Raw genomic sequence first — 57348 nt, forward strand, 5'->3', positions numbered from 1 at the left:
TAGATGCGCAGGTGAGTAAGTGCTTCCACCAGCGTGTTGACGCGTAGCGAAAAAGCGCCCTGAAGCGAGTTCAGCGCCGAGCGTGCCGCCTGCTCCGAACTGGCGTCAATCAGATCGGCAATAGCCTCCGCCTGCGCCAGATCGAGCTTGTCGTTAAGGAAGGCGCGCTCGGAGAACTCGCCGGGACGAGCGATACGCACGCCGGGAATAGCCACAATGCGCTTCAGCAGCAGATCCAGAATTACCGGCCCGCCGTGGCCCTGCAGCTCCAGCACGTCTTCGCCGGTAAAGGAATTCGGGCCGGGGAACCAGAGCGCAATTCCCTGATCCAGCGTGGTGCTATCGGCGTCGCGGAAGGGCAGATAGTCGGCGTAGCGGGGCTTCGGCAGCTTGCCCAGCAGCGCCTGGGCCACCTCGGCGGCTTTGGGGCCGGAAACGCGCAGAATACCCACGCCACCGCGGCCTGGCGGCGTCGCCTGGGCGACGATAGTCTCGCTATGACTCATGTTCGACTCTCTTTTTAAGGCAAAAAAATAAGGCGGTCAGTTGACCGCCTTATGATAACCCTTGTCCGCACCGTTGGCGACGGGACGTCGGTTAAGCTTTTTTCTTGTCGCGGCTGTGCAGACCGCGTTTTTCCAGCCCGCGGTAGATCAGCTGCTGCTGCAGAATGGTCACCAGGTTGCTGACGATGTAGTACAGCACCAGACCAGACGGGAACCACAGGAAGAACACGGTGAAGATAACCGGCATAAAGGTCATGATCTTCTGCTGCATCGGGTCGGTCACGGTGGTCGGCGACATCTTCTGAATGAAGAACATCGTCACGCCCATCAGGATCGGCAGGATGTAGTACGGGTCCTGAGCAGAAAGGTCATGGATCCACAGCGCGAACGGCGCATGACGCAGCTCGATAGAGCCCATCAGCATGTAGTACAGCGCAAGGAAGATCGGCATCTGGATAACCAGCGGCAGACAGCCGCCCAGCGGATTCACCTTCTCTGCTTTATACAGCGCCATCATTTCCTGGCTCATGCGCTGCTTGTCGTCGCCTAAGCGCTCGCGCATCGCCTGAATCTTCGGCTGCAGCATACGCATCTTAGCCATCGAGGTGTACTGCGCTTTGGTCAGCGGGTACATGATGCCGCGCACGATAAAGGTAATGACGATAATGGAGAAGCCCCAGTTACCGATAAAGCTGTGCAGGAACTTCAGCAGCTTAAACAGCGGCTGAGAGATAAACCACAGCCAGCCGTAGTCCACGGTCAGATCCAGGTGTGGGGCGATAGCCGCCATTTTATCCTGAATTTCCGGGCCAACCCACAGCGTGGCGTTGAGGTTCTGCTGCGCGCCTGCCGCAACGGAAACCGGCGTAGACTTGTAGCCTACCGCAGCGATGCCGTTACCCAGATTGCTGGTGTACAGCGTGTTGGCGCCGTTGGTGCGCGGCACCCAGGCGGTAGCGAAGTACTGCTGCAGCATCGCCACCCAACCGTTGTTGGTATTGACGCTCAGGTTTTCGTTATCGCTGATTTTATCGAACTTGTACTTCTCGTAGTTGGTCTCACTGCTGGAGTAAGCCGCGCCACGGAAGGTGTGCAATGCAAAGTTATTGCTGCCGGTATCGCGATGCTTAGGCAGATCGATAGTCTGCTTCAGCTGGCCGAACATCGCCACTTCCAGCGGCTGCTGGGTAGTGTTGTTGATCTGGTAATCGACGTCGATGGCAAACTCGCCGCGCTTCAGCACGAAGGTTTTGGTATAGGTCGCGCCGTTTTCCGCCGTAAAGGTCATTGGAATACGCAGCTCGCTCGCGCCGTCAGCCAGCTCAAAGCTGTCCTGGGTCGTGGTGTAAAGCGGGCGGGCGCCGTTGGCCGGGTTATCCGGGCCGTTGCGTCCGGTCAGGCCGCTTTGTGCCTGATAGAGAAAGCCTGGCGAGGTTTCCAGCAGCTGGAAAGGCTGTGAAGAACCCAGTTTGTCCGGGTAAGTCAGCAGCTGCGCCTGCTCAATATCGCCACCGCGAGTATTGATCTGTAAAGACAGGACGTCAGTCTTAACGGTGATCGTTTTGCCCTGGCCGCTGGCGGGTACACCCTGGTTTGCGGCATCACCGGCTGCTGTCGTGTTTTGCGTGGTCTGGGTTTGCTGCGGCTGCGGAGCATGGTCCGTCTGCCAGGTCTGCCAGATCATAAAAGACACGAACAGAAAAGCGATGAGAAAAAGATTGCGTTGCGAATCCATCGTTAATGTTCTCAGTTATCGTCGGTTTTTGGCGGCACCGGATCGTCACCACCCGGGTTCAAAGGGTGGCATTTTAATACGCGTTTCATCGTCAACCAACTGCCTTTTACCACACCAAACCTGCGCAATGCCTCAATACCGTATTGCGAACAGGTTGGGTGGAAACGACAGTGGGGTCCTAAAAGCGGGCTGATCGCGCGTTGATAAACGCGGATCAGCGCAATCAGGAGCCGCGAGCCAGGCGACAGTGACGACGCCACATCTTCTCCAACGCTTCCATCAGCGCACGGTTATCCAGATCGGCCACGCCTTTTTTCGCCACCACTACAAAATCCATAGCGGGCAGGTCGTGCTGACGCAGACGAAAGCTTTCGCGGGTCAATCGCTTGATCCGGTTGCGTTCATGCGCGCGCTTAACATGTTTTTTGGCGACGGTAAGACCGATGCGGGGATGCCCCAGCGAGTTAAGGCGGCCGAGGATGGTGATTTGCGGCGTACCGGCTCTTTGTGGCTGCTGGAAGACGAAAGTGAAATGAGTGGGAGTTAACAAACGTAACTCCCTGGGAAATGCGAGCTTAACCACTCAGCGGTTAGCTTTTATTACTTAGAAACGGTCAGACGTGAACGGCCTTTAGCACGACGACGTGCCAGAACCTGACGACCATTTTTTGTTGCCATACGAGCACGGAAACCATGTGAACGGTTGCGCTTCAGTACGGACGGTTGAAAAGTGCGTTTCATGGCGATTTCTACCTAAACTTGGAAAATTTCACTTAGTGACGCGCTTGAAAGGTCCGAAAACCAACCGACGCCTCAGTGTATCTTTAATAAAGAGGCGGGATTGTAATAATTGTACAGTCCGGAGTCAATTTACTTCGCTTTTAAAGGCGCGTCTGGATATCCCGTTCGACCGCAAAACCAGCCGGTACGGGCCAGAGCGCAACACGCCGGGGCACGAATTATACGGCCTCTGTCGTAAAGCGCAAGGATCGTTCAGGATCTTCCGCCGATCTTATTGCAAGCGCGTTGCGTAAATAACGTGACGGCGCCTTAAATTTTCATCTTATGCGCAGGATCCTGAATGTCTTTTGAGCGCGAACGAGTAAACTTGTCCCTGCGCGCTTTGCCCTGTGGATAAATTGGAACAAAACTGTGTAGAAAGTGAAGATCTCTGCTGCGCTTTGCGCTATGATCCGCCCTTCCGTTAGCGATCCTTCGGGTCAGTCAGCGGCGGAGAAACCGCGGACAGCGGTTCGTATGTGCGTCATCTGCATGCGTCAACAATGATGAATTTATCGCTTCAGCGCCTTTTTTCTTATCGAATATTTTCGAGTGGAGTCCGCCGTGTCACTTACGCTTTGGCAACAGTGTCTTGCCCGTTTGCAGGATGAACTACCTGCCACCGAATTCAGCATGTGGATACGTCCGCTCCAGGCTGAATTGAACGACAACACCCTGGCCCTGTATGCACCAAACCGCTTCGTGCTCGACTGGGTTCGTGACAAATACCTTAACAATATCAATGCGCTGCTTAATGACTTTTGCGGCGCCGATGTGCCGCTGCTGCGCTTTGAAGTCGGCAGCAAGCCGGTAACGCGTCCGGTCAGCCAGCCGGTGATGAGCAGCGCCAGCGCGCCGCCGCCGATGAACCGACCGGCACCGGTACGTCCAAGCTGGGACAGCATGCCTGCGCCTGCGGAGCTGTCGTATCGTTCAAACGTGAACACCAAGCATAACTTCGATAACTTCGTTGAAGGTAAATCGAACCAGCTGGCGCGTGCGGCCGCTCGTCAGGTCGCCGACAACCCCGGCGGCGCCTATAACCCTCTGTTCCTCTATGGCGGCACTGGCCTGGGGAAAACTCACCTGCTGCATGCTGTGGGTAACGGCATTATGGCGCGCAAGCCCAACGCCAAAGTGGTCTATATGCACTCGGAACGTTTTGTGCAGGACATGGTGAAGGCGCTGCAAAACAACGCCATTGAAGAATTTAAGCGCTACTATCGTTCGGTAGATGCGCTGCTGATCGATGATATTCAGTTTTTCGCCAACAAGGAGCGCTCGCAGGAGGAGTTTTTCCACACCTTCAACGCGCTGCTGGAAGGCAATCAGCAGATCATCCTGACGTCGGATCGCTATCCTAAAGAGATCAACGGCGTCGAAGATCGTCTGAAATCCCGCTTTGGCTGGGGCCTGACGGTGGCGATCGAGCCGCCAGAGCTGGAAACCCGCGTGGCTATCCTGATGAAAAAGGCGGATGAAAACGATATTCGCCTGCCGGGCGAGGTCGCCTTCTTTATTGCCAAGCGCCTGCGGTCCAACGTGCGTGAGCTGGAAGGCGCGCTGAACCGCGTGATCGCCAACGCCAACTTTACCGGCCGCGCCATCACCATCGACTTTGTGCGTGAAGCGCTGCGCGATCTGCTGGCGCTGCAGGAAAAGCTGGTCACCATCGATAATATCCAGAAGACGGTGGCGGAATATTACAAGATTAAGGTAGCCGACCTGCTTTCCAAGCGGCGTTCGCGCTCCGTCGCGCGTCCTCGCCAGATGGCGATGGCGATGGCGAAAGAGCTGACCAACCACAGCTTGCCGGAAATCGGCGACGCTTTCGGGGGTCGTGACCATACTACGGTGCTGCACGCCTGTCGCAAGATCGAGCAGCTGCGTGAAGAGAGTCACGATATTAAAGAAGATTTCTCAAATCTAATCAGAACATTATCTTCCTGACGCTATGAAATTTATTGTTGAACGTGAGCAGTTACTTAAACCTTTACAGCAGGTCAGCAGCCCGCTGGGCGGACGGCCGACGCTGCCGATCCTCGGCAACCTGCTTTTACAGGTTAACGACGGCAGCCTGCTGCTGACGGGAACGGACTTAGAGATGGAAATGGTGGCCCGCGTCGCGTTGACGCAGGATCACGAGCCGGGCGCGACCACCGTGCCCGCGCGTAAATTTTTCGATATCTGCCGCGGTCTGCCTGAAGGCGCAGAGATCACGGTGATCCTGGATGGCGAAAGAATGCTGGTGCGCTCCGGCCGCAGCCGCTTCTCGCTTTCCACGCTGCCGGCCAGCGACTTCCCGAACCTGGACGACTGGCAAAGCGAGGTGGAATTCACGCTGCCGCAGGCCACGATGAAGCGCCTGATCGAAGCCACCCAGTTTTCTATGGCCCATCAGGACGTACGCTACTACCTGAACGGGATGCTGTTTGAAACGGAAGGCGAAGAGCTGCGCACCGTCGCCACCGACGGCCACCGTCTGGCGGTTTGCTCGATGCCGGTAGGCCAGTCGCTGCCCAATCATTCGGTGATCGTGCCGCGTAAGGGCGTGATTGAGCTGGTGCGCCTGCTGGACGGCGGCGAGACGCCGTTACAGGTGCAGATCGGCAGCAACAATATTCGCGCGCACGTCGGCGACTTTATCTTCACCTCCAAGCTGGTGGATGGCCGCTTCCCGGACTATCGTCGCGTGCTGCCGAAAAACCCGGACAAAACGCTGGATGCCGGCTGCGATCTGCTGAAGCAGGCTTTTTCGCGCGCGGCAATCCTCTCTAACGAGAAGTTCCGTGGCGTTCGCCTGTATATCAGCGAAAACCAGCTGAAAATCACCGCCAACAACCCGGAACAGGAAGAAGCGGAAGAGATTCTGGACGTCACTTATGGCGGCACCGATCTCGAAATCGGCTTTAACGTCAGCTACGTGCTGGACGTGCTTAACGCGCTGAAGTGCGAAAACGTACGTCTGCTGCTGACCGACTCCGTTTCCAGCGTGCAGATTGAAGACGCGGCCAGCCAGTCGGCGGCCTATGTCGTCATGCCAATGCGTTTGTAGTAAAATTATCGGGCTGACTTGGTCCGGCGCCCGCCGCCCTCGCGTGCTTTCACGCGGCGGCGGCTCGCCCGCACCGTAACGCTCTGGCCTTGTATAACAGCACGTGCCGTTTTATCCGATCTACTGCCCGCGGAATGACTCCACTTATGGCTTTAACCCGCCTGCTTATCAAAGATTTTCGCAACATTGAAAATGCCGATCTGGCGCTGGCGCCCGGCTTCAACTTTCTGGTCGGCGCTAACGGCAGCGGCAAAACCAGCGTGCTGGAAGCTATCTATACGCTGGGCCACGGCCGCGCTTTCCGCAGTTTGCAGGCAGGCAGAGTGATCCGCCACGAGCAGGACGCTTTTATTCTGCACGGCCGCATTGAAGGGGCCGAGCGTGAAACCACCGTCGGCCTGACCAAAAATCGTGCGGGCGACAGCAAGGTGCGGGTTGACGGCACCGATGGTCATAAAGTGGCCGAGCTGGCGCAGATGCTGCCGATGCAGCTGATTACGCCGGAAGGCTTTACGCTGCTTAACGGCGGCCCGAAGTACCGGCGCGCCTATATCGACTGGGGCTGTTTTCATAACGAGCCGGGCTTTTTCACCGCCTGGAGCAACCTGCGGCGGCTGCTGAAGCAGCGCAACGCGGCGCTGCGCCAGGTCACGCGCTACCAGCAGATCCGCGCCTGGGATCAGGAGCTGGCGCCGCTGGCGGAGCAGATAAGCCAGTGGCGCGCCGCCTACAGCGAAGCCATTGCTGAGGATATCACCGCCACCTGCGCGCAGTTTCTGCCGGAGTTTGCGCTGAATTTCTCTTTCCAGCGTGGCTGGGATAAAGAAACGGACTATCGCGATCTGCTGGAGCGTCAGTTTGAGCGCGATCGCGCCTTAACCTACACGGCCAGCGGCCCGCACAAAGCGGACTTCCGCATTCGCGCCGACGGCACGCCGGTGGAGGATCTGCTGTCGCGCGGCCAGTTAAAGCTGTTGATGTGCGCCCTGAGGCTGGCGCAGGGTGAGTTTCTCACCCGACAGAACGGGCGACGCTGCCTGTATCTGATAGATGATTTTGCCTCCGAGCTGGATGAGACGCGGCGCCACCTGTTGGCATCGCGCTTAAAGGCCACTCGGGCCCAGGTTTTTGTCAGCGCTATTAGTGCCGATCATGTGTTCGATATGGCTGACGAAAAGGGCAAGATGTTCCACGTGGAACAGGGTAAAATAGCGGTTCAACCTGAAGATTAAACGAGCGAGAAACGTTGATGTCGAATTCTTATGACTCCTCAAGTATCAAAGTTCTGAAAGGGCTGGATGCGGTACGCAAGCGCCCGGGTATGTATATCGGCGATACGGATGACGGCACCGGTCTGCACCATATGGTATTCGAGGTTGTGGACAACGCCATCGACGAAGCCCTCGCAGGTCACTGTAAAGACATTCTGGTCACCATCCATGCCGATAACTCCGTTTCCGTGCAGGATGACGGTCGTGGTATTCCAACCGGCATTCACGAAGAAGAAGGCGTTTCCGCTGCGGAAGTGATCATGACCGTGCTGCACGCAGGCGGTAAATTTGATGATAACTCCTATAAAGTGTCCGGCGGCCTGCATGGCGTAGGCGTGTCGGTGGTTAACGCCCTGTCTGAAAAGCTGGAGCTGACCATCCGTCGCGAAGGCAAAGTTCACCAGCAGATCTACGTTCACGGCGTGCCTCAGGCCCCACTGCAGGTAACCGGCGAAACCGACCTGACCGGGACGCGCGTGCGTTTCTGGCCAAGCCACGAAACCTTTACCAACGTCACCGATTTCGAGTACGAGATCCTGGCGAAGCGTCTGCGCGAGCTGTCGTTCCTTAACTCCGGCGTCTCTATCAAGCTGGAAGACAAGCGCGACGGCAAGAACGATCACTACCACTATGAAGGCGGCATCAAGGCGTTTGTGGAGTACCTGAACCGCAACAAAACGCCTATCCACCCTAACGCGTTCTATTTCTCTACCGAGAAAGACGGCATCGGTGTGGAAGTGGCGCTGCAGTGGAACGACGGTTTCCAGGAAAACATCTACTGCTTTACCAACAACATCCCACAGCGCGACGGCGGCACGCACCTGGCCGGCTTCCGCGCGGCGATGACGCGTACCCTGAACGCCTACATGGATAAAGAAGGCTACAGCAAAAAAGCCAAGGTCAGCGCCACCGGCGACGACGCGCGCGAAGGCCTGATTGCCGTGGTTTCCGTTAAGGTACCGGATCCGAAGTTCTCTTCGCAGACCAAAGACAAGCTGGTCTCTTCCGAAGTGAAATCAGCCGTTGAGCAGCAGATGAACGAGCTGCTGGCAGAGTACCTGCTGGAAAATCCGGGCGATGCCAAAATCGTCGTGGGTAAAATCATCGATGCGGCCCGCGCGCGTGAAGCGGCGCGTCGCGCTCGTGAAATGACCCGTCGTAAAGGCGCGCTGGATCTGGCCGGCCTGCCGGGCAAGCTGGCGGACTGCCAGGAGCGCGATCCGGCGCTGTCAGAAATCTATCTGGTGGAAGGGGACTCTGCGGGCGGCTCCGCCAAGCAGGGCCGTAACCGTAAAAACCAGGCTATCCTGCCGCTGAAGGGAAAAATCCTGAACGTGGAAAAAGCGCGCTTCGATAAGATGCTCGCTTCGCAGGAAGTGGCGACGCTGATCACCGCGCTGGGCTGCGGCATTGGCCGTGACGAATATAACCCGGACAAGCTGCGCTACCACAGCATCATCATCATGACCGATGCGGACGTGGATGGCTCGCACATCCGTACGCTGCTGCTGACCTTCTTCTATCGTCAGATGCCGGAAATCATCGAGCGCGGCCACGTGTATATTGCGCAGCCGCCGCTGTACAAGGTGAAGAAAGGCAAGCAGGAGCAGTACATCAAGGATGACGAGGCGATGGATCAGTATCAGATCGCCATCGCGCTGGACGGCGCAACGCTGCACACCAACGCCGATGCGCCTGCGCTGGGCGGCGAGCCGCTGGAAAACCTGGTGGCCGAGTTCAACAGCACCCGCAAGATGATCAAGCGTATGGAGCGCCGCTATCCGCTGGCGTTGCTGAACGCGCTGATCTATCACCCGACGCTGAGCGATATCTCCGCAGAGGCGCCGGTTCAGCAGTGGATCGACGAGCTGGTGACGCGCCTGAACGAGAACGAGCAGCACGGCAGCACCTATGCCAGCCATGTGCGCCAGAACCGCGAGCAGCATATCTTTGAACCGGTAGTGCGTATCCGTACGCACGGCGTTGATACCGATTATCCGCTGGACAGCGAATTTATCTCGGGCGGCGAATACCGCAAGATCTGTACGCTGGGCGAGAAGCTGCGTGGCCTGATTGAGGAAGATGCCTTTATCGAACGCGGCGAGCGTCGTCAGCCGATCGCTAACTTCGAGCAGGCGATGGACTGGCTGGTGAAAGAGTCGCGTCGCGGCCTGTCGGTACAGCGTTATAAAGGACTGGGCGAGATGAACCCGGAGCAGCTGTGGGAAACCACGATGGATCCGGACAGCCGCCGTATGCTGCGCGTTACGGTGAAGGATGCGATTGCCGCTGACCAGCTGTTCACCACGCTGATGGGCGATGCGGTGGAGCCGCGCCGCGCCTTTATCGAAGAGAACGCGCTGAAAGCCGCCAATATCGATATCTGATAAAGCAGGACGCAGGCCCTCCGGCCATGCAACAGCGTTTGAAAGGCAGATCGTTCGATCTGCCTTTTTTTTCAGCTTTTCTGCTGTGCCGGATCGCCAAACGCGCGCTGATAAAACTGACCATTATTTTCATTTCCGGCCTGCGCGCTTATGGGCAGGAGGGTTTTACTGCTACTTTTCAGGGCTTAGCTGACAAGCCCGTTTCCCGCTTTTTTCACCCAAAGGCCGTAAGCGCGAGCACATTTACCGGAAGATTTACCAAATCGAACTTAAAATTACCGGGCGTGATTCGTCTGGTCATGGCTGGCTGAATCGCGTTAGCATGAAAGAAACCGTGAAGCTCAAGAGGAAGTTATGGCGATAAAACTGATTGCGATTGATATAGACGGCACGCTGCTTAATCCTCAGCATGAGGTGACGCCTGGCGTTAAGCGGGCCATTCAGGCAGCCCGTGATAAAGGAATAGCGATTGTACTGGCGAGCGGCCGGCCGTTTATCGGCGTGGAGCGTTATCTGATGGAGCTGGATTTACAACGGGAAGGGCAGTATTGCATTACCAATAACGGCGCGCTGGTGCAGAAAGCGGAATCGGGCGAGTGCGTGGCGGAAGTTACGCTGAACTTTGACGACTACCTGTATGTGGAAAAGCTGGCGCGCGAGCTGGGCGTACATTTTCAGGCGCTGACGAAATCGCTGCTGTTTACGCCCAACAAGGACATCAGCGAATACACCGTCCACGAAGCTTCGCTGACCGGGATGCCGCTGCGCTACCGCGCGGTGGAAGAGATGGATAAAACCGCCACTTTCCCTAAAGTCATGATGATCGATACGCCAGAAACGCTGGATGAGGCCATTACCCGCATTCCGCAGGAAGCTTACGATCGCTATACCATTATGAAAAGCTCGCCTTATTTCCTGGAAATCCTTAATAAGAAAGTCGATAAGGGCGCGGGCGTCAAAGCGCTGGCCGAGCGTTTAGGGCTTTCCCGCGATGAAGTGATGGCTATCGGCGATCAGGAAAACGATCTGGCGATGCTGACCTTCGCCGGCACGGGCGTGGCGATGGGCAACGGTATCGACAAGGTAAAAAACATTGCGCAGTTCGTTACCAAAACCAATATGGAAGACGGCGTGGCGCACACTATCGAAAAATTCGCGCTCTGACAGGGCGGCGGTATCACGCTTTAAGCGCCAGTACCGCAAAAGCGCGTAATGCATTACCCTTAGCAGCAAACCTCGCTAAGGGTAAGCATGATGACGGAAAAACAGCTCACTTTTGCTCAGCGCAATCACCAGCTCACCAATATCAACGTCTGGACGGCCGACAGCCACTGGCTGGTCTACGACGTTCGCAGCAATGCCTCCACCTTCAACAGCTTAACCGTCGAGCGCGTTAATCTCAGCGGCCAGACGGAAATCCTTTACCAGGCGCAGGCGGGTGCGCACGTTGGCGTGATCACCGTCAGCCCGGATTTGCCGCCGCGCTACGTTTGCATTCACGGCCCGGAACATCCTGACAGCCAGTGGCGCTACGACTTTCATCATCGCCGCGGCGTTATTATTCAGAACGGCCTGGTGGAAAATATGGACGCCTGCGATATTACGCCGCCCTTTACGCCCGGCGCGCTGCGCGGCGGCTCGCACGTACACGTGTTCAGCCCCGACGGCACCAGGCTGAGTTTTACCTATAACGATCATGTGATGCACGAGCTGGACGTGAAACAAGATTTGCGCAACGTCGGCGTGGCCGTGCCGCTACATGCCGTTTGTCCGCCATTGCAGCATCCCCGAGAGTATGCAGGCAGCCATTTCTGCGTGCTGGTCAGCGCCACCACCGCCACGCCGACGCCCGGCAGCGATGAGATCAATCGAGCCTATGAAGAGGGTTGGATCGGCGAAGAGGGCTACCTGAAAAGCGACGGCCACCGGCAGCGTTGGGCGCTGGCGTTTATCGGCGATACGCTCAGCGAAAAAGGCGAGAAGGTACCGGAAGTGTTTATTGTCGATCTGCCGGAAAAGATGGCCGACTATGCGCTGGAAGGCGACGCTCCGCTGGCTGGCACCGCCGCCACGCTGCCCGCTCCGCCGCTGGGCGTCAGGCAGCGTCGGCTGACTTTTACGCACGATCGCCCCTTTCCGGGCCTGGCGACCTCGCCACGCCACTGGCTGCGTAGTTCACCCGACGGTCGCGCCATCGCCTTTTTAATGAAGGACGACGAAGGCGTGGTGCAGCTGTGGACCATCGCGCCCGGCGGCGGCAAGCCTCGTCAGATCACCCACGCCGCCAGCGATATTCAGTCCGCCTTCAGCTGGCATCCCGACGGCAAGTCGGTGGCTTTTATTAACGATAACAGCGTGGTGTTATGCGATACGGGCAGCGGTAAAATGCGGAGGCTGACGGCCCGCACCGCCGAAGCGCCTTTGCCGGAAGCGGTCGTCTGCTCGCCGGACGGGCTTTATGTGGCCTATTTGCGTAACGTGGCAGGCTTTCAGCAGATTTTTATTGCTGATGTCGAGGCGACGTATTGATCACCAGCGGCGCGGCCTGCGAAAGGCTGTCGCTGGTATGGTTCTGCTGCTCGCTGCGCAACACGCGTTCACGCGGTGAATCGCCGGTTTTATCGCGGCCTGAGCGGTAGTAGTCAAACGGCAGCAGCAGCGTATCCAGCACGGCGGAGAAAGGCAGGTCGATAGCCGCCAGCGGGCGCATGACCCAGCCGCTGTCGCTGTCGGTAACAATTTTTGCGCTGGCGCGCGTACCGGGATAATAGCCCTGATCGGGGCCGGAATGGGACATAAAGCTGGAGCAGCCACCCGTGCCGGCCAGTGACAGACAGGCCAGCAGGCCAGCGAAACGACTTTTTTTTAGTACCATCATATTCTTTATCCCTTCAGCAGCGGCAAAACCGCTCTGCTTATCATGATCAGCATGTGCCCGCTGCTTTAACGCTCCGATTAATCTCTTTCTGAGTGTATGACATTCGCACCGGATTGGCCGAAAAATTTCCTGAACGGGCCCTTGAAAGCGATCTTAATGTCACCATTTTATGTTCAGGGTCACAAAACGTATGCCGACAGGATACCGCTTGTAGCCCGACGATCTGTCCATAGTGGAAGGTCGCATTACACCCTCGCTGATAATCAGGAGCTATACCATGCGTAATTTCGATCTCGCCCCGCTGTACCGTTCTTCTATTGGTTTCGACCGTCTGATCAACCTGCTGGAATCCAACCAGGGTCAGAGCAACGGCGGCTACCCTCCTTATAACGTGGAGCTGGTGGCGGAAAACCAGTACCGAATCACCATTGCCGTGGCAGGGTTCGCGCAGAGCGAACTGGAGATCACCTCTCACGACAATATGCTGACCGTGCGCGGCGCCCATCCAGAAGAGCAGCAGGAAAAAACCTATCTCTATCAGGGTATTGCGGAACGCAACTTCGAGCGTAAATTCCAGCTGGCCGAGCACGTTAACGTGCGTGATGCACGCCTGGAAAACGGCCTGCTCTACATCGATCTGGAGCGCATCGTGCCGGAAGCCAACAAACCGCGCCGCATTGAAATTCTGAAATAAGACCGCGCGTAAAATTAAGGCCGCACTTTGTGCGGCCTTTTTCGTTTGCATCAGCAGAGGGCTCTGCCGCCCGATTCGCTGTGCGCTCGCTCAATCTCTTCCGCCAGAATGGCGATCCCTTTCTCAATTTTGTCGCTGTCCGGCACATAGTTCATGCGCATGCACTGGTGCGTGTGCGGCCATTCATGCTCCAGTCCCGGAAAGAAAAAGTGGCCCGGCACCATCAATACGCCGCGCGCTTTTAAACGCTGATAAAGGATCTCCGTCGAAATGGGCAGATCTTTAAACCAGAGCCAGAGGAAAATAGCACCCTCCGGCTTGTGGATAAGGCAGCGTTCTTCGGGTAAATAGCGCCGGATAACGGCGATAGTCTGCTTAACCCTTTCCTGATAAAACGGCCTGATCACCTCTTCCGACAGGCGCAGCAAATCACCACGCTGGATCATCTCATGCGCGATGGCCGGGCCGATGCTGCCCGGCGCCAGACTGATAATGCCGTTCATATTGCCGATGGCGGTAATCACTTTTTCATCAGCAACAATGATGCCGCAGCGTGAGCCGGGCAGGCCCAGCTTGGAAAGGCTCATGCACAGAATAATATTCGGGTTCCACAGCGGGCGAACGTCGCTAAAGATGATGCCGGGAAAAGGCACGCCGTAGGCGTTATCAATCAGCAGCGGTACCTCATGCTGCTGCGCCAGCGCATCCAGCTTCATCAGCTCTTCGTCGGTAATCACGTTGCCGGTTGGATTGGTCGGCCGGGAAACGCAAATCAGCCCGGTATCTTCGGTAATATGCAGCTGCTCAAAATTAACGTGATATTTGAACTGGCCTTCAGGCAGCATTTCGATATCGGGACGGGCGGAAACAAACAGCTCTTCGTCCAGCCCGGCGTCAGCGTAACCCAGATATTCGGGAGCCAGTGGAAACAATACGCGCTTTTTGCGCCCGTCTGCGCGGCGGCCCGCGTAAAGATTAAACAAATAGAAAAAGGCGCTCTGGCTGCCGTTGGTCAGGGCGATATTCTGCGGCCCTACCTGCCAGCCCAGCTCGTCGCGCAGCAGCGTGGAAAGCGATTCCAGCAGCGTGCTTTTTCCTCTTGGGCCGTCGTAGTTGCAAAGCGCATCGGCCAGCTTGCCCTCGTCATGCATCTGCTGCAGCAGCTGCTGAAAATAGTCGTTCATCGCCGGGATCTGGGCCGGATTACCGCCGCCCAGCATCACCGAACCGGGCGTGCGCAGCCCTTCGCCCATATCTTCCATCAGGCGGGTGATCCCTGAGGCGCGTGTGAATTTGTTACCGAAAGCGGAAAAGCTCATAACGTATTAACTGCTTATCGTAGGCAAGTGAAAGCTAACCTTAACGCCACGCCAGGCGTGATGCAACGTCAGCGGGCAGCCGTGTCGGCCAGCAAGAGCAGGCGGTGGTCAGGCAGGCAGCGAAGGTTAAAGGTGAATCGTTTCAACTGATTAGCTTTTTTTCGCCGTTAGCCCTGCCGCTTTTTTCCGTCAGCTGGCTATTTCAGTTAATAATTTGTGATGAACTGCACGACTTATTGATAAAAATTTCTTAAAAATCCGTGGGGTGACGCCAGTCACAGTCCTGATACCGCATGCTTTGTAGGCTGGCTGCTCTTCAGCTTAATCATTTCAGCAAGGACAACAAAATGCATAAGACTCTTCTGGCGGGCGCGGTGATAGCAATGTTCAGCGGGCAGGCGGCGGCGCAAAGCTGGGTGTTAACCGATACGCAGGGCACGGAAAAAGGCGACTGGCGGATCGACAGCAGACAGCTCAAGCTGAGCGGCGAACCCTTTACGCTGGAACAGCAGGTGCTGCACGGCGGCAAGCAGGAAGGCTCGAAGGTGCTGACGTTGACCAGCAAAAACGGCCTGACTATCGCGCTCAGCCCGACGCGCGGTATGGATCTGCTGCACGTTAACGGTCACGGCGTGCGGCTGGGCTGGGATTCGCCGGTTGATGAGGTGGTGAACCCGGCCTATATCAATCTGGAAAGCCGTAACGGCCTGGGCTGGCTGGAAGGATTTAACGAGATGATGGTGCGCTGCGGCTTTGAGTGGACCGGCCATCCGGTCACCAAAGACGGGCGTATTTACACGCTGCACGGTAAAGCGGGCAATACACCAGCGTCGAAAGTGGAAGTGATCGTGGATGACCAGGCGCCGCATGAAATCCGTATTCGCGGCCTGCTGAAAGAAAACACCTTTAAAAAAGCGCGTCTGGAAACCTGGACCGAGCTGCGCTACGTGCCGGGCGCGGACTCCTTTACCCTCCACGACGTGCTGACCAACCAGGCTGACTACCCGCACGACTATGAAATTATCTATCACAGCAACTTTAGCACGCCGATCCTGGAAGAAAACGCCCGTTTCCTGGCGCCGGTAAAATCCGTTTCGCCATTTAATGACTATGCGAAAAAAGGGCTGGAAAACTGGCAGACCTATGGCGCGCCAACCAAAGATTTCGATGAAATGGTGTTTAACCTGCAGCCCATTGCCGACAGCAATGGCAAAACCGTGGCGGCCGTGGTTAACAGCAAAGGCGACAAGGGCGCGGCTATCGAATTCGATACGCGGCAGCTGCCGGTGCTGACGATGTGGAAAAACACCGATACGCTGAAGCAGGGCTACGTGACGGGGATCGAGCCCGGCACCAACTATGCCTATCCGGTAACGATTGAAAAAGAGCAGGGCAGGGTTAAACAGCTGCAGCCGGGCCAGAGCGCGGAGTTTACGCTGACCTATTCGCTGCTGAAGGATGCCAGCGCGGTACAAAAAGTCGAAGAGCGTATCAAAACGCTTCAGGGCGAGACCAAAATCAACGTGGAGCAAACGCCGATAGCCGTAGAATAAGCCAGCCAGGGCGGACGCCGTTTCGCCCTTTAAAATGAAACATTGTTTTATTTTTTATAAATAGCGATTTCATTATCCCCCTTTTCCTGATTTCGATCACGGCGTGCGTGCTTTTCCCTCCGCTATAGTGTGCGCTCGAAAACCGGGCAGGGCTGCCCTGTCTCGGATAACAGGCCACTTTCCCGGCTTCTGACACGCAGTCCGCCCTCTGGCTTACAGGAGCAGTTATGATTTTGAATGCATTTGATTTAAAAGGCCGCGTGGCGATGGTCACGGGATGCGATACGGGACTGGGTCAGGGTATGGCGCTGGGGCTGGCGGAAGCGGGATGCGATATCGTTGGCGTGAATATTGTCGAGCCGAAAGAAACCATTGAGCGCGTCACCGCGCTGGGCCGCCGTTTTTTCAGCCTGACCGCCGATCTGGGCAAAACCGAATGTATTGAAGGCGTTGTGGCAAAAGCCGTGGCGGAATACGGCAAAATCGATATCCTGGTCAACAACGCCGGTATCATTCGTCGTGAAGATGCGATCGACTTCTCAGAAAAAGACTGGGACGACGTGATGAACCTGAATATTAAATCCGTGTTCTTTATGTCGCAGGCGGTAGCGCGTCAGTTTATCAAACAGGGCAAGGGCGGGAAAATCATCAATATTGCCTCCATGCTCTCTTTCCAGGGCGGCATTCGCGTGCCTTCTTATACGGCATCAAAAAGCGCCGTGATGGGCGTGACGCGTCTGCTGGCCAATGAATGGGCGAAGCACGGTATTAACGTTAATGCCATCGCGCCGGGCTATATGGCGACCAACAATACCGCACAGCTGCGTGCCGATGAAAAGCGCAACGCCGATATTCTGGAGCGTATCCCGGCAGGCCGTTGGGGACTGCCGGCCGATCTGATGGGGCCAGCGGTATTCCTGGCCTCTCCGGCTGCCGACTATATTAACGGCTACACCATTGCCGTAGACGGCGGCTGGCTGGCTCGTTAAAAGTGAAAACCGCCCCGGGTAGCTGTCAGGGACGGTTTTATTGGTCTGCGGCGCTACCCGCGCCAGCCGGTCAGTTGAAAGGCCCCGTTTTTGGCGTACGCGCTCAAAATGGGGCCTTTCCGATCTTACCCTGGCAACATTACCGGGCCGGAGGCGTAAAAGTTACGTTAATCGGCATCACGCCACGGCGAAGCATCAAATTAACCGCAATCTTTCCGCTCATCGCTTTAGTTGAGGTCAGCTGAGCGGTATAGACGTTACCACTGACCTTAACCGCGCTGATATGGCAGCCAGGCAGGCCGCTGGTATCAAAGTTAATTAAGTTCGGCAGCGTTTTCACCGCGTTATTGCGCATATCCCGGGCGACGAGGGTAAGCGTGATGGCGCTGACGCCGTCAGCCGGCACGCTCGTGGCGCTTACGGTGAAAGAAGAGTTATTGACGGTTGGATAGCCCGCGTAAAAATAGACAATCACCGAGCCTTTGAGGCCATCAATAGTTCCTTCTACTTTCCAGCCGCCATCGTGATTGCTGGAGGTCGGGAAACGCGCCGCGCCATATTTATCTAAAGTAACTTCAGAAGGAATGTTGACGCGGTCGTCAGTGGCCGTAATGGCGACTTTTCTGTTGGTGACGGGATTGCCGTTGCTATCTTTTACAAAGATCTCAACCACGCTGGTATCTGTACCATCCGCAACGGCGCGGCCCGTGACCCGATGCATGTAAACCGATGCCGCCTTGCCTGCCACAAAATTCACTTCGGCTTCTTTACGGGCGGAGCCCATCTGCGCGACAACCTTACTCTGGCCGGTTTTGGTATCGCTAACGGGAACGGACGCTTCGCCCCGGTCGTCAGTTACCGCGCTTTGCGGGATGACGGCGCTATTGTCGGCGCTGAAGGTTACGGTTTGTCCGGCCAGCGGATTGCCCTGCGCATCCGTTACCAGCGCTGTAACCCGATCGGCTGCTTTACCGTCGGCTACCGCATCGTTGCTGACCACGGTCAGGCTTGCCAGCCGTGCGCTTGCGTTATCCGCCGCGATAGTTACCGTTGCACCAGGAAAAGTCATATTGCGGGCAACAGGCGTAATGGTCAGCGTTTCCGGATGCGTGCCCGCCGTCACCACGGCGGTATAACGGCCTGCGCTCTGGCGAGTAAAGGCAGACACTTTGGTATCGTCGGCGGCCTGCGCGCTTTTGGTCACGCTAATCTCTTTTTCATTGATATCAACCGGATTGCCCAGGCTGTCTTTTACCGTCAGGGTCAGCGTCTGCTGAGCGTGGCCGTCTGATACCAGCGTGCTGCTGACCGGCAGCAGTGAACTGCTGTTAACGTTAATAGCGGCTTCGGTGACGGTAATTTGCGTTTCCGTACGCTTTGAGGCGTTACCTTTTTTATCGATCGCCACGCCGCTGAGGGTGTAGCTGTTGGTACCGGTGGCGTCAGCATGATAGGCCGGCAGCATCACGCTGAAATCGGTAGGGCCGTTAGCGATAATTTTCCCGCCGTTAGCCAGCAGCGACGACGCGGACCAGTTGATGCGATCCAGGCCGTATTTGCTGTTGACCGAAACGTTCAGCGTTTTTTGCTCGCCGGCCGTGCCGCTGATGAGCTTCGCGGTGCTCAGCCTGATCGTCTCTTGTTTGCGGTACTCAAGCACAATGTTGTTATTACGGTTCACCAGATCGTAGCGGTTGCCGGCCAGGCTACGCATCGCCGCTACCGCATCGCTGTCCAGCTGTTTGCGCCACGGCATCCCGAGCTGATAATTGAGCGTCAGGCCCAGCCGCGTATCGTGTTCTCCGGCTTTGCCCTGGCGCTGTTCCGCTTCCAGCGACAGCAGCGGGAAGGGCGTAAAGGTGACGCCTGCGGTAATGGCGTGCGGATTTTTCTGGCGGTTATCCTTATCAAACAGCGCCACGTCGTTACCGTAATATTGTTCGTAGTTAAACTTCGCGCCCAGCTGAGGCAGGGCAGGCAGGAAGGCTTCCGTACGGATATCCCAGCCGTTGGCCGGACGCTCTTCGTAGCCGGAAAAATCTTCAGAGTCTTTCCAGCTGGTCAACCGCACATAGCCGTTCGCCGCTACTTTGATAAAGTCGCGCCAGTACTCGACGCCCATGCCGGAACGGGCATGTTGACGGGAAAGATCGTAATCAAAGAAGGCATTAGCGCCGGTCATAAAGTCATGGCCGAAATGACGCATCCCGAGACCAAGATTCGCCTGGTTGCGATCGTCGGTGCGGTGGAAGCTTCCCTGAGTGAAGATCAAGCGGTCGCTACGATCGCTTAAAGGCAGCAGCAGGTCGAACTGCGAGTTTTTCAGCGAGAAGTTTTTATCCGCGTCCAGCTGCACGCGCGCGGTACCGAAACGGCCCAGCCACGCCTGCGCCTGCTCGCTCGCTTCGCCTGCGGCCATGCTGGCGGCGGCAGAGGCGGCGCCGTTGCCGTTGCGGCTGTCGAGCGAGGAACCCGCCTGCGTAGCAAGACCGGCGGCTTTCATCTCCAGGCCGTTGTCGGCGTTGTGCCAGTGCACTTTTGGCAAAGGAGAAAGCGGCACGTCCAGCTCGTCGCCCGGCTGTAGCCGATCAAAGCCGTGAGCGAAAGTGCGCAGCTGGTTCAGCTTGCGCAGCGCTTCCACGCTCATATTGTATTTTTGCGCCACGCCCGCTGCCGTTTCCGCCTGGCCCAGGGTATAAACCTGCGTTCGGATAGCGACGGCATCCGCCGACTGCGTCAAAAAATGCTGGCGGGCAACGGCCAGCGCGGGCGTAAACGCACAGGCAATCGGGAAAGCGCCCTGAATCGCTACGGTCAGCCAGGTTAAACGGTGCCGCCACGGCGACTTATTTTCTTTATTAAGGTCAGGTTTATTTTTCATGGTTTCTTTATATTAAATAAAAGAGAATTTCAGCCAGCGTGAGCGTGCTGTATTAATTCAGGGGAGCCCATGAATAATAAACCTGTCACTCGTGATTGCTGGCACTACGGATAATTAAACATCTTTAAATCGTTGAAGCTTCTCTCCTTATTAACGCGGCGCTTATTACGGGCAAAATAATACCCTCGGCATAATTTATGCCGATAAGCGAGTTTCCGAATGAGCGTAGTTATATCACAATCTTAAGTTGGTACAATGCCCGCCCCAAAGGGGGAAAAAAGGCCAGGTAACAAAAAGGGATCTTTACATTTCTGTTGCTTTCTTTATGTTGAGCATTTAATTAACAATATGACCGCTTTTTTTTAATTAAAAAGCCGCAGGATCTCATTTTATATCATCTTAATTAAATAATGATTTAGCTTATGGTTACCTGAGTGGATCAACTAAATAACAACAGGGCACTGACGCGTTCAGGAACGAACAGGCTATTTGTTTAGCGCCTGTTTAGGCTAAGAAGGGAATTATTGCGGGATAAAGAGGTCGGCAGGGCGCTGAAAAACGTGCCGACACGCAAAGCGCATCGGCACAGAAAATTATTTTGCTACTTCAGGATTAACGCAGTTCTTGTCCACTTTACCGTTCAGGGCGGCAATCAGATTTTCCACCGCGTCTTTTGCCATGCCGTAACGGGTTTCATGCGTCGCAGAGCCAATATGCGGCAGCGCCACCACGTTAGGCAGCGTCAGCAAAGGCGAATCCTTTGGCAGCGGCTCTTTCTCAAACACGTCCAGACCGGCGGCGTGGATAGTGCCCTCTTGCAGCGCGGCGATCAGCGCTTCTTCATCGATAACCGGGCCGCGTCCGGCATTGATCAGCACGGCGGAAGGCTTCATTTTCGCCAGCTCCTCGCGGCCGATCAGGTGATGCGTTTGTTCAGTCAGCGGCAGGCTGATGCACAGGAAATCGGACTCTTTCAGCAGCGTATCCAGATCGCAGTATTGCGCGTCGAAACGCTGCTCCGCCTCTTCGTGGTGCTTACGAGCGTTGTAAAGGATCGGCATGCTGAAGCCCAGGTGCGCGCGCTGCGCCAGCGCCAGTCCGATACGACCCATGCCCAGGATGCCCATTTTTTTATGGTGCACGTCAATGCCGAACCAGTCCGCGCCGATGCTGCCCTGCCACTCACCTTTTTTCACGCGCTCGGCGGATTCCACCACGCGACGCGCGCTGGTCAGCACCAGCGCCATCATGGTATCGGCGACGGTTTCCGTCAGTACGGTCGGGGTGTGCATCAACAGCACGCCGCGTTCGCTCAGCGCGGGAATATCAAAGTTGTCCACGCCCACGGAAACGGAAGAGGCGACGCGCAGCTTCGGCGCTTTTTTCAGGAACTCAGCGTCCACTTTGCCGCCGGAGCCTAAAATACCTTCGGCCTGCTGAAAGGCCTCCGCGTGTTGGCTAAGGGTTTCCGGGGTCAGGCCGTTGATTTCGGTAACGTTAAAATGCTCGTCGAGCTGCGAACGCAGATCCTGCGGCAGCTTCTTATACAGCACCACGGATGGTTTCATGCTTGTCTCCCTGTTTCTTTAAGGCACGGGCCAGGCGGCCCGCACCGTTAAGCGTGTTTAGCGCCATGCGGCATCGGGGGTTGCTTATTGGCTGCTGGCTTTACGATCAGCGTCAGCCAGACCGAGATAAGCAGCGATACCCCCATAAAGATATACGAAGCGGAAGGGCTGCCCGTCGCGCCGTTCAAATAACCCACGACCCAGGAGCCCAGGAAAGAGCCTAGCGCGCCCATCGCGTTAATCAGCGCCATTGCGCCGCCCGCTACGTTACGCGGCAGCATTTCCGGGATAATGGCGAAGAACGGGCCATAAGGCGCGTACATCGCGGCACCGGCCACCACCAGCAGGCTGAACGACAGCCAGAAATTATTCGCCCCTACAAGATATGAACCTAAAAACGCCAGCGCGCCAATTAACAGCAGCGGCCAGACAAAGAGTTTACGGTTTTGCAGCTTGTCGGAAGCCCAGGAAGCCAGGATCATCGCCACGGTGGCGGCCAGGTAAGGCACCGCAGAGAGCCAGCCCGCTTCCACCATGCCCATCTGCATCCCGTTGCGCAGGATAGAAGGCAGCCACAGCACAAAGCCATAGACGCCGATGCTCCAGGTAAAATACTGAATGCAAAGGATAATGACATTGCGCGAGCGGAACGCCTCGCTGTAATTGCGCACCGCCTTAATGTTTTCCTGCTCTTTTTGCAGCTGTGCCGCCAGCGCCGCTTTTTCCTCTTCGCTCAGCCATTTCGCCTGAGCGGGCTTATCCTGCACCATAAACCACCAGGCCACGGCCCAGATCACCGCCGGAATGCCCTCAAAAATAAACATTTCGCGCCAGCCGAAGGCGTTGATCAGATAGCCGGAAACCACGGACATCCACAGCACCGTGACCGGGTTGCCCAGGATCAGGAAGGTATTGGCGCGAGAGCGTTCCGACTTGGTAAACCAGTTGCTGATATAGATCAGCATGGCCGGCATCACGGCCGCTTCCACCACGCCCAGCACAAAGCGGATGGCCGCCAGCATCGGGATATTACTGACCATGCCGGTCAGCGAGGCGCAAATGCCCCACAGCACCAGGCAGACGAAAACCAGTTTTTTTACGCTGCGGCGTTCGGCGTACATCGCGCCGGGGATCTGGAAAAAGAAATAGCCAAGAAAGAACAGGGCGCCCAGCAGCGACGACATGCCGTGCGTGATGCCCAGATCTTCATTGATGCCGGCGGCCGAGGCAAAGCTGAAATTGGCCCTGTCGAGATACGCCAGGCTGTAGGTGATAAACACGATGGGCATGATGTACCACCAGCGTTTAGGCGCGATTGTCTGCTTATTCATCGTCTGCTTCCTCTGTTGGAGGTGGCCGCACTCTGCATTGTAGGGTGGGTGCGGCTCATTATGGTTCGGTTAGAAGCCTGGTCCGGTTCGTGTCGCCCGCTGTTTAAAAATCGCCGAGCGTTTCGCGCGTGGGCAAGCCTTCGCTGTCGCCGCTGACCTGGATAGCCAGCGAGCCGATGCGGTTGCCGCGCTTAATCGCCTGCGGCAGGGTTTTCCCTTCCAGCAGCGCGCTGATGACGCCAACGGCAAAGCCGTCGCCCGCGCCAACCGTATCCACCACGTTAGCGGTTCTGATCGCGTCGACCTGGCCTTTTTCGCCCTCGGCGGTTTTATACCAGGCGCCTTCGCAGCCCGTTTTAATGATGACCGCTTTGACGCCCATCGCCAGATAAAAATCGGCGATCGCTTCCGGCTGGTCGTAGCCGGTCAGGATTTTGCCTTCGCTGATGCCCGGTAAAACCCAGTCGGCAAAGCCCGCCAGCGCGTTGAGCTGGGTAGCCATTTCGCGCTCGCTTGACCACAGCACGGGACGCAGGTTCGGATCGAAGGAGATGGTTTTGCCCATCCGCTTCATCTCCTGCGCCGCATGCTTTGACAGCGCCAGCGAGCTGTCGGAGATGGCCGCCGCCACGCCGCTCAGGTGCAGGTGGCGCGCTGCGCCAAAATAGTCGCGGTTGAAATCCTCGACTGACAGATGGCTGGCCGCAGAGCCTTTACGGAAATATTCCACCAGCGGATCGGAGCCGTCTTCCACGCGGGATTTCAGCTGGAAACCAGTAGGATAGCGAGCATCGGTGGTCACCTGACGGCTGTCGACGCCCTCTTTTTCCAGCTGCTGGCGCGTAAAGCGGCCAAAGGAATCATCGCCGACGCGGCTGACCCAGCCTACCTTCAGGCCCAGGCGAGCCAGGCCGATAGCGACGTTCAGCTCGGCCCCGGCGATACGTTTGGTAAAATGCTCCGCCGCCGCCAGATCGCCGGTGTCGCTGGCGATAAACATCGCCATCGCTTCGCCGATGGTCACCGCATCCAGCGTGCCGTTTTCATGAAGGGTCATGATTTATACCTCTCGCAGCAAATCTACATAGTGACGGGTGACGGCCACCAGGTCGTCGCCTTCCAGCGGGAACTCAATACCGCGCGGCACGTCGGAGGGCAGCAGCGCCAGCGTTTCCCGCCACAGATTATCAGCCTCGTCCAGCGCGATGGCGCGCCAGCCGTCAGCGGTCGGCGCAGCGGCTTTGACGTGCACATAGCTGACGAAAGACGCCAGCTTTCCCGCTGCCCGGATGGGGTCGTCGCCCACCCATAGCCAGTTGCCCATATCAAACGTCATCCCAACAGGCGCGTCGTCAGAAAAATAGCCGTTGAGGGCGGCGAGCGTGCCGCAGTCGGTTTGATCGTTTTCCACCACCAGCGTCAGCCCGTCGCGCAGCGGCGAGCCATCCGAACCGGGCTGATAGTGGCCTAATGAATATTTTATCAGGCGGGCGTTTAACTGCTGCGCCTCGTTGAGGTGGCTTGCCAGCCCAGGATTCAGCGCGCCTTCTTCAGTATAAAGCGCTTCCGGTACGGAGTAGAACGCCGTCAACCCGGCATCGCTGATTGCCTTGCCCAACGCGGGCAGCTGCTGGATTTCCGCTTCGCTGCACAGCTCGCGGCGGATCTCAATGCCGTCTGCGCCGGCAGCGGCGACAATCGGCACCACGGCCTGCTGACCGCCGAGTTCGCCGATCCGATCGCGGCCATAGGCGGCGGTCACTACAATAATTTCAGGTTTCATCTTTTCCTCCGGGCGGTGGCCCTGACGTTACAAAAACGTTAACTGGAACCGGTTCCAACCGAAAGGGGCGGAGCGCGGTTTTATGATCGCGCTCACGATGTGGACAATTATTTGGAAATTTACTGGAAAAGCGTCAGAACGAAGCGGGTCAAGCCGACCGCTGCGTTAATACGGTGAAAAGAAGGGAAATCAGGCGAACTTCGTGGAACTGCGGATAATCAACTCGCCGGAGTAGAGCTGCTCGCACGGCGGCGCTTCGTCACCTTCAATACGGCGGATAACCTGCTCCAGCGCCGCATAGCCAATCTGCCAAGTAGGCTGTTTCAGCGTAGTGATGCCGCCGCCCGCCAGTTCCGACCAGACCAGCTCGTCAAAGCCCAGCAGCCCTAAATCTTCGCCCCAGCGCAGATCCAGGCGTTTGAAGCTGCGCGCGATTTGCAGCGTCAGCGCGCCATTAACGGCCAATACGGCGCAGCGCTGGTGGCGATGGCGCTGATAAAAATCTTGCAGGATGCTATCCAGCCGCGCGCTGTCGTTTAAGGCGACCTCAGCCTGTTCGGCCTCGCGCTGCGGATGCTGCGCCATTGTTTCCCGGAACGCTTTCAGGCGCTCGTGGCGGGTATTGACGGTGCCCAATGGCTCGGTAACAAACAGAATGGCGTCAAAGGCTTCTTCAAGCAGATGCGTTGTGACCTGCGCGGCGGCCTCGTGGTTATTCAGCCCTACCACGTCGCAGGCGAAATCAGGGATCTTACGGTCAATCAGCACCATCGGCAGCAGCGACTGCTGGAGATGGCTCAGCGCTTCCTCGCGCATCCCCACGGCGTTAACCACGATCCCTTCCACCTGATAGCTGCTGAGCAGATTCAGATAGTGCTGCTCCTGGTCCACCTCGTTATTGGTGTTGCACATCAGCAGCGTAAAGCCCTGCGCGCGGCAGGCCGCCTCAATGCCGCACATCACATCAACGGAGTAAGGATTGGTAATATCCGCGATAATCAGGCCGATTAAGCGGGTGCGCCCGCGCTTCAGGCCACGCGCCATCTGGCTGGGTCGATAGTTAAGTTCGGCAATGGCGGTTTCAATCCGCTGCTTTAAATCGGCGGACAGAAGGTGCTGCTCGCCGTTGAGATAGCGAGAAACGCTGGTTTTGCCCGTATGGGCTTTTCTGGCAACGTCGCTGATTGTCGCGCGTGCGGCCTTGCGGTTCATAGCGATCCTTGAACGAGTAAAAATGAAAGCAGCCATCACGGGCTTAAATCTTAAGATAGCGGGTAATGGCGGAAAGCGGATCCGGCCATCATAAAGCATAAGGGCGGTCTCGCCCACAGTCAGGCGGTTGGGCAGGGAAACAGCCGGACAAAGATTGTCCGGCTGGCGGGATTACTGCAGCGGGCTGAGGGTGATTTCCACGCGACGGTTCTGCGCTTTACCTGCGGCCGTGCTGTTGGTCGCGACCGGGTTGTCCGGCCCCATGCCGCCGGTGCGAATGCGATTGGTCGCCACGCCCTGGGTGATCAGCGAGCTGGCTACGCTGTCGGCGCGCTGCTGCGACAGGTTCATGTTCAGCTGGCGGCTGCCGGTGCTGTCGGTATAGCCGACGATGTTAACGGCGGTTTTTGGATACTCTTTCAGCACCATTGCCACGCCGGTCAGCGTGTTGGCACCTGCAGGCTTCAGCGAGCTGCTGCTGCTGTCGAAGGTGACGCTGTTCGGCATGTTCAGCACGATATTATTGCCTTCACGCGTCACGCTGACGCCGGTGCCGCGCATTTTTTCACGCAGCTTGGTTTCCTGCACGTCCATATAGTAGCCCGCGCCGCCGCCCAGCGCCGCGCCTGCCGCTGCGCCAATCAGCGCGCCTTTGCCGCGATCTTTTTTGGAAGAGGAGAGCACGCCGACGCCTGCGCCCAGCGCGGCGCCCAGGCCCGCGCCGATACCGGCTTTACCCGCCTGGCGTTCGCCGGTGTAAGGATTCGTGGTGCAGCCCGACAGGGCGATGGTACCGCTCAAAACCAGAGCAAGAGTAACAAAACGTTTTTTCATGGATAGCGTTTCCTGAACAGCGACTGGCGAAAATAGCCTGAAAAGAAGCGATTATGCCGACCCCGCGCCGAAAAAAAACCGTGTTGTCTTCCTAAATTTGTAAAGAGACGCTACCTGAGGTTATCCGGATGACAGAAACAGCTGGTCGTGTGGTCGCTAATCAGCCCGCAGGCCTGCATAAACGAATAACAGGTAGTGGTGCCGACAAATTTAAAGCCGCGCTTTTTTAGCGCTTTAGAAAGGGCATCGGAAACGGTGCTGAAGGTTGGCGCAGCGCGATAGTCGCTGTAGCGGTGGATTTGCGGCTGGCGATCGACAAACTGCCAGATAAACTCAGCAAAGGTCTCGCCCTGCGCCGCCATCGCCAGCAGCGCGCGCGCGTTGGCGACAATAGCGGAAAGCTTGCCGCGATGGCGGATCAGCCCGCTGTCCAGCATCAGCCGATCGAGGTCGCTTTCCGTCATCAACGCCACCTGCTCAGGATCGAAACCGCAGAACGCCCGCCGGTAGTTTTCCCGCTTTTTTAAGACGGTCAGCCAGGAAAGGCCGGCCATCTGACCTTCCAGGCACAGCATTTCAAACAGCGCCTGCGCGTCGGTAATCGGCACGCCCCATTCCGTATCATGATAGGCCAGATAGATCGGATCCTGAGTCACCCAACCGCAACGCTGCATAAGTAAAGTTCCTTATCTGAATCGGTTAAAAAATACACGTAAAAGGCTTGACGCAATGCCCGGAAAGGCAATAGTTATCTGACAGGTTGACGATGATAGCAACAAAATAACCGGCGTTATGCCGCCGCTTTCAGGCTCTTTCTGGAGTCACGCCATGCTAAAAAAATATTCGCGCCTGCGCGCTGCCGGAAGCGCGTGGCTCTTTTATGCCGTCTCGACTTTTCCGGCGCTGGCCTGGGATAGCTACACCGTCTTTGGCGACAGCCTGAGCGATGGCGGTAATAACGGCCGCTATACCTGGGACAGCAGCCGACATCCGCTCTATGACGAAATTCTGGCCGCAAAAATCGACCAGTCGCTCCAGCCTTCCAATAACGGCGGCAGCAACTATGCCGCGGGCGAAGCGGTGGCGCTGCCGCTGCTGAATGCCGACAACAATACGTCTAACCAGCTCGCCGCTTATCTGGCGGCCAGGGGCGGCCAGGCGGATGCCGACGGCCTCTATATTCACTGGATCGGCGGCAACGATCTGGCGGCGGCCGCGCTGAATCCGCAGCAGGCGGCAGGGCTGGTCAGCAACAGTGCTTTTGCCGCCGCAGGCCAGGTACAGCAGCTGCTGGCTGCCGGAGCCGGAACGGTTATCGTGCCGACCGTGCCCAATATCGGTGCGGCGCCGGTGCTGCTGGAGGCGGTCATCCAGACCGGCCTGGCGCCCGTTGCCGGTACGGCGCTGGCTGCGGCCTTCGCTTCCCTGAACGGCCAGACGACGCCGGATCTGAACAGCCGCAATCAGGCGATTTACCAGGCGCTGTACGCCGCCGCCGGTGAGGCCAGCAGCGTGACCGCCGTGCGGCAGGCTATCGCCGATCGGCTGTTTGCCGCGTGGCAAAGCCTTAGCGAGCAGGGCAGCGCGTTGACCAACCGCTATAACCAGCTGGAAGACGATCGGCTGGCGCAGCTGGGCGGCAACATTGTGCGCGTGGATATCAACGGTCTTTTCAGCGAGATCCTCAGTGACCCGGCGCGCTATGGCTTAAGCAATACGGCCGGCATGGCCTGCCCGCCCGGCGTTTCAGCGGCGGTCTGCACTTCGGCTACGCCCGGTTTTTCCGACGAGCAGGCTTTGCTGTTTGCCGATCGTCTGCATCCCGGCCCCGCTACGCACCAGCTGATCGCCGATTATATTGAGGCCGTGCTGAACGCGCCCGCGCAGGTGGTGGCGCTGGATCAGGCGATGCTGGCGCTCTCTCGCGATGCGCGCGCCACGCTCGACAGTCGCTTGCAGCAGCAGCGCCACAGCGACAATCCGCAGGGATCGCTTAACGTGTTCGGCGGCTACGCCGGTCAACATTACGACTATGCCGCCAATCTGGCGGCGGGCGACGGCAACGCCACCACCCATAACCTGACGCTGGGCGTGGACTATAAGCTGACCGATTCACTGCTGGTGGGCGCGCTGGTTTCCGGCTCGGATGACACGCAGCATCCTTCATCTCGCTTCGATTACAAGCTGCGCGGCTGGCTATTTTCGGCCTGGAGCGAGCTCGCTTTTCTGGACAACGGCTGGATAAATACGGATGTGCACTACGCTTTTGCCCGCTATGACGATATCCAGCGGCGTTTTGCCATCGGCCCGGCGACGCGGACGGAAAAGGGCGATACCGACGGTAAACAGCTCGGCGCGCGTATTACCACCGGCTGGGATTTTCCGCTGGGCGCGTCGCTTACCACCGGCCCGACGGCACAGTACGCGCTGGATTACAGTTCGGTAGAGGGCTACAGCGAGCGGGGCGAGAGCAGCACCGCCATGCGCTTCGCCGATCAGAACTACCATTCGCAGATTGGCGCGCTGGGCTGGCGGCTGGATGCCACGCTGGGCGGGATCAATCCCTGGGCGGCGGTCAGCTATAACCACCAGTTTGGCGATAACGTCTGGCGCGCCGGCGGCGGGCTGAAGTCAACGCAGACCCGCTTCACGCGCGATACCGCCCGCCAGGACAGCAACTGGGCGGACGTGACCGTCGGCGCAAACTTGCCGCTGGGCGACAGCGCGGCGGCCTTCGCCTCGGTGTCGCAAACCGGCGGCCTCAGCACCGGCGAGCAGTTTATCTATAACCTGGGCGTCAGCGCGCGTTTCTGATCGGCTGGCGTGCGCTTTCCGGCACGGCATGAGCGGTATTGGGCGGCGGCGCGCCCGTAAATTTCTCCACCTCCAGCTGCGCCATCTGCCCGCAGTTGCCCTGCGCCAGCCGTGAGGTGCCGATATCGAAGGTCAGGCAGTTTACGTTGCCGTTCCTGCACAGCGTTTTCGGTTCGGCAGGCTCGGCGGGATCGTACCAGGCGCCTTCGCTGATGCGCACTACGCCGGGACGGATCGCTTCCGTTACCAGCGCGCCGACCAGGATCTGACCCCGATCGTTAAACGCCCTGACCAGATCGCCGGACTGGATCCCTCGGGTGACGGCATCCTGCGGATGGATCAGGATCGCTTCGCGATCGCTGACGGCATATTTTTGCCGCAGCGGCGTGTTATCCAGTTGGGAATGCAGTCGATGGCTCGGATGCGCGGTATTCAGCGACAGGGGATAGCGCTGCGCCTGCGGGCTGCCGTGCCACTCCTGCGGCGGCTGCCAGCCCGGCAGGCCCGCGCAGTCGTCGTAGTGCATCGCCGCGATAGTTTTAGAGAAGATTTCAATTTTCCCGCTGGGCGTGCCGAGCGGATTCAACAGCGGATCGGCGCGATAGTCAGCAAAGCGCACCCACTTTTTATTCTCTTCCGGTACCGGAAAGCGAATGTAGTTATTGGACTGCCAGAACAGATCGAACGGCGGCAGCGGGACGCCGGCGTTTCTGGCCTGCTGCTTCATATCGTCATACAGCTTTTTCAGCCACAGCATTTCATCGCGGCCTTCGGTAAAAGCCTGTTCGACGCCGAGCCTGGTCGCAATGGCCTGAAAAATGGCGAAATCGCTGCGCGCCTGGTGCTGCGGCGGCACGCACTGGCGCATCGGGAACAGATAGCGCTGCGAATAGTCGCCGCCCATATCCATATCGTTGCGCTCATAGCTGGTGGTGCAGGGCAGCACGATATCGGCGTGTCTGGCGGTGGCCGTCCAGTAAGGATCCTGCACCACAATGGTTTCCGGGCGTTGCCAGGCCAGCAGCAAATTGTTGGTGTCCTGATGGTGGTGGAAAGGATTGCCCCCCGCGACGTAGACCATTTTGACGTCGGGATAAGTCACCTCTTTGCCATTAAAAGCGATAGTTTTGCCGGGATTGGCAAGGCAGTCGGCAATGCGCGCTACCGGGATCGGCGGCGGCGAACCGGCAGGCGCGACGCCCGCGCTGATGCCCGACAGGATCCCGCCTCGCGCCGTTGGGCTGCCGCCGGAAGAGTAGTGGTAGCTGAAGCCGAAACCGCCGCCCGGCAGGCCGATTTGCCCGAGCATGGCGGCCAGTGTTACCAGCAGCCAGTGCGGCTGCTCGCCGCGGTGCTGGCGCTGAATGCCCCAGCCGGCCATGATCATGGTGCGCTGACCTGCCATCCTTCTTGCCAGCTGGCGCAGCTGCGCCGGCGCGATGCCGCAGATCTCGCTGGCCCATTCCGCGCTTTTGACAAGGCCGTCGCTTTCGCCCAGCAGGTAGGCGCGAAACTTTTCAAAACCCGTGGTATAGCGGGCAAGAAAAGCTTCGTCATGGCGCTTTTCTGCCAGCAGCGTATGCGCCAGGCCCAAAATCATCGCGGCGTCGGTATAGGCTTTCGGCGCGATCCATTCCGCATTCAGCGCTTTGGCGCTGTCGCTAAATACGGGATCGATGCAGATAACCGGCGTGCCTTTGGCGGCCAGCGCCGCAAATCCTTCCAGCCCGACGTGATCCGGCACGTTCCAGCTGTTTTTCAGCGTTACCAGCGGATTGCAGCCCCACAGCACCACCAGCTCGCTGCTTTCCACCACCACCGGCCAGCTGGTTTGCTGCTCGTAAACCTCCATTGAACCGACCACGTGCGACATAATCACCTGCGCCGCGCCGGTAGAGTAATCGCCGCTGTAGCCCAGAAAGCCGCCCGCCAGGTTCATCAGGCGGTGCAGCAGCGCGCGGGAGTTGTGCAGCATCCCGGTGCTTTTCCAGCCGTAGGATCCGGCGTAAATAGCGGACGGGCCGTGCTCGCGCTGTAGCCTGCGGATGTCGTTGGCGACCAGCTCGGTGGCCTTTTCCCAGCTGACGCTGACCCACTTATCGCGGCCGCGCAGCGCCGTATTGCTGCCCGGCCCGTGCTCCAGCCAGCTTTGCCGCACCATCGGCGCGGTGATGCGGTTGGCTGCGTGAACCTGATAAGGCGCCATAGTGATCAGCTCGTTGGGCGCGGGATCGTCCTCCACGGGCTGTACGCCGACCATTTTTCCGTTCTCTACCAGCGCTTCAAAAGCGCCCCAGTGAGCGGCGGTCAGGATGCCTTTTCTGGCGGGCCTGAGCGCGGTAAACAGCGGCATTGCCTGGCTGATGGCCTGAGCCAGCGCGGAGCGGGCGTATAGCAGATCCAGCGAGCCGGCGGCCAGCAGCGTGCCGCCTGCGGCGAGAAACTGGCGGCGGCTGAGGCCGAAACGATTATTTTTCATGGGGTTCTCCCTGTGCGGTCGACTTCATGTCGCTGGCGTACTGCTGTGCGTAGCGCGTCAGCAGGCGCAGCTGCTCCGTATCCAGCGAAGTGCGCGAGGCCATGCCTTTTATCACCCCCGTCCACTGGTTCGCCGTGTAGTGGTCGGGCGCGGTGAGTCCGTGGCAGCCCGTGCAGTTGGCGGTCATCAGGCTGGCGGCCTGCTGCCAGAGCTTGTCCCGATCGGCGATCAGCGCGTCGCTGGCGACCGCTATATCGAGCGAAACGCGGTGCCAGCTTGTTTCCGTCTGGCTGTCTTCCTCCGTGGCGAGGATTTTTATCTGCGGCGCGGCTTCCGGCGCGACGATGGCGCTGATAATGCGTTTGCCTTTGGCCGCGTAGATCGCGCCGGTCGAGCCATCCTGCTGCCAGCCTTTCAGCTGTGCTTCAGTACGGCCATTTTTATGCCGGTACGGCAGCAGCTCCGCCGCCGGAAACAGCGTGCCTGCGGCAGGCCCGTCATGGGATGCCAGGGTGAAAGGCTGCGTGCTGATGGGATAGAGAGGACGGTTATCGGTTTTGGCTGCGGCGGCCAGCGCGGTTAGCTGAGCGGCGCCGGAAGCGTTGCTGGCGCGCATATCGGGCAGGATGTGCGCCACGCCACGATGGCAGTCGATGCAGGTTTCGCCGCTTTTCAGCGCAACAGGGTGCGCTTTCCTGGCTTCCGGCCGCTGGCCCAGCATATCCATCGCGGCAAAACTATGGCAGCTGCGGCAGGTCGCAGAATCGCTGGCCTTCATCTTTTGCCATACCGACTCCGCCATCGCCAGCTTGTGGGCATTGTACTGCTCTTCGCTGTCCAGCTTGCCGGTCAGTTCGCCCAGCAGATCCTTGCTCGCACCCAGCTTGGTCGCCATCCAGGCCAGCGGCTCGTTGGGAACGTGGCAGTCGGCGCATTCCGCGCGGATGCCGGCATGGTTCTGGAAGTGAATGCTGCCCTGATATTCCGCCAGCGGCCTCGACATGCTGTGGCAGGAAACGCAAAAAGCGGTGTCGCTGGTTTTGTGCAGCACTACCGCGCTGCCGGCGACGACCAGCAGCGTGGCGATAGCAATCAGCGCGATAAACGGCCAGCGGCGCTTACTGAAAATTTTCATATAAGCTCAAATCCCTTTGTTTAAAAAACAGGCTTATTTATCCCACAAAATCAGCGGGCTAAATTTGTGTCGCATCAATAAGGGAAGCGTTAGGGAAAAAGGAGGATTAGGGGAACATGCTGTCGTCGCGTAGCAGATGATCGCTGCCCTGACGATGGGTAAAGCCGCTGTGGTCGAAAAATTCCAGGATCTGCACCGCCAGCTTGCGGCCCATAGCGAAAAGGCGGCGAAAGTCCGCCGCGCGGGTGGCAAGCCCCTGCTGATGCCGCTGGCGAATGGTGTCGGCAAACCGTTCAATCAGCGCGCGGGAGTAGTAGCGATCGTGAACAATCGCCGCAATTTCGCCGCTGCTGGCGGCTTTTTGCAGCGTCAGACGCATCAGCGCCTCGTCGGCGTTCAGGCAGGTTGCCATATCGCGCACCCACCCGCTATCCTGCGTCAGCAGCGGTTTGGCCTGCTGCCACAGCGCCTGCTCTTCTGGCGTAAAGCTGACGGAGAAAGCAGGCAGACGCAGCCAGCCATAGCGAAACGCCAGCGCGCCGTCGGCCAGCAATAAGTCGATAACCGCCAGCCCGATTGCTTCCGGCAGGCCGGGCAGCGCCATCCTTCTGAGGCGGCTTCGCCCCAGCCCCGGCCTGTCTTCGTGCTTGCGATGGTAGCCCGCCAGCGTATCCAGCACCTGCCGCCGCCATCCTGCGGTAACCTCTGCCAGCAGCAGATAGTCGCCCGCTTCAACCGGCGCAATGGCGCTGAGCGCAGCGGAAAAGCCTTCGGCAGTCAGCTGGCGTGCCCAGGCCAGCTGCGTTTTGCGCCAGGGACGGGCCTGAAGCAAAAGCCGCAGCGTTGCCTCATCGTCCTGCGCATTGGCCAGCTGCTGTAGCCAGCGCGTCGCGTCGGGCTGTGGCATACAGCCTTTTTTCTGCATCAACAGCACCACGCGAGCGCCCGCCAGCGTTTGCCGGGCCGTGATATCGCGCAGGATCAGCCGATCGTTATCTGCCAGCCACAGCGGTTTATCCAGCGTCAGCTCGGCCAGGTTATCCTGCATCGGCGTCACGCTGCCGGTGATATGGCTGGCGGCATGATGAATATGCAGCCGCTGCGCCTGTTTTAACGGCTGAAGCGGCTGGAGCGCCACCACCACCCGGCTGGAAAGCACGGCGGGCGGCTCTTGCAGCAGCCAGTCGCCGCGGGACAGCTCGCTTTTTTCGACGCCGCCAACAAGGTTAAGCGCCAGCCGCTGGCCGCCGCAGGCGACGCTGGCAGGCTGGTTTTGCGCCCGCAGACCCTGCACGCGGACGCTTTTATTCATGCCGGTCAGCCAGAGCCTGTCACCGACGCGAACCTCGCCGCCCAGCGCGGTGCCCGTGACCACAGTGCCCGTACCCGGCACGCTGAAGGCGCGATCGATAGCCAGGCGAAAGCGTTTACAGGGCGCGATCGCGCGCGGTGGCAGCTGGCTGATATGGTCGGCAAGGGCGCTGATGCCGGTGGCGTTCAGCGCGCTGGTGACAAACAGCGTGACGTCCGGCCAGCCCATCAGCGCGGCCAGCGTACGGATTTCCCGCTCGGTGTCGCTGATGCGTGCGGCGTTGGCCAGGTCGGCTTTGGTAATTGCGATGGTCAGCGGCGGCTGCCCGCTCAGTTGCAGGATCGCCAGATGTTCGCGGGTTTGCGGCATGATGCCGTCATCGGCCGCCACGGCGAGCAGCGCGTGATCCGGGCCGGTGACGCCGCTGAGCATATTAGCGAGGTGCTTTTGATGGCCCGGCACGTCGATAAAACTGAAGATCCGTCCATCCGGCCTCGGCCACCAGGCGTAGTTGAGATCGACCGTGCTGTCCTGAGGCTTTTCACCCGGCAGCCGATCGAGCGCCGCGCCGGTCAGCGCCTGCAGCAGCGTAGTTTTACCGTGTGCGGCATGACCTGCGCTGACGATGACCATCAGCTTGCCCCGGCGCTAAGGCGCCGCGGCGGAGGCGCCGTTATCCGGGCGGCGGTAAACGGGTTCACCATCAGGCCGATGGCGGCACCGTGCGGGCGAAGCTTTCCCGCTGGAACATTTTTTCCGCCAGTTTGACCAGCGCAGGCCGTTCCACGCACCAGTTAGGGATCACGCGGCGAAAATTCAGGAAGCCTATCAGGCAGGCGACGGCTATATCCGCCACGTTGATGGCCTCGCCGTTGATCGTGGTGCCTTTGGCCGCCTCTTGTTCCAGCGCGTCGAGACCGCGCGCGATTTTTTCGCGCTGGCGCAGCAGCTGGCTCTCCATCTGTAGCTCCGGCGGCCTCATCTGTTCGCGCAGCAGGATCACCGCCGCATCGCCGATCCCATCCGCCAGCGCTTCCAGCTGCTGTACCTTCAGCGCCGCCAGCCGATCATGCGGCATCAGCGCCGGGGCGATATCCAGCTGCTCCAGGTAAGCGGCGATGATAGGCGAGTCGTACCAGGTATCTTCCCCAGCCACCAGCGCCGGGACTTTACCCAGCGGATTGTAGTGCGGAACGTGGCTTTCGTCGGTCCAGGGCGATTCGTTGATAAATTCAAAGGTGATGCCTTTTTCCAACAAAATGACCGAAATTTTCCGTACAAAAGGACTGGTATAGCTGCCGATTAATTTCATTACGCGAATTCCCCTTCAAAACCGAATGGCCTGTTTATCACGTTATTCTCCCGGAAACAGGAATGGATTCAGGCTGCTGCGTGAAAAGCCCTCCTGTTCCATTCGCGCATCCAGCACCAGCGAGGCGAGATCGTCGGCAACCGCTTCTACGGCCGGATCTTTTGCCTGATAGAGCAGTTTCATATAGGTGCCGCAGTCGCCGCAGCTTTCGGCCTTAATGGACGCGAGATTGCCTTCCAGCGACCAGGCGTGCAGGTCCTGCGTTTGCTCACAGTTGCTGCATCGCGCGCGCGCCACGTGCCATTCGCTTTCGCACAGATTGCAGTGCAGATAGCGCAGGCCGTCCTCCTGCTGGTCCATATGCACTACGCCGGAAACCGGCACGCTGCCGCACACCGGACAAAACTGCCGCTGTTCGCCATATTCGGCGCGCGCGCGGCCGGGGATCAGCGCCGCCATCTGCGCCCAGTACAGCGAGAGCGCCGCCCAGACAAAAGGCGATTTGTCGCTGGCTATTTGTGAAAAGTCATTGGCGAACAGCGCGTTAGCCATGGCTTCCAGCTCCGGCGCAGAGGCTTTTTCCAGATTCTCCAGTACCGCCAGCGCCTGACCGGACATTTCCGGCTTCATTTCAGCGATCAGCGAATGGAGCAGACGCTGCCAGTGCGGATCGCGGGGCAGCGTGTTGATATCCAGCGGCGGTTTGCCGATGCGTGCGGCTTCCGCCAGGCGCGCCTGCAAATCCAGCCGCAGCGGATGATCGTAAAGCACTATCTCCTGCGCGCTGGCGATAACGGCCGCAAAGCGCAAATAGTCGCCCAACGGATTTTTCTCTGCCAGCTGACGCAGTCTCGCGGCGCGGCGGGCATACAAATTTTTCAGCCTGGGGAAAAGTAACGGCGGGATCGTCTCCGCCATTTTTGTTTCGCTTTTCTCCAGCGGATCCTGCGGGATTATGCGAATAGTCATCAGGAATTCCTGTTATCTGGCGCGCTAATATCGTCGGCGGAACGCGCATTAGCCGCACTTTTTGCCCGGTAGTCGGGCACCCGGTCTTCAAATAGTCTGTTTCGCCTCTAAAGCGGCGTAAACCCGCATGGCGCGCGGTGGTCAATCTCCTGTCACGCTCAACTTACCGGTAAAGCAGGGCCGCCGCATCGCGTATTGCGCGCCTGCGGCGGCCTGAAAAATGCGCTTATGGCTAAAATTATAGCGTCCGCTCTCGTCAACTTCCTTGTTAAGCGTAATTTAAGGGATGTTTTTTAACCACGACGGTTTGCTGCACGCAGCAAAAAAGCCTCTACGGCATGTCCATGTTCCGGTCTGCGACCGTCGCTGTCCACCAGGCCGGTTGCAACCCGAGGCCCTGGCAGCGATTGGTTATCCGTTTCTTTTTGTGCTTTTTGCCGCCGGAAAACACCGTTGCGCGGATTATTGTTTTGCGGTCGTTCTCTTGCGGGTTCAAAATTACAGGCGAAAAAATTAGCGGCGCGGCTTGAGTGACGGGAAAGACAGGTGAGTGAAATGAGCAAGGCGGGTGAACAGAGCATGGCCGGCGTCAGTCAGATTGAGGTCTGGCAGCGCGGTACGCTGGAGACGGCACAGGAGGACTGGCTGGCCGATGAGGTGCCGGTGGCGCTGGTGTATAACGGCATTTCGCATGTGGTGATGATGGCAACGCCGAAAGATCTCGAGGCATTCGCCATCGGTTTTTCCCTCTCCGAAGGGATTATCAGCTCGCCCGGCGATATTTACGGCATTGATATTCAGCCTTCCTGCGGCGGGCTTGAGGTGCAGATAGAGCTGTCCAGCCGCCGTTTTATGGGGCTGAAAGCGCAGCGCCGGGCAATGGCGGGCCGCACGGGCTGCGGCGTCTGCGGCGTGGAGCAGCTGGCGGAAATCGGCAAGCCCGTGCAGCCGCTGCCTTTCAGCCAAACCTTTTCGCTGGATCGGCTGGACGGCGCGCTGTCGCAGCTGAAAAGCTACCAGCCCGTCGGGCAGCTGACCGGCTGCACGCACGCGGCGGCCTGGATAGCGCCAGACGGCAATCTGGCGGGCGGCTGTGAAGACGTAGGTCGCCACGTGGCGCTGGATAAGCTGCTCGGCCTGCGCAGTCAGCAGGCCAGCTGGCAGCAGGGCGCGGTGCTGGTTTCCAGCCGCGCCAGCTACGAGATGGTGCAGAAATCCGCCATGTGCGGCGTGGAAATTCTCTTTGCGGTTTCCGCCGCGACCAAACTGGCGGTTGAGGTGGCGCAGCGCAGCAATCTGACGCTGGTCGGCTTCAGCAAGCCGGGCCGCGCCACGGTTTATACCCATCCGCAGCGGTTAATAGCTGGTTGAGTCAGGGTGTGTAAGAAGAAGTATTTGACCCCGGCTCTGGCGGCTTTGGTTGGTAAGAAGGCGTCAGGTTATATCCTTTGGTGAAGTCATCCTTGCTCATCATGGCGGCTACGTTGCCATCGGCATCAATACAGGCTACCTGTTCATAAACAGCAGCGGTCAGACCCCGGCCGCTGCTGCCTGATTTCTTGTCATACTTAAAGGCAGTAAACTGCTCAAGATAATTGAAAAAATCCTGATAATTTTTGCCGTGATTAACCATTTCCGGATAATTTGTCCTGACTTTGTCAGAAAAATAGGTGTGACATACCAGTTCCAACGGTGCACCATTTTTCATAGCGGAGGAGTTTTCTGAATTTTTACCAATACGTCCGTAGATAATGACATGGTGATTGTCGTGCTCATTAAGCGCTTTTAGCGCCTCTTTATAGCGTACGGCAGCGGTTTTAGCGTCGGCACCAAACTTGCCTTTTTCTGAATTTACGCTGCTCGCATCTTTTTTAAATTCGATCAAAATCCATCGATTGCTATCGTTAAATATTGTATCGCCGCCTTTTTCATAGAAATCCTCTAATGGGGAAAGAAATTTTAAATGGCGCTGAAATTGGAGGATAAAAGTGTATTCGACAGTTTTCTCCCACCAGGTCATTTTCTGCTGAGTCATCAATTTGCCCTTTTTTGCACACTACTTTTTTTAAAAGATAGCAGGTCTGTTTAAAGCGTTACGCCATCACCACCTGCGGCAGTGCCGTTTCCAGCGAGGCGAAAGCCTGAACGCCCGCCGCGCCGCTGTCGGTGACCAGCACCGCGATCTGTTCAGGCCGGGCATACTGCATCCGGCTGCTCACGCCCAGCTTGCTGTGATCGGCCAGCAGGATCGATCGCGCCGCCTGATGCACCATTGCGCGCGCGATGGCCGCTTCGTAAGGATGAAAGCTGCTGGCACCGTTTTTGCTGTCGATGCCGGTCGGCGACAGCATCGCCACGTCGGCGCGGTAGCGATAAATTTCCGCCACCGTCAGCTCGCCGCGCGTTTCCTGCGCACCGGCCAGCATCGCACCACCCAGCAGAATAATGCTGTTGTTCAGCTGCTCGCCCTCTTCGGCAGCGGAAAGTTTTAGCGCCGCCTGCAGGCTGTTGGTGATGATGGTCAGGCCGGACATGGTGCGTAGCTCTTCCGCCAGCATGGTGGTGGTGCTGCCAGCGTCGATAAACAGCGTCTGGCCCGGCGTTAACAGCCGCGCGGCGGCACGCGCAATAGCGCGTTTTTCTCTGGCGCGGACTTCGCTGCGCACCATCAGCGGCGGTTCCGGCTCCGCCGTCAGCGACATCAGCCCGCCGTGTACGCGACGGGCCGCGCCCAGCGCCTCCAGCTCGATAATGTCTCTTCTGGCGGTTTCGCGTGAAACGCCTAACTCTTTGATAATGCGCTCGGTGCTGACATGACCCAGCGTAGCCAGCAGCGCGCGAATGCGATGCAGACGCGATTCCTGAAGCATGATTGCGTTCCTTAACCGGACAAGGGCACCAGCCTAACCGACAAACGATCGCCGTGCATGTGTATTTTATTGCATATGTGTATTTTGTTGCATTAAAACAAAAAAGAGTCATTATAAAAAGACGGCTGCACGCCTTCATCCTTTCGCAACGGGAGTTATCATGGCTACACGTTCGACCATCATGGATACCAACAGTTTTCGCGCAGAGCACGCCGCCGGTCTGGACGCCGACGTGCGGAAACTTACCGATAAACGCAGCCGGGTGCTGGGCGAATCCTACCGGCTGTTTTACCGCAAGCCGGTACATCTGGTGCGGGGCGAAGGGCAATATCTATGGGATGCCGCCGGAGAAAAATATCTGGATGCCTATAACAACGTGGCGAGCATCGGCCACTGCCATCCTGCGGTCATTGATGCGGTATATCAGCAAATGCAGCAGCTTAATACCCATACTCGCTATCTGCATGAGCACATTCTCGACTATTCGGAAGCGCTGCTGTCGACGCTGCCCGGCGAAATCGATCGGGCGATGTATATGTGCACCGGTTCGGAGGCGAACGACCTGGCTATCCGCGTGGCGCGGGCCTTCAGCGGCGGCACGGGTATTATCGTCAGCCAGGAGGCCTATCACGGCACCAGCGATCTGACCTCCGGCGTTTCGCCTGCTTTAGGCTCCGGCCAGCCGCTGGCCACCACCACCCGCCTGGTTTCGCCGCCCGATCGCTATCGCGTCACCGCGCCGGATTTGGGCGACTGGTTCGCCAACGAAATCCAGCGGCAGATCGACGATATGGCCGCACACGGTATTAAATTCGCCGGCTTCCTTGCCGACTCGATTTTCTCCTCCGATGGCGTGCTGCCCGGCCCGAAAGGCTTTTTGCAAAAGGCGATTGAAGTGGTGCACAACAACGGCGGCATCTTTATCGCCGACGAAGTGCAGCCCGGCTTTGCCCGTACCGGTGAGGCATTCTGGGGCTTTGCGCGGCACGGCGTCGTGCCGGATATCGTTACCACCGGCAAGCCGATGGGCAACGGCATTCCGGTATCCGGACTGCTGGCGAAAAGCGACGTATTGGCCGCTTTCAGCGACGATATTCCCTATTTCAATACGTTTGGCGGCAATCCGGTGGCGATGGCGGCGGCGCAGGCAGTGTTACAGGTGATTAAAGAAGAACAGCTGCAGGAACACAGCCGCGTCGTGGGCGAAAAACTGCTGAAAGAGCTGCTGACGCTGAAAGAGAAGTACGAATGCGTAGGTGACGTGCGCGGCGCGGGGCTGTTTATCGGCTTTGAGCTGGTCAAAGACAAGAGCAGCAAAACGCCGGACAAACAGCTGGCGCTGGATGTCACCGAAAAGCTGCGTGAAAACCGCGTGCTGACCTCGGTGGCCGGGCCTTACGGCAACGTGTTGAAGCTGCGTCCGCCTTTGGCTTTTCAGGAAAGCGATATCGACTGGCTGGTCGGCGCGCTGGATAACTCCCTGCGGGCCGTACTGCGCTAACCACAGCGGCGGCCCGCGCGCCGTCTGCTGGCCAGAAAGCTTAGTCATGGACTGAACAGCTCACTCAGGCGGCAGTCAAGCTCCTTCAGGCAGCCGGAAAGCTTGCTCAGGCAGCGGCGATCTGCTGAGAAAAGTTAGCTTCCATCCGCGCCCAGGCGTCGTTCATATCGTCCGCCAGGCTGAACAGTCCGGAGGTGCCGACGATAAACACCTCGACGCCGGAAGCTGCAATCTGCCCGAAGGTGGCCGCATTGCAGGAGCCGTCGATTTCCGTGAGGTAGCGCCAGCCATGCTGTTCGCGCAGCCGGATCAGCTGACGAATTTTATCCAGCGTTTGCGGAATAAATTGCTGCCCGGCAAAGCCCGGATCCACTGACATTACCGTAACTTTATCCAGCAGATGCGCATATTCCATAATGGCTGCCGCGGGCGTGGCCGGATTAAGCACCACGCCGCAGCGTTTACCTGCTTCTTTAATCTGCATCAGCAGGCGGAATATTTTGTTATTCGCCGTTTCGGGATGAAAACTGATAATGTCCGCGCCCGCCTCCAGGCACATTGGAATAATATCTTCCGGATGATTAACCATCAGATGCACATCAATCGGCACATCGGTTATTTTGCGCAGGTTCTCGATAAAGAACGGCGACAGCGTAATATTTTTTACGTAACTGCCGTCCATAATATCGACATGATAAAAAGCGGCTTTATCATTCATTGCCTCTATTTGCTCACGGAACCGGGTTAAATCCATACACATTAAAGAAGGTGAAAATTTCGCGTTCATGGAAGTTGTCCTGTTATGCGGCCTTAATGGAACAGAGCGATAAGCTTGCCGAGGATAATGCCGATTACGCCGAAATCCGCATCGCCAAAGGTGGTGGAAGCGAAGCCAAGCTCGCCCATCAGCGGCAGCAGGATGGCCGGCAGGAAAGAGATCAGCAGGCCCTGCACGAAAGCGCCAATCATCGCGCCACGGCGGCCGCCGGTAATGTTGCCATAGACGCCGGCCGTTGCGCCGCAGAAGAAATGCGGCACCAGGCCCGGTACGATCACGCTCAGGCCGAACAGCGGGCAGAGGAACATGCTGATCAAACCGGCGGCAAAACTGCACAGAAAACCGATAATTACCGCATTGGGCGCGAAGGGGAACACCGTCGGACAGTCCAGCGCCGGTTTAGCGTCCTTCACCAGTTTGTCGGCGATGCCTTTAAAAGCCGGCACGATTTCCGCTATGACCATCCGCACGCCCGCCAGGATGATATAAACGCCTGCGGCAAAAGTAATGGACTGGATAACGGCAAAAACCAGGAAGTTCTGACCGCCGCTGACCTGGCTTTCGGTAAAGGTTTTGCCGGCCACCAGCACCAGCGCCACAAACAGGATCATCATGGTAAGCGAAATCGCCACCGATGAGTCGCGCAGGAAATTCAGCGTTTTCGGCACCTTCAGCTCTTCTGTGGAAGGACTGCCTTTGCCCACCACCTTGCCGACCAGCGCCGCCAGCAGGTAGCCGGTCGAGCCAAAGTGACCCAGCGCCAAATCATCGGAACGCGTAATCTTGCGGGTAAAGGGCTGCAGGATAGCCGGACTGATCACCATCATCGCGCCCAAAATCAGCGAGCCGGTTGCCACCAGCCAGAAACCGCTGAAGCCGCCGACCGACAGGATCACCGCCAGCATCGCAGACATATAAAGCGTATGGTGGCCGGTTAAAAAGATATATTTCAGCGGCGTAATGCGTGCCAGCAGAATATTAATCAGCATCCCAAACACCATAATCATCGCCGTAGCCGTGCCGTAGCTTTTCTGCGCCAGCGCGGCCATTGCATCGGTGTTGGGCACCACGCCCTGAATATTAAAAGAGTGCTCAAACAGCTGGCTGAATATCGTCAGCGTTGTCGCAATCAGGTTAGCGCCGGCAATCAGAATTAAAAATCCCATGATGGTTTTCAGCGTGCCGGAAATGACTTCTGAAAAAGCTTTCTTTTGCAGCAATAAGCCGATCAGGGAAAAAAGGCCGACCAAAATCGCTGGCGTTCCGAGAACGTCATTAATAATAAACTGAAGCATAAACGACTCCGTGCGTTTGAGTTGCCGCGTTTTTATAAGTGCTCGGCCAGGATCTCTTTAATTCTGGCGTTATCGAGCAGGTTGCTCAGGCCAAATACCTGCGCCTCGTGATCGGCAAGCCGATCGGCGATATCCTGGGCGCTTAAAATTAAATCTGCCGGTTCCGAGCGCGCGGTCGTTAAATCCGTATGGCTGACCTCCGCCGTCTTTCCCAGTTCCGCCAGGATTTTTTTCACGTTCATTTCGACAATAAAGCTGCTGCCCAAACCATTGCCACACACAATCAGCACTTTTTTCATGAGGTTTTCTCCAGAGAGGGATCGCTAACGGCGGCCGCAAGGGCCGACAGCGTGGTCGCCGACAGCAGCTGCTGTAGACGGAAGTCGTCGCTGAACAAACCGGCCAGTTCGCCGATCATTCTGATGTGCTCTTCGCCGGAGACGGCGCTCAGCAGGATCACCACGTATACGGGATCGTTTTCAGCACTGTCGAAGCTGACTCCCTGATTAATACGCAGCAGAGAAAGCCCGTTTTTCAGCGCACCTTCTTCGGGGCGCGCATGAGGCATGGCGAGGCCGGGCGCCAGCACGTAGTAAGGGCCAAGCTGAGCATGAGAGCGGAAAATCGCCTCCAGGTAGTCCGGTGTAATAGCCTGCTGCGCCAGCAGCGGCGCGGCAGCCTGGCGGATTGCTTCCTGCCAGTGGCCGACGCTTTCGGTCAGCTGAATATTTTCAGGTTGAAGCCAGTTCGACAGCATGTTCGCTCTCCGGTAAGGGTCTGCCTGCACTTTAGGCGGTTTTCTGTACGCTTTTCCGTGATTGTTGTCGCAAAAGTTAGCGCTAACATCAGCAATGTTAAAATATGTGTTATCGCTAACATTTCTGCTGCACACGAAGCATGATCAATGGCGCTTTATGCCGCCTGGCCCGGAGGGAAATAAGGATGAGCGCCGCCTGCAACCTTTCTGCGCCGCCTCGCATAACAAGGTGAAGGATCGCTTTTAACGTGGCGCGACCGGGCTTTTGGTTTTAAGCTGCGTCCAGTTGAAACAGCTGGCTGCAGGAGAATGCATGGCAGAAAAACGGCGGCGCAGTACCGGGAAAAGTACGCTGGCCGATGTCGCCCGTCTGGTTGGCGTCAGTACGATGACCGCATCACGCGCGCTGCGGATGCCGGAAAAAGTCTCTTCCGATATTCGTGAAAGGATCGAGGCGGCGATAGCCGAACTGGGCTACGTACCTAACGTGCAGGCGCGCAATCTGGCGTCGGCTTCCTCAAAGCTAATCACGATGGTGGTGCCTTCTTTCGTTACGCCAGGCTGCGCGGCGGTGTCGGAAGCGTTACAGGCGATACTGCGGCCTGAGGGATACAACGTCATGCTGGCAGAGGCCAACCATTCTGCGGCGGGCGAGAACGAGCTGATAGAAATGTTGCTCTCTTACAATCCTGCGGCGATGGTGCATTTTAACTTTGATAACGTGGAGGCGGCGCATCGGCTGCTGAGCAACTCCGGCCTGCCGGTTATCGACATAGGCGGCGTGCATCATGATTCGGCGGGCATCAGCGTGGGCGTCGACTATGCCAAAGCGGTACGGCTGCTGGTACAGGCGCTGGTGGAGAAAGGGTTTCGTCATCCCGGTCTGCTCTGCTCGCAAACCAGCAACACGCTGTTCAGCCAGCTGCTGAACGGCTGGCACAGCGGGATGCTGGCGCATAATTTGTCGCCGCATCGCGTCGTAACGTCGCCTTTGCCGCCCGGCTTTGCCGCTGGCCACGCGCTGCTGGCGGATATTCAGCTTACCTGGCCCGAAATCGACGTGCTGATCTGCACGGCGGAAGAGGTAGCCTGTGGCGCGATGATGGCCTGCCACGCAGCGGGGATTGCGGTACCCAGTCAGCTGGCGATAGCCAGTATCGGCGGCGGACAGCTTTCCGCCGTCTGCTCGCCACCGCTAACCACGGTTACGCTGCCCTACGGCGAAATGGGCAAGCTGGCCGGTAAACGCCTGCTGGCTGCGCTACTGGGAGAAGATCCGCCGGTCTGGAACGAGCTGCCGGTAACGCTACAGCTTCGTGCCAGCACGGAGAAAATATAAAGCCCGGCTTGGGGGGCGGTGGAAAAGCGAAACGAACATTTTTCCTGCCCAAAATCAGGTAAAAATGCCGTGGGCGAGGCTGAAGATTAACAGCGCCAGCAGCAATCCGCCTGACATCAGTAACGCAAACTGGAAAGCGGCAACGCTTATCCCAAAGAGTATTGCGGCGCCTGCGGCGTGCCTGTTTTCTCTGAGTACGCCGCCAATAACGCCACAGATGATAGCGGCGGCAGACAGTATGGCGATAACCATGTCGATTATTCTGTCGATATCCCAATGCTGTGCTGCCGGTATCAGCTCTTTTCCCTGTAGCGCGGCAAAGGTTGCCTGTTTAATCGCTACGGCCTTGATAGCAAGCATACCTTCCAGCGTGGCCCGGGGAGAAAACGGCCCGGCCATAAAGCTAACCCATACAAGCAGTAGTGCCGCAGAGCCGCAAAAGATACCCGTCCAGCTTAAATAGTCCTTTCTTTTCATCCCTGTGCTTCTCCTTTTTATGCAGGTACTGTTTTTTATTGCCTGGGCCGCAGCAGTCGGCTCTGTTTTGTCAGGCGTAAACGGCTTAGACCATTTTGCTCTGTAGGTCATCAATAAGGTTCTGACGCCCTTCACCGGCGTGCTGTCTATAATAACCTTATAAAGACCGGGGCATTGATAACCCTTTTCCAGATCATTAATTTAACTATAATGATCCGACTGCTTACGCGGCACTCCATCGGGACGTGCTGCCAAAAAAACCAATGGAGATGATGAACATGAGTTATTCACTGCCATCCCTGCCTTACGCATACGACGCACTGGAACCGCATTTCGACAAGCAGACGATGGAGATCCATCATACTAAACATCACCAGACTTACGTGAACAACGCGAACGCCGCGCTGGAAGGCACCGAGTTCGCTGACCTGCCGGTAGAAGAGCTGATCACCAAACTGGATCAGGTGCCTGCCGATAAGAAAACCGTACTGCGTAACAACGCGGGCGGCCACGCTAACCACAGCTTTTTCTGGAAAGGTCTGAAAACCGGCACCACGCTGGGCGGCGAGCTGAAAGCGGCTATCGAAAAAGATTTCGGCAGCGTTGATGCCTTCAAAGAAGCGTTTGAAAAAGCGGCCGCTACCCGTTTCGGCTCCGGCTGGGCCTGGCTGGTTAAGAAAGACGGCAAGCTGGCTGTAGTCTCTACCGCTAACCAGGACAACCCGCTGATGGGCGAAGCGATCGCTGGCGCTTCCGGTACCCCAATCGTGGGCCTGGACGTGTGGGAACACGCTTACTACCTGAAATATCAGAACAAACGTCCTGACTACATCAAAGCGTTTTGGGAAGTGGTTAACTGGGACGTGGCGGCAGAGAATTTCGCTGCGGCTAAATAAGCCCGTTCCGGACGAAAACGACAGGCGTTTGTAGGCTAAGCGTCTGATAAATACCCTGCTGGCGCTAAGTTAGCGGGGTATTTTTTTGCCGTAAAAATCCCCCGCCAGCCTTTCTTGCCTGACTGCTTTCTAATTTTTTATTAAGAGCGGCGTTAATTTGATCCTGAAGCGCCATTATTAATCGTCCTTTTTTTGTGACAGGAACTTTTTTTAAGGAGGTTTTAATCTGCTGTTGTTAAGACGATATTAAAAATTAAGCTTTTGTAACTGGCATTCGTCCCTTATCTCGTTAAAAAAGGGACGGCTGTATGAAAATGGCTGATGCGTTGCAATATCATAATTTTTATCGGCATAAAAGCTATGCATTTACCAGATGGTACGTAAGATTAACGCCTGTTAAAATAAATGGTTGTTAAGGAATTTAATCTGTTAACACAGAAATTAGCCTATACGGAGCGTACATTCAACTGCTACAAACAATAGCTTCCTGCACCATCTCGATTTTTCATTTTTTACAGTAAGTCCGCCACTTTATAAGAACATTGTTCGGTGCCCTTTTGACAGATATAAAATAATAATATAAGTAAGGCGCTGTTATTAAAGAAGAATAAAGGTGATCTGGATTTTATCAACCGAGCATAAAGCCCTTCGTCTCATTGTGGTATCAGGCAAGTGTTTAGACACTGTTCATACTTATTATGCTAATAATTTTATTGATTTTAGGTACTTTAAACTCTGGAGGAAATATGAAATTAGTAAAATTATTGTTACTCGGTGCATGCCTGTCTTTTGGGGTATCAACCTTGTCATATGCCACGGTGTCTTCATCTCAAACGCAATATAAAGCTGGTCAGTGTGGTACTGATGGTATTTATGTCCCCGGATATGGTTGCGTTTATCCTGGCGATTCCGGATCTCGCCCCTGATAACTTAAGACACCACAAGTCCTGAAGCTATAGAGAGGCCGCGGTTATCCAAAGTTATGTAAATAATCCTGGATAACTGCGGCCATATTCAAGGCGGAATTAATACGCCTTGTTAAGTAACCAGTGGATATAGCCTGGCTGCTATTTGCCCGAAATTACTCGCCGTTTTCTGAAAAACGAACGCGCGGCTATATGAAAACCATCATTAAAATTCTTTTACTGTTAACGGTGCGTCCATACTGCGGTTGCCGCAATGACTGGCGAATGTACGCCAGCGACGGCTGATGGGGTGACCTGCGTCTGTTTCCCCGATCCTGTTGGATGCTGGCGGTCTTTTGTTTTCACCTTTTTCTTTTCTGTACTTTTCCTCGCCGTCCTGACCGAGCGAAACCCTGCTTAATCTTCTGATTACCTCTGTTCATGCTGCGTAACGGGATGCCGCTGGTTTTAACCGCTTAAATGGCTGGGCGTCTGGATGGCTAATAACATTTCGTGTTAGCTTATCTCCTTTCGTTCGTTGCCTGTCGTGATAATCCATTAAAAAATAAGGCAGCTTACCCTTCAGAGAGCGCTCGCTATGACCGCAGTGAACCATCTTGAAATGCGGCAGATCGCCATCGCTTTTGGCGGTTTTGCCGCGCTGACCGACGTCGACTTTCGCCTTGACGGCCACAGTGTTCATGCGCTGACCGGCGCTAACGGCGCAGGAAAATCAACGCTGATGGCCGTGCTGTCGGGTGCCCATGAGCATTACAGCGGCGATATCCTGCTGGATGGCGAGCCGGTATCGATTCGTTCTCCGCGTGATGCAAAGAAGCTGGGCATTCATCTGGTGCAGCAGGAAGTTGATGTGGCGCTGGTTTCCACGCTCAGCGTGGCGGAAAACATCATGCTGGATCGCCTGGCCGAAGGCGGACAAATTTATCGCTGGCGTGCTATCCGTCGCCAGGCTCGCGCGCTGCTGGCACAGCTGGAGGTGGATATTGACGTCAATCGCCGCGTCGATCGCTGCACGCTGGCGGAGAAACAGCAAATCCTGCTGGCCCGTGCGCTCTCCCATCACTGCCGCTTTTTGATCCTGGATGAACCCACCGCGCCGCTGGATCGGCATGAAAGCGAACGCCTGTTTGCGGTGGTTCGCCGCCTGCAAAAAAGCGGTATCGGCGTAGTGTTTATCTCCCACCGTATCCACGAACTGCGCGCGATTTGCGATCGGCTTACGGTGCTGCGCGACGGGCGCCTGATTGAAACCGTGCCGATGAGCGCGCTGAGCGGCGAACAAATCGTGGAAAAGATGCTGGGTCACCAGCTGGCGGATATCTATCCGCCGCGTCGTCCGGCCAGCAACGGCGCAACGCTGCTGCATGTCGAGGCGCTGCACGACGACGCGCTGCTGCACAATATCTCTTTAACGCTGCGCAAGGGAGAGATCCTGGGTATCGCCGGCCTGGCGGGCGCGGGAAAAACGGAGCTGTGCAAAGCGCTGTTCGGCGCCAGCAAAAGCCGCATCGGCCGGGGCGAGCTGCATGGCAAACCGTGGCGGCCCACTTCGCCTTCCGCTGCGGTAGCGAACGGCATGGCGCTGATCCCGGAGGAGCGCCGCAAAGAGGGCATTTTTATCGACGAGTCGGTGGCAATGAACCTTAGCATCAGCGCGGACACCAGCTTTTCCCGCTGGGGGCTTTTCGGTCACCGGCAGGCCTGGCGCTGGGCCGAAGAGATTATTCAACAGCTGGGCGTGCGCACTCTCGGCCCGGAACAATCCTTGCGCCGTCTTTCCGGCGGTAATCAGCAGAAAGTGGCCATCGGCAAATGGCTGCGCAACGACGCTGACGTCCTGATTTTTGATGAGCCAACCAAGGGCGTTGATATCAAGGCCAAAACCGATCTCTTCACGCTAATCGACGCGCTGGCCCGCCAGGGAAAAGGGGTTATTTACGCCTCGGGCGAGTTTGCCGAACTGGTAGGGCTATGCGACCGCATCTGCGTGCTGTGGGACGGTAAAATCGTGGCGGAGATGGATGCGCGTCAGGCTGATGAAGAAACGCTTTTACTTTATTCCACCGGAGGAACCCCTGCGTGAGCAGCAAAGAACTTTCCCTGAAGGCGACGCCTGGGCTGCGTCACCAGCTGTTTGAATTCCTTTATAAATGGGGAATGTTGTTAACGGTGGTGGCGCTGATCGCCGCCTTCGGCCTGGCTTCGGACAGCTTTCTGGAGCCAGCCAATATCATCAATATTCTGCGCGCCATCGCCATTGTGACGGTGATTGCCGTAGGCGTCTCGATCTCGTTGACCATCGGCGGCTTCGATCTCTCCGTGGGATCTACTGCATCGTTGGCAAACTCGCTGGTGATCTCGCTGTTTGTCTGGTACGGCTTTGGCCCGACAGCCGCGATAACGCTGACGCTGCTGCTCTGCACGCTGGTCGGGCTGTTTAACGCCTTTCTGATCGTAGTGCTGAAAATTCCCGATATGCTGGCCACGCTGGCAAGCCTGTTTATCGTGCAGGGCGTGGCGATGACCTGGAGCTTCGGCGGCTCTGTCACGGAGAATATGGTGATGCCGAGCGGCGAGATGGCCGAAGGGATCGTGCCGCCGGACTTTTCGCTACTGGGCCAGGTGCCAACCATCGTTATCATTATGCTGGTGGTTACCGTGGTGGCGCAGCTTGGCCTGTCGCTGACAAAGCATGGCCGCCGCATGTATGCCATCGGCGGCAACCCGGAAGCGGCGCGGCTTTCCGGCATTCGCACGAATCGCTATCGCGTACTGGCTTACGTGCTCGCCTCGCTGCTGGCGGGACTGGGCGGCATTCTGCTGGCTTCGCGCATTGGTTCGTCGCAGGTGAATGCCGGCGGCGGCTATCTGATGGATGCCGTTGCGGCGGCGTGGATCGGCCTGTCGCTGGCCGGCTCCGGCAAGCCGAATGCGCTGGGCACGCTGCTGGGCGCGGTGATCCTCGGCGTGCTGCAAAACGGTCTGGTCATGCTTTCCGTGCCTTATTACGCCATGGATATTATCAAAGGTCTGGTGCTGGCCGCTGCGCTGGCAATCACTTACATTCAGCGCCGCCAGGCGTAGGGATAACGATGAAAAAATTAACGCTTTCACTGCTGGCCGTCAGCCTGCTGGCCAGCACTACCGCCTTTGCCGATACGGCTGCGGTGCCTGCCGCTATCGCCAGCCATAACGGCCCCGTTCGCGTGGCGGTGATCCGCAATCTGGGATCTGACGACAACACCACCCAGTTTGTCGCGGGCGCTATCCAGCAGGGCCGCCAGCTGGGCTTTAAGGTCAGCGCCTTTCTGAGCAACGGCGACGACGCCCGCTTTCAGGATTTTGTGGAGCAGGCCATCAGCCAGAAGTATGACGGCATCATTCTGTCGCACGGCAAAGATCCCTACGCAACGGCGCTGGTAAAGCGTATTGCCGATGCGGGCATTAAAGTGTCGGTGTTCGACACGCCGGTTAATCAGCCGATAGCGGGCGTAACCGTGACCGCGCAGGATGACGCGTCGCTGGCGCAGCTTTCGCTCGATCGCCTGGTGAAAGACAGCGGCGGTAAAGCCAATATCGTCAAGTTGTGGGTCGCGGGCTTTCCGGCCATGGAGCGCCGTCAGGTGGTCTATGAAAAAGTGCTGAAGGCCAATCCGGGCATCCATCAGCTGGAATCTATCGGCGCGGTCTCTTCTGACGTGCAGGGCGATACCGCGAACAAGGTGGGCGCGATCCTGGCTAAATACCCTAAAGGCAAAATTGACGCGATTTGGGGAGCCTGGGACGCTTTTGCCCAGGGCGCTTATAAAGCGCTCCAGGAAAACGGCCGGACCGAGATCAAACTCTACAGCATCGATGCCTCTAACCAGGATCTCCAGCTGATGCGAGAGAAAAACAGCCCCTGGAAGCAGACGGTCGCGGTGGACAGCAAACTGATTGGCGCGGTCAATATGCGGCTGATAGCGAACAAGCTGGCAGGCGAAGCAACGCCCGCGACTTATCAGTTCAAGGCATCGGCTATCACGCAGGAGCAGCTGGCCGGACAGGCGGTGAATGTCGCCACGCTGAATAAGCTTATTCCTGGCTGGGGTGAATCAACCGATTTCGTCGCACCGTGGTTTACCACGCTGGCGGCACAGCAGGCGAAAAAATAAAGACGATAAAAGCCCGCCCGTGCGGGTTTTTTTACGATAAAAATTGCCAGGAGTTTTCCTGGTAATGACGTTAATCTCCTTTCTTTTTCTTATCTTATCTTTTTTCTCCGAAAATAAACGCCGTAAAAGCGCGCTTTTCTTTCCGCCCTGTTTTGGTATAAAGATACTCTGTTAAAATAAAGTTTCCTCTGTGATAGGCGGATGTCTTTAATTTGTTTTGTTTCAGGGTGATTATATCGCGCATATCAGGAAATTATCTTTCTTTTATATAAGGATAAGAGTGGGGGTTTATGAATAGTATTTACGCTTAATTTGTAGCGTTAAAACAATCGAATGAAACATTCTGGCCGGTAGCAAGCGGGTGGGAAGCGGTATGTGCGTCAACACATACCGCGCGTCGTTTCATTCATTTTATTTTCTGATGGAAAATGAGCAATCATGAAAACGACAAAATCGATATTATCAGGTGTCGCGGCTTCGTTCATCCTTTTGCTGCTTCCTGAGGTATCCGTGGCGTTTACGGAAAACGTCGCCGCTGGCGTGCTGGTGGAGGGCGAAATCATCGGCAGTGCCGATGGGGAAAGCACGCAGCAGGTATACGGGACCACTATGCATACCACTATCGATGCCGGAGGCGTGCAGATAATCAACGCTGGCGGCGTCGCTGACAGTACCGTGGTGAACAACGGTGGGAAGTTACAAAACAACGGCGGCAAGGATAGCGCGACGACGGTAAAATCGGGCAGCGCCTTTTTGCTGGCAGGCCAGGCGAACAGCTACGCCCTGTCGAATAACGCGCTGATTGAAAGCGCTGCGCTTGTTGTTATTAATAATTATGTGCAGACGGAGGGCTGGACGATTAATGCCGGTAAGCTGGACCATATTTATATGGAAGGTTCCAGTTCGGTAATGAAAAACACCACTGTTAACGCCGGACGTTTCTGGATGGAGACCGGGAAAACGCTAAATACAACGCTAAACAGCGGCTATTTCGTCAATGTTGAAGGTAGCGATATCGATACCGTTATCAATGGCGGGACGTACTTTCTGGGCGGCACCCGGCAGGCCTACTCGGAAAATTTAACCATAAACAGCAATGGATATGGAAATCTGAACTCCGGGACTATTAATAATGCCACCATAAATGGCTCGCTGATTGTTACGCCTAATAATATCAATCCTGAAGTTTTGTCCTCATTACAGGGGAATATTACGGTAAATGACGCAGGGCGCCTTATTATCGTTACCGGCGCCGATACGGATAAGGCGAGCTATCACGTGTCCGGCTCGGTCTACCTTTCCAGCAACGCTTCCTTTAGCGGCGAGTATTATTTTGCCCTGGACGATGTCGCCCTGGCAGGCGGCACGGTTATTTACGATCCCAAAGGCTATTCCACGCTGACCCTGAAAACGCTGTCCGGCAGCGGCACGTTTCTGATGGATACGAAAATTTCCGCCTTGCAGGGCGATTTTTTGACGGTGACGGGCCGCGCGACCGGTGATTTCGCGCTTTATGTGATCGACAACGGCGTCAGCCCAACCCATAGCGACAGCCTTCAGGTTATCCAGATTGGCGATGGCGACGCGACGTTTGCGCTGGCGAACAGCGGTGAGGTCGTGGATCTGGGTACTTATCAATATTATCTGGTTGCTGACGGCCAGGGCGGCTGGTCGCTGACGCCGCATAAAGCGGAGGCCGAAGACGATCCAGATCCAGATTCGGATGAGGAGGCGGAAAAACCTTCCCCGGCTGACGACGCGCAAACGGACGCGCCGACAGAGGATGAAGACGAGCCGGATAATCAGGCAGACGTTTTACCTGATAACCAGCCGGATGTGACGCCAGACGAGCAGGACGGGACGTCCGGAGAGGAGGCGGCCGTAGAGCCGTCGCCGCCCGCTGACTATGTCATTACGCCTGCCGCAGCGGCGGTGCTGTCGGTAGCGACCGTCGATCCGCTGATATTCCGTCAGGAGCTGGAAACGCTCAGCGAGCGCCTTGCCAATAGCGACTCGCCTGAACATGACCATAACGTCTGGGGCACGGTGCGCAACGGTCGACTGAACGTCAGCAACGAGGCGGGCGCGGATTATCGGCTCAGCCTCAACTCGTTGACTATCGGCATCGATCGGGCGCAGCAGGGAGCGGAAAGCGCGGCGTGGCAGGGCGTATTCTTCAGCTATGGTCACAGCGATATGCGTTTTCGCGGCAAAGGGATTGGCAAGGCGGATATCGACAGCTGGTCCGGCGGGTTTTACGGCAGCTGGCAGCATGATACCGGTTACTGGCTGGATGGCGTTCTCAAGCTCAACCGCTTTACGCACGAGGTGCGCGCGCGCATGACCAGCGGCGGCGCGGCCAACGGCAGCTTTAATACCACGGGCATCGGCACCGGCATCAGGGCGGGCAAACACTTTCTGGTCGGGGCGGCGAAAGTCACGCCGTGGATCGGCGTAACCGGTTTTACGAGCAACAGCAGCACGCTGTCGTTGAATAACGGCATGAAGGCGCGCATCGGGCCGCAGCGATCGCTGACGGGCGCTGTCGGCGTCAGAACGGAGTATGCGATACAGGTCAGGGAAACGCTGCTGCATCCCTGGGCCAGCATCGGCCTGGAAAGGGAAACGGTGACTAAAAATCGCGTCAGGATAAACGGCGAGTCTTTCAAAAACGAGTTGAGCGGCAGCCGGGGCGTTTATCAGGCAGGGGTCAGAGCGGCGCTGTCATCAACGCTTTCGCTGCACGTTAGCGCAGGTTATATGCAGGGACGTCATATTGAATCGCCGTGGAGCGCGACGGCTGGCGTTAACTGGCGGTTTTAAGAAAGCGGGCGCGGCTGGCGCCCGCCTGAGGATTAAAAAGCGGCTTTCGCGAAGCCGGTTACCTCGGTCAGTCCCATTTCGCGGCCCAGCGCGGTCATCGGGTGCACCACGATCAGGCCGCGTACGCTTTTCTTCAGCGCGCCCATATTGGCCTGCTCTTTTTTGGTGATGGCACGGTTAAAAGGCAGCTGTTTCAGCTTCTGCGCCTCTTTGCTCAGCTTCTCTTCGCGTGCGCCGCGCAGGCGTTCCAGCTCGATAACCAGCTTCTCTTTTTCTTTCAGCAGCTCGCCGAGTTTTTCCGCATCGCCGGATTCCAGCAGCAGCGGCTCCTTACGCGTCAGGGCATCCAGCTTGTCGCTGAGCATTTTAATTTCTGCCTGGATTTGTTCTTTCATTATCATTAACCGTAGAGTGGATCATGGGGCAAGGATACACGAAAGCGCAGGGAAGAGCAGGAAGCGCGGGTTACTTTTTGAAAGCCTGACGGGTGCCGATAGGGGAAATCAGCGCCGTCAGCGACAGCACCAGCGTCGATCGTACCATCTGCTGGTAGCGCTGTTGCAGCATGGCGCGCAGTTCGGCATCGGCGCTGCTGAAATCGGGGCGGGGCGGCAGCGCGTCAACGCAGTGCAGCTCGCCAACCGGGCCAAGCAGCTCGTCGTCGGTAAAGCGGTAGTCGGTGCCGTCGTCGTTCAGCGCCTCACGCAGCGCCAGCAGCAGCTCGGCATCTTCGTACTCATGTCGGCCGATCACGCCCAGACCATACACCAGCTTCAGCCGAACCGACAGCTCGCCCAGCGGGCCGTTGCCCAACAGCAGCGGCTCTACCGCGTACTTTACGGCATAGTCATCCTTGCGGAACACCTGTACCACCAACAGATCGATCGCTTCGCCCAGCAGCTCGACGGCCGCCGCGAAAAAGCTTTTGACCGTGCGGCCGGCGTTCAGGCGTTCCAGCACCCGATTTTCAAAAGCCTGGGGTTTTTCCATCAGAGCCTGCATCATTTTATCCGTAAAACCGTACTCAACGTGGCGGGAAAAGCCGGGCCGCCTACTGGCCCGGCCTGCCGTTACGCCATCTCGTTCCAGGCCGCGACCGCCGCCTTAACCACTTCGCTTTCGGCCTCCAGGCCGGAAACCTGCGCCAGCGTGGCCTGCACGCCCTGACGGTTAATCAGCTCGGCCAGCTCCTGCGCCTGCGGATCCTGATCGCTGCGGTAGTGCAGGGCGGCGGCGATACCTTTCACCAGATTGTCGTGCGGCAGCTGATACTCCAGCGTGCCCAGCGTCGGCTTGATCAGGCGATCGCCCGCGCTCAGCTTGCGCAGCGGCTGACGTCCCACTCGCTCCACATCATCCTGCAAATAAGGATTCTCGAAACGGCCTAAAATTTTCTGGATATAGGCGGCATGTTTCGCCGCTTCAAAGCCGTAGCGCTTAATCAGTACCGCGCCGCTCTCTTCCATCGCGCCCTGAACGATGGCGCGCACCTTCTTGTCCAGAATGGCATCGCGAATGGTTGCGTGGCCTGCCAGCTGGCCCAGATAGGCGGTAATCGCATGGCCGGTATTCAGCGTGAAAAGCTTACGCTCGACAAATGCCATCAGGTTATCGGTCAGCTCCATGCCTGCAATGGCAGGCGGTTCGCCTTTAAACTGGGTTTTATCGACGATCCATTCGCTGAAGGTTTCTACCGTGACTTCCAGCGGATCGGTGGTGCCGGCGGCGGACGGCGGGACGATACGATCCACGGCCGAGTCGACAAAGCCGACGTTCGCTTCCACCCAGGCGTGATGCTGTTCCGGCAGCGCTTTCAGCACGTGGTCTTTCAGCTGGCTGGTGCCGCGCACCATATTTTCACAGGCGATAATATTCAGCGGGCGCGCGTTGCCGCTTTCATGACGCTGCACCAGCCCTTTGGCGACGCCGCCCGCGATGCGTTCCAGAATTTGCGGGCCGACCGCCGTGGTCAGCAGATCCACTTCCGCAATCAGCGGAATAATCTCGTCGCTGGCGCTGTTGACCGCGTTGACGCCCTTAACGATTTCTACCTGCGCCTGCTCGCCTACCACGTGCACCAGGTATTCGTGACGGGCGTTCAGCGCATCCAGCACCACCTGGTTAACGTCGGCAAAAGTGAGCTGTACGCCCGCGTCCGCCAGCAGCTTGCCGATAAAACCACGACCGATATTACCGGCGCCAAAATGAAGAGCTTTCATAATTTTTCCCATATTAATGAAAGGCCGGACAGGCCCGACCCGAAAAAGAGCCGGGCATGCCCGGCCCTGGGGTAATATCCGGTGCGCTTACGCTGACGGCTTGCCTGACAGCAGATCCAGCACTTCCTGCACGTCATTGGTGGTCGCCAGGCGGGCGATGACACTGTCGTCATCCAGCGCGTTGGTCAGGCTGGTAATCACCTGAATATGCTCATTATTACGGGCCGCGATGCCGATAACCAGCTTAGCGATATCCTCTTCGTCCTCGCCGAAGCGCACGCCCTGCGGATACTGGCAGAACACGATGCCCGTTTTCAGCACGCGATCTTTCGCTTCGATGGTGCCGTGCGGCACGGCGATGGACTCGCCCAGATAGGTTGGCGTGAGCTTCTCGCGATCCAGCATCGCATTAACATATTCCGGCTCCACGTAGCCGCCCTTCACCAGCTGCTCGCCCGCAAAGCGGATCGCCTGCTCTTTATCGGTAGCGTGATTGCCGAGGAAGATGTTGCCTGC

General features: G+C 57.4%; 50 protein-coding genes (2 of these 50 running past the window's edge). 19 read left to right on the top strand and 31 right to left on the bottom strand.

Annotation, left to right across the window (positions count from 1 at the left end):
- From mnmE to rpmH, 5 genes are all read right to left on the bottom strand, one after another.
- Positions 1-506, bottom strand: partial view of a tRNA uridine-5-carboxymethylaminomethyl(34) synthesis GTPase MnmE gene (mnmE, locus tag AB3U87_RS12660; RefSeq protein WP_253456788.1) — the 5' portion only. 859 nt of this gene lie to the left of the window's left edge; only the first 506 of its 1365 coding nucleotides appear in the window; it begins with the start codon at positions 504-506; the stop codon falls past the left edge of the window.
- Between the two features lie 91 nt (positions 507-597).
- The gene (yidC, locus tag AB3U87_RS12665) at positions 598-2241 is read right to left on the bottom strand and encodes a membrane protein insertase YidC (protein ID WP_125289196.1); all 1644 of its coding nucleotides are present in this window, start codon (positions 2239-2241) and stop codon (positions 598-600) included.
- 11 nt (positions 2242-2252) lie between these two features.
- Positions 2253-2501 carry a membrane protein insertion efficiency factor YidD gene (gene yidD, locus AB3U87_RS12670; protein WP_125289197.1) on the bottom strand — a complete coding sequence of 83 codons (249 nt, stop codon included), beginning with the start codon at positions 2499-2501 and terminating at the stop codon, positions 2253-2255.
- The gene (gene rnpA, locus AB3U87_RS12675; protein WP_125289198.1) at positions 2465-2824 is read right to left on the bottom strand and encodes a ribonuclease P protein component; all 360 of its coding nucleotides are present in this window, start codon (positions 2822-2824) and stop codon (positions 2465-2467) included. Before rnpA ends, yidD begins: the two co-directional genes overlap by 37 nt.
- A 17-nt stretch (positions 2825-2841) precedes the next feature.
- On the bottom strand, positions 2842-2982 hold the full coding sequence (gene rpmH / locus AB3U87_RS12680) for a 50S ribosomal protein L34 (RefSeq protein ID WP_003849659.1): 141 nt from the start codon (positions 2980-2982) through the stop codon (positions 2842-2844).
- 603 nt (positions 2983-3585) lie between these two features.
- Between rpmH and dnaA the strand changes: the two genes are divergently transcribed.
- From dnaA to AB3U87_RS12715, 7 genes are all read left to right on the top strand, one after another.
- A complete protein-coding gene (gene dnaA, locus AB3U87_RS12685) occupies positions 3586-4971 on the top strand; it encodes a chromosomal replication initiator protein DnaA (RefSeq protein WP_253456786.1) in 1386 nt (461 codons plus the stop codon).
- Positions 4972-4975: 4 nt separating this feature from the next.
- Positions 4976-6076: a DNA polymerase III subunit beta gene (gene dnaN / locus AB3U87_RS12690; RefSeq protein WP_253456783.1), complete on the top strand. Its 1101-nt coding sequence runs from the start codon at positions 4976-4978 to the stop codon at positions 6074-6076.
- A gap of 146 nt (positions 6077-6222) precedes the next feature.
- Positions 6223-7308 (top strand): DNA replication/repair protein RecF, encoded by a 1086-nt coding sequence (gene recF / locus AB3U87_RS12695; RefSeq protein ID WP_253456780.1) that lies wholly within the window; start codon positions 6223-6225, stop codon positions 7306-7308.
- Between the two features lie 17 nt (positions 7309-7325).
- Positions 7326-9734, top strand: coding sequence for a DNA topoisomerase (ATP-hydrolyzing) subunit B (gene gyrB, locus AB3U87_RS12700; protein ID WP_253456777.1), 2409 nt, complete (start codon positions 7326-7328; stop codon positions 9732-9734).
- A gap of 26 nt (positions 9735-9760) precedes the next feature.
- Positions 9761-10045 (top strand): hypothetical protein, encoded by a 285-nt coding sequence (locus AB3U87_RS12705; protein WP_301251581.1) that lies wholly within the window; start codon positions 9761-9763, stop codon positions 10043-10045.
- Positions 10046-10088: 43 nt separating this feature from the next.
- On the top strand, positions 10089-10898 hold the full coding sequence (gene yidA / locus AB3U87_RS12710; RefSeq protein ID WP_394149255.1) for a sugar-phosphatase: 810 nt from the start codon (positions 10089-10091) through the stop codon (positions 10896-10898).
- 90 nt (positions 10899-10988) lie between these two features.
- Positions 10989-12263 carry a YidR family protein gene (locus tag AB3U87_RS12715; protein ID WP_370734921.1) on the top strand — a complete coding sequence of 425 codons (1275 nt, stop codon included), beginning with the start codon at positions 10989-10991 and terminating at the stop codon, positions 12261-12263.
- Here AB3U87_RS12715 and AB3U87_RS12720 read toward each other — a convergent pair.
- Entirely contained in the window at positions 12235-12612 is a 378-nt protein-coding gene (locus AB3U87_RS12720) for a YceK/YidQ family lipoprotein (protein ID WP_253456772.1), read from the bottom strand. The two genes, AB3U87_RS12715 and AB3U87_RS12720, sit on opposite strands and share 29 nt — an antisense overlap.
- 277 nt (positions 12613-12889) lie before the next feature.
- Between AB3U87_RS12720 and ibpA the strand changes: the two genes are divergently transcribed.
- Positions 12890-13306: a small heat shock chaperone IbpA gene (gene ibpA, locus AB3U87_RS12725; RefSeq protein ID WP_125289205.1), complete on the top strand. Its 417-nt coding sequence runs from the start codon at positions 12890-12892 to the stop codon at positions 13304-13306.
- 50 nt (positions 13307-13356) lie between these two features.
- Here the strand turns inward: ibpA and AB3U87_RS12730 are convergent, their stop codons facing one another.
- Positions 13357-14625, bottom strand: coding sequence for a valine--pyruvate transaminase (locus AB3U87_RS12730; protein WP_253456769.1), 1269 nt, complete (start codon positions 14623-14625; stop codon positions 13357-13359).
- Between the two features lie 347 nt (positions 14626-14972).
- On the opposite strand from AB3U87_RS12730, the gene AB3U87_RS12735 reads away from it, so the two are divergent.
- A complete protein-coding gene (locus AB3U87_RS12735) occupies positions 14973-16178 on the top strand; it encodes an aldose 1-epimerase family protein (protein ID WP_301251576.1) in 1206 nt (401 codons plus the stop codon).
- Between the two features lie 227 nt (positions 16179-16405).
- Positions 16406-17167: a 2-dehydro-3-deoxy-D-gluconate 5-dehydrogenase KduD gene (gene kduD, locus AB3U87_RS12740; RefSeq protein ID WP_253456763.1), complete on the top strand. Its 762-nt coding sequence runs from the start codon at positions 16406-16408 to the stop codon at positions 17165-17167.
- 139 nt (positions 17168-17306) lie between these two features.
- On the opposite strand, the gene AB3U87_RS12745 is transcribed toward kduD, so the two are convergent.
- From AB3U87_RS12745 to AB3U87_RS12780, 8 genes are all read right to left on the bottom strand, one after another.
- A complete protein-coding gene (locus tag AB3U87_RS12745; protein WP_394149258.1) occupies positions 17307-20048 on the bottom strand; it encodes an inverse autotransporter beta domain-containing protein in 2742 nt (913 codons plus the stop codon).
- Positions 20049-20641: 593 nt separating this feature from the next.
- The gene (gene ghrB, locus AB3U87_RS12750) at positions 20642-21616 is read right to left on the bottom strand and encodes a glyoxylate/hydroxypyruvate reductase GhrB (RefSeq protein WP_301251571.1); all 975 of its coding nucleotides are present in this window, start codon (positions 21614-21616) and stop codon (positions 20642-20644) included.
- Positions 21617-21663: 47 nt separating this feature from the next.
- The gene (locus AB3U87_RS12755; RefSeq protein ID WP_394149260.1) at positions 21664-22947 is read right to left on the bottom strand and encodes an MFS transporter; all 1284 of its coding nucleotides are present in this window, start codon (positions 22945-22947) and stop codon (positions 21664-21666) included.
- Positions 22948-23050: 103 nt separating this feature from the next.
- Positions 23051-24004 carry a sugar kinase gene (locus AB3U87_RS12760; protein ID WP_301251568.1) on the bottom strand — a complete coding sequence of 318 codons (954 nt, stop codon included), beginning with the start codon at positions 24002-24004 and terminating at the stop codon, positions 23051-23053.
- 3 nt (positions 24005-24007) lie between these two features.
- A complete protein-coding gene (locus AB3U87_RS12765) occupies positions 24008-24730 on the bottom strand; it encodes a sugar phosphate isomerase/epimerase family protein (RefSeq protein ID WP_394149262.1) in 723 nt (240 codons plus the stop codon).
- Between the two features lie 189 nt (positions 24731-24919).
- A complete protein-coding gene (locus AB3U87_RS12770) occupies positions 24920-25942 on the bottom strand; it encodes a LacI family DNA-binding transcriptional regulator (RefSeq protein ID WP_370734854.1) in 1023 nt (340 codons plus the stop codon).
- A 171-nt stretch (positions 25943-26113) separates the two neighbouring features.
- Positions 26114-26776, bottom strand: coding sequence for an OmpA family lipoprotein (locus AB3U87_RS12775; RefSeq protein WP_253456740.1), 663 nt, complete (start codon positions 26774-26776; stop codon positions 26114-26116).
- A 110-nt stretch (positions 26777-26886) separates the two neighbouring features.
- Positions 26887-27450: a DNA-3-methyladenine glycosylase I gene (locus tag AB3U87_RS12780; RefSeq protein WP_370734856.1), complete on the bottom strand. Its 564-nt coding sequence runs from the start codon at positions 27448-27450 to the stop codon at positions 26887-26889.
- Between the two features lie 154 nt (positions 27451-27604).
- Between AB3U87_RS12780 and AB3U87_RS12785 the strand changes: the two genes are divergently transcribed.
- Positions 27605-29590 carry an autotransporter outer membrane beta-barrel domain-containing protein gene (locus tag AB3U87_RS12785; protein ID WP_370734857.1) on the top strand — a complete coding sequence of 662 codons (1986 nt, stop codon included), beginning with the start codon at positions 27605-27607 and terminating at the stop codon, positions 29588-29590.
- Here the strand turns inward: AB3U87_RS12785 and torA are convergent.
- The 5 genes from torA to fdhE form a co-directional block, all read right to left on the bottom strand.
- Positions 29574-32069 carry a trimethylamine-N-oxide reductase TorA gene (gene torA / locus AB3U87_RS12790; RefSeq protein WP_394149265.1) on the bottom strand — a complete coding sequence of 832 codons (2496 nt, stop codon included), beginning with the start codon at positions 32067-32069 and terminating at the stop codon, positions 29574-29576. The genes AB3U87_RS12785 and torA overlap by 17 nt on opposite strands.
- Positions 32059-33204, bottom strand: coding sequence for a NapC/NirT family cytochrome c (locus AB3U87_RS12795; RefSeq protein WP_253456727.1), 1146 nt, complete (start codon positions 33202-33204; stop codon positions 32059-32061). The genes torA and AB3U87_RS12795 overlap by 11 nt, the downstream gene beginning before the upstream one ends.
- 106 nt (positions 33205-33310) lie before the next feature.
- A complete protein-coding gene (gene selB, locus AB3U87_RS12800) occupies positions 33311-35149 on the bottom strand; it encodes a selenocysteine-specific translation elongation factor (RefSeq protein ID WP_301251559.1) in 1839 nt (612 codons plus the stop codon).
- 70 nt (positions 35150-35219) lie between these two features.
- Entirely contained in the window at positions 35220-35828 is a 609-nt protein-coding gene (locus tag AB3U87_RS12805; protein ID WP_301251558.1) for a glutathione S-transferase, read from the bottom strand.
- Between the two features lie 42 nt (positions 35829-35870).
- Positions 35871-36797 (bottom strand): formate dehydrogenase accessory protein FdhE, encoded by a 927-nt coding sequence (gene fdhE, locus AB3U87_RS12810; RefSeq protein ID WP_253456717.1) that lies wholly within the window; start codon positions 36795-36797, stop codon positions 35871-35873.
- 555 nt (positions 36798-37352) lie between these two features.
- Here fdhE and fdhD point away from each other — a divergent pair.
- Positions 37353-38168: a formate dehydrogenase accessory sulfurtransferase FdhD gene (gene fdhD, locus AB3U87_RS12815; RefSeq protein WP_301730573.1), complete on the top strand. Its 816-nt coding sequence runs from the start codon at positions 37353-37355 to the stop codon at positions 38166-38168.
- Position 38169: 1 nt separating this feature from the next.
- Here the strand turns inward: fdhD and AB3U87_RS12820 are convergent, their stop codons facing one another.
- Together AB3U87_RS12820 and AB3U87_RS12825 are read right to left on the bottom strand one after the other, a co-directional pair.
- Positions 38170-38832, bottom strand: coding sequence for a hypothetical protein (locus tag AB3U87_RS12820; RefSeq protein WP_394149269.1), 663 nt, complete (start codon positions 38830-38832; stop codon positions 38170-38172).
- A 58-nt stretch (positions 38833-38890) separates the two neighbouring features.
- Complete coding sequence (locus tag AB3U87_RS12825) at positions 38891-39667, bottom strand: DeoR/GlpR family DNA-binding transcription regulator (RefSeq protein ID WP_394149271.1); 777 nt, start codon at positions 39665-39667, stop codon at positions 38891-38893.
- 160 nt (positions 39668-39827) lie between these two features.
- Here AB3U87_RS12825 and AB3U87_RS12830 point away from each other — a divergent pair, with 160 nt between their 5' ends.
- A complete protein-coding gene (locus tag AB3U87_RS12830; protein WP_394149273.1) occupies positions 39828-41168 on the top strand; it encodes an aspartate aminotransferase family protein in 1341 nt (446 codons plus the stop codon).
- Positions 41169-41274: 106 nt separating this feature from the next.
- Here AB3U87_RS12830 and alsE read toward each other — a convergent pair whose 3' ends face one another.
- The 4 genes from alsE to AB3U87_RS12850 are packed head-to-tail and all read right to left on the bottom strand — an operon-like array spanning position 41275 to position 43998.
- The gene (gene alsE, locus AB3U87_RS12835; RefSeq protein WP_253456703.1) at positions 41275-41955 is read right to left on the bottom strand and encodes a D-allulose 6-phosphate 3-epimerase; all 681 of its coding nucleotides are present in this window, start codon (positions 41953-41955) and stop codon (positions 41275-41277) included.
- A 23-nt stretch (positions 41956-41978) separates the two neighbouring features.
- On the bottom strand, positions 41979-43241 hold the full coding sequence (locus AB3U87_RS12840) for a PTS ascorbate transporter subunit IIC (RefSeq protein ID WP_253456701.1): 1263 nt from the start codon (positions 43239-43241) through the stop codon (positions 41979-41981).
- Between the two features lie 32 nt (positions 43242-43273).
- Positions 43274-43540, bottom strand: coding sequence for a PTS sugar transporter subunit IIB (locus tag AB3U87_RS12845; RefSeq protein WP_253456698.1), 267 nt, complete (start codon positions 43538-43540; stop codon positions 43274-43276).
- Positions 43537-43998 carry a PTS sugar transporter subunit IIA gene (locus AB3U87_RS12850; protein ID WP_301251551.1) on the bottom strand — a complete coding sequence of 154 codons (462 nt, stop codon included), beginning with the start codon at positions 43996-43998 and terminating at the stop codon, positions 43537-43539. Before AB3U87_RS12850 ends, AB3U87_RS12845 begins: the two co-directional genes overlap by 4 nt.
- A gap of 313 nt (positions 43999-44311) precedes the next feature.
- On the opposite strand from AB3U87_RS12850, the gene AB3U87_RS12855 reads away from it, so the two are divergent.
- Positions 44312-45337: a LacI family DNA-binding transcriptional regulator gene (locus AB3U87_RS12855; RefSeq protein WP_394149276.1), complete on the top strand. Its 1026-nt coding sequence runs from the start codon at positions 44312-44314 to the stop codon at positions 45335-45337.
- 54 nt (positions 45338-45391) lie between these two features.
- On the opposite strand, the gene AB3U87_RS12860 is transcribed toward AB3U87_RS12855, so the two are convergent.
- Complete coding sequence (locus tag AB3U87_RS12860; RefSeq protein WP_394149278.1) at positions 45392-45814, bottom strand: hypothetical protein; 423 nt, start codon at positions 45812-45814, stop codon at positions 45392-45394.
- Between the two features lie 278 nt (positions 45815-46092).
- Here AB3U87_RS12860 and sodA point away from each other — a divergent pair, with 278 nt between their 5' ends.
- The 5 genes from sodA to AB3U87_RS12885 all read left to right on the top strand — a co-directional run bounded on the left by sodA (position 46093) and on the right by AB3U87_RS12885 (position 54613).
- Entirely contained in the window at positions 46093-46710 is a 618-nt protein-coding gene (gene sodA, locus AB3U87_RS12865) for a superoxide dismutase [Mn] (protein ID WP_253456685.1), read from the top strand.
- Between the two features lie 1503 nt (positions 46711-48213).
- Positions 48214-49719: a sugar ABC transporter ATP-binding protein gene (locus tag AB3U87_RS12870; RefSeq protein ID WP_369895342.1), complete on the top strand. Its 1506-nt coding sequence runs from the start codon at positions 48214-48216 to the stop codon at positions 49717-49719.
- Positions 49716-50720 (top strand): ABC transporter permease, encoded by a 1005-nt coding sequence (locus AB3U87_RS12875; protein WP_253456679.1) that lies wholly within the window; start codon positions 49716-49718, stop codon positions 50718-50720. The genes AB3U87_RS12870 and AB3U87_RS12875 overlap by 4 nt, the downstream gene beginning before the upstream one ends.
- A gap of 8 nt (positions 50721-50728) precedes the next feature.
- Positions 50729-51790 (top strand): sugar ABC transporter substrate-binding protein, encoded by a 1062-nt coding sequence (locus tag AB3U87_RS12880; RefSeq protein WP_394149281.1) that lies wholly within the window; start codon positions 50729-50731, stop codon positions 51788-51790.
- Between the two features lie 438 nt (positions 51791-52228).
- Complete coding sequence (locus AB3U87_RS12885; RefSeq protein ID WP_394149283.1) at positions 52229-54613, top strand: autotransporter outer membrane beta-barrel domain-containing protein; 2385 nt, start codon at positions 52229-52231, stop codon at positions 54611-54613.
- A gap of 32 nt (positions 54614-54645) precedes the next feature.
- Here the strand turns inward: AB3U87_RS12885 and AB3U87_RS12890 are convergent, their stop codons facing one another.
- From AB3U87_RS12890 to AB3U87_RS12905, 4 genes are all read right to left on the bottom strand, one after another.
- A complete protein-coding gene (locus AB3U87_RS12890; RefSeq protein ID WP_253456670.1) occupies positions 54646-55008 on the bottom strand; it encodes a YibL family ribosome-associated protein in 363 nt (120 codons plus the stop codon).
- Positions 55009-55078: 70 nt separating this feature from the next.
- Complete coding sequence (locus AB3U87_RS12895; RefSeq protein ID WP_253456667.1) at positions 55079-55618, bottom strand: MltR family transcriptional regulator; 540 nt, start codon at positions 55616-55618, stop codon at positions 55079-55081.
- A gap of 65 nt (positions 55619-55683) precedes the next feature.
- Positions 55684-56832: a mannitol-1-phosphate 5-dehydrogenase gene (mtlD, locus tag AB3U87_RS12900; protein ID WP_394149285.1), complete on the bottom strand. Its 1149-nt coding sequence runs from the start codon at positions 56830-56832 to the stop codon at positions 55684-55686.
- A gap of 87 nt (positions 56833-56919) precedes the next feature.
- Positions 56920-57348: the 3' end of a PTS mannitol transporter subunit IICBA gene (locus AB3U87_RS12905; protein WP_369895348.1), read on the bottom strand. The gene runs 1503 nt beyond the window's last position; 429 of the gene's 1932 nt are visible here — the last part of the coding sequence; the start codon falls outside the window, past its right edge — the gene reads right to left on this strand; the stop codon is at positions 56920-56922.

The sequence above is a fragment of the Erwinia plantamica genome (genome assembly GCF_043420595.1).
GTDB classification, from domain to species: Bacteria; Pseudomonadota; Gammaproteobacteria; order Enterobacterales; family Enterobacteriaceae; genus Erwinia; species Erwinia aeris.

Excerpts from the sequence above, each read along its gene's own strand:
- yidC (WP_125289196.1), bottom strand. The coding sequence starts at position 2,241 with ATGGATTCGCAACGCAATCTTTTTCTCATCGCTTTTCTGTTCGTGTCT.
- rpmH (WP_003849659.1), bottom strand. The coding sequence starts at position 2,982 with ATGAAACGCACTTTTCAACCGTCCGTACTGAAGCGCAACCGTTCACAT.
- dnaN (WP_253456783.1), top strand. The coding sequence starts at position 4,976 with ATGAAATTTATTGTTGAACGTGAGCAGTTACTTAAACCTTTACAGCAG.
- recF (WP_253456780.1), top strand. The coding sequence starts at position 6,223 with ATGGCTTTAACCCGCCTGCTTATCAAAGATTTTCGCAACATTGAAAAT.
- gyrB (WP_253456777.1), top strand. The coding sequence starts at position 7,326 with ATGTCGAATTCTTATGACTCCTCAAGTATCAAAGTTCTGAAAGGGCTG.
- AB3U87_RS12705 (WP_301251581.1), top strand. The coding sequence starts at position 9,761 with ATGCAACAGCGTTTGAAAGGCAGATCGTTCGATCTGCCTTTTTTTTCA.
- yidA (WP_394149255.1), top strand. The coding sequence starts at position 10,089 with ATGGCGATAAAACTGATTGCGATTGATATAGACGGCACGCTGCTTAAT.
- AB3U87_RS12715 (WP_370734921.1), top strand. The coding sequence starts at position 10,989 with ATGACGGAAAAACAGCTCACTTTTGCTCAGCGCAATCACCAGCTCACC.
- AB3U87_RS12720 (WP_253456772.1), bottom strand. The coding sequence starts at position 12,612 with ATGATGGTACTAAAAAAAAGTCGTTTCGCTGGCCTGCTGGCCTGTCTG.
- ibpA (WP_125289205.1), top strand. The coding sequence starts at position 12,890 with ATGCGTAATTTCGATCTCGCCCCGCTGTACCGTTCTTCTATTGGTTTC.
- AB3U87_RS12730 (WP_253456769.1), bottom strand. The coding sequence starts at position 14,625 with ATGAGCTTTTCCGCTTTCGGTAACAAATTCACACGCGCCTCAGGGATC.
- AB3U87_RS12735 (WP_301251576.1), top strand. The coding sequence starts at position 14,973 with ATGCATAAGACTCTTCTGGCGGGCGCGGTGATAGCAATGTTCAGCGGG.
- kduD (WP_253456763.1), top strand. The coding sequence starts at position 16,406 with ATGATTTTGAATGCATTTGATTTAAAAGGCCGCGTGGCGATGGTCACG.
- AB3U87_RS12745 (WP_394149258.1), bottom strand. The coding sequence starts at position 20,048 with ATGAAAAATAAACCTGACCTTAATAAAGAAAATAAGTCGCCGTGGCGG.
- ghrB (WP_301251571.1), bottom strand. The coding sequence starts at position 21,616 with ATGAAACCATCCGTGGTGCTGTATAAGAAGCTGCCGCAGGATCTGCGT.
- AB3U87_RS12755 (WP_394149260.1), bottom strand. The coding sequence starts at position 22,947 with ATGAATAAGCAGACAATCGCGCCTAAACGCTGGTGGTACATCATGCCC.
- AB3U87_RS12760 (WP_301251568.1), bottom strand. The coding sequence starts at position 24,004 with ATGACCCTTCATGAAAACGGCACGCTGGATGCGGTGACCATCGGCGAA.
- AB3U87_RS12765 (WP_394149262.1), bottom strand. The coding sequence starts at position 24,730 with ATGAAACCTGAAATTATTGTAGTGACCGCCGCCTATGGCCGCGATCGG.
- AB3U87_RS12770 (WP_370734854.1), bottom strand. The coding sequence starts at position 25,942 with ATGAACCGCAAGGCCGCACGCGCGACAATCAGCGACGTTGCCAGAAAA.
- AB3U87_RS12775 (WP_253456740.1), bottom strand. The coding sequence starts at position 26,776 with ATGAAAAAACGTTTTGTTACTCTTGCTCTGGTTTTGAGCGGTACCATC.
- AB3U87_RS12780 (WP_370734856.1), bottom strand. The coding sequence starts at position 27,450 with ATGCAGCGTTGCGGTTGGGTGACTCAGGATCCGATCTATCTGGCCTAT.
- AB3U87_RS12785 (WP_370734857.1), top strand. The coding sequence starts at position 27,605 with ATGCTAAAAAAATATTCGCGCCTGCGCGCTGCCGGAAGCGCGTGGCTC.
- torA (WP_394149265.1), bottom strand. The coding sequence starts at position 32,069 with ATGAAAAATAATCGTTTCGGCCTCAGCCGCCGCCAGTTTCTCGCCGCA.
- AB3U87_RS12795 (WP_253456727.1), bottom strand. The coding sequence starts at position 33,204 with ATGAAAATTTTCAGTAAGCGCCGCTGGCCGTTTATCGCGCTGATTGCT.
- selB (WP_301251559.1), bottom strand. The coding sequence starts at position 35,149 with ATGGTCATCGTCAGCGCAGGTCATGCCGCACACGGTAAAACTACGCTG.
- AB3U87_RS12805 (WP_301251558.1), bottom strand. The coding sequence starts at position 35,828 with ATGAAATTAATCGGCAGCTATACCAGTCCTTTTGTACGGAAAATTTCG.
- fdhE (WP_253456717.1), bottom strand. The coding sequence starts at position 36,797 with ATGACTATTCGCATAATCCCGCAGGATCCGCTGGAGAAAAGCGAAACA.
- fdhD (WP_301730573.1), top strand. The coding sequence starts at position 37,353 with ATGAGCAAGGCGGGTGAACAGAGCATGGCCGGCGTCAGTCAGATTGAG.
- AB3U87_RS12820 (WP_394149269.1), bottom strand. The coding sequence starts at position 38,832 with ATGACTCAGCAGAAAATGACCTGGTGGGAGAAAACTGTCGAATACACT.
- AB3U87_RS12825 (WP_394149271.1), bottom strand. The coding sequence starts at position 39,667 with ATGCTTCAGGAATCGCGTCTGCATCGCATTCGCGCGCTGCTGGCTACG.
- AB3U87_RS12830 (WP_394149273.1), top strand. The coding sequence starts at position 39,828 with ATGGCTACACGTTCGACCATCATGGATACCAACAGTTTTCGCGCAGAG.
- alsE (WP_253456703.1), bottom strand. The coding sequence starts at position 41,955 with ATGAACGCGAAATTTTCACCTTCTTTAATGTGTATGGATTTAACCCGG.
- AB3U87_RS12840 (WP_253456701.1), bottom strand. The coding sequence starts at position 43,241 with ATGCTTCAGTTTATTATTAATGACGTTCTCGGAACGCCAGCGATTTTG.
- AB3U87_RS12845 (WP_253456698.1), bottom strand. The coding sequence starts at position 43,540 with ATGAAAAAAGTGCTGATTGTGTGTGGCAATGGTTTGGGCAGCAGCTTT.
- AB3U87_RS12850 (WP_301251551.1), bottom strand. The coding sequence starts at position 43,998 with ATGCTGTCGAACTGGCTTCAACCTGAAAATATTCAGCTGACCGAAAGC.
- AB3U87_RS12855 (WP_394149276.1), top strand. The coding sequence starts at position 44,312 with ATGGCAGAAAAACGGCGGCGCAGTACCGGGAAAAGTACGCTGGCCGAT.
- AB3U87_RS12860 (WP_394149278.1), bottom strand. The coding sequence starts at position 45,814 with ATGAAAAGAAAGGACTATTTAAGCTGGACGGGTATCTTTTGCGGCTCT.
- sodA (WP_253456685.1), top strand. The coding sequence starts at position 46,093 with ATGAGTTATTCACTGCCATCCCTGCCTTACGCATACGACGCACTGGAA.
- AB3U87_RS12870 (WP_369895342.1), top strand. The coding sequence starts at position 48,214 with ATGACCGCAGTGAACCATCTTGAAATGCGGCAGATCGCCATCGCTTTT.
- AB3U87_RS12880 (WP_394149281.1), top strand. The coding sequence starts at position 50,729 with ATGAAAAAATTAACGCTTTCACTGCTGGCCGTCAGCCTGCTGGCCAGC.
- AB3U87_RS12885 (WP_394149283.1), top strand. The coding sequence starts at position 52,229 with ATGAAAACGACAAAATCGATATTATCAGGTGTCGCGGCTTCGTTCATC.
- AB3U87_RS12890 (WP_253456670.1), bottom strand. The coding sequence starts at position 55,008 with ATGAAAGAACAAATCCAGGCAGAAATTAAAATGCTCAGCGACAAGCTG.
- AB3U87_RS12895 (WP_253456667.1), bottom strand. The coding sequence starts at position 55,618 with ATGATGCAGGCTCTGATGGAAAAACCCCAGGCTTTTGAAAATCGGGTG.
- mtlD (WP_394149285.1), bottom strand. The coding sequence starts at position 56,832 with ATGAAAGCTCTTCATTTTGGCGCCGGTAATATCGGTCGTGGTTTTATC.